Annotated in this window: 49 protein-coding genes and 1 other RNA gene (2 of these 50 cut by a window edge); 25 read left to right on the top strand and 25 right to left on the bottom strand. The window is 33.9% G+C overall.

Annotated elements, in window-relative coordinates; all coding sequences use genetic code 11:
- The 11 genes from coaBC to GQ40_RS06735 form a co-directional block, all read left to right on the top strand.
- On the top strand, nucleotides 1-275 hold the 3' end of the coding sequence (gene coaBC / locus GQ40_RS06785) for a bifunctional phosphopantothenoylcysteine decarboxylase/phosphopantothenate--cysteine ligase CoaBC (protein ID WP_047546915.1). Its footprint begins 940 nt before the window's first position; 275 of the gene's 1,215 nt are visible here — the last part of the coding sequence; its start codon lies beyond the left edge, outside the window; its stop codon occupies nucleotides 273-275.
- Complete coding sequence (locus GQ40_RS06780; protein WP_047546913.1) at nucleotides 268-1,155, top strand: DUF4835 family protein; 888 nt, start codon at nucleotides 268-270, stop codon at nucleotides 1,153-1,155. The genes coaBC and GQ40_RS06780 overlap by 8 nt, the downstream gene beginning before the upstream one ends.
- 59 nt (nucleotides 1,156-1,214) lie before the next feature.
- Entirely contained in the window at nucleotides 1,215-2,867 is a 1,653-nt protein-coding gene (gene recN, locus GQ40_RS06775) for a DNA repair protein RecN (protein WP_047546911.1), read from the top strand.
- Nucleotides 2,868-2,915: 48 nt separating this feature from the next.
- Complete coding sequence (locus GQ40_RS06770) at nucleotides 2,916-3,734, top strand: enoyl-ACP reductase (RefSeq protein ID WP_047546909.1); 819 nt, start codon at nucleotides 2,916-2,918, stop codon at nucleotides 3,732-3,734.
- Nucleotides 3,735-4,038: 304 nt separating this feature from the next.
- Nucleotides 4,039-7,344, top strand: coding sequence for a GEVED domain-containing protein (locus GQ40_RS06765; protein WP_047546907.1), 3,306 nt, complete (start codon nucleotides 4,039-4,041; stop codon nucleotides 7,342-7,344).
- 199 nt (nucleotides 7,345-7,543) lie between these two features.
- Complete coding sequence (locus GQ40_RS06760) at nucleotides 7,544-9,343, top strand: T9SS type A sorting domain-containing protein (protein WP_047546905.1); 1,800 nt, start codon at nucleotides 7,544-7,546, stop codon at nucleotides 9,341-9,343.
- Between the two features lie 72 nt (nucleotides 9,344-9,415).
- Nucleotides 9,416-10,429 (top strand): glycosyltransferase, encoded by a 1,014-nt coding sequence (locus GQ40_RS06755; protein ID WP_047546903.1) that lies wholly within the window; start codon nucleotides 9,416-9,418, stop codon nucleotides 10,427-10,429.
- Between the two features lie 97 nt (nucleotides 10,430-10,526).
- Nucleotides 10,527-11,387 carry a CdaR family protein gene (locus GQ40_RS06750; protein ID WP_197052653.1) on the top strand — a complete coding sequence of 287 codons (861 nt, stop codon included), beginning with the start codon at nucleotides 10,527-10,529 and terminating at the stop codon, nucleotides 11,385-11,387.
- On the top strand, nucleotides 11,384-11,983 hold the full coding sequence (gene coaE / locus GQ40_RS06745) for a dephospho-CoA kinase (RefSeq protein ID WP_047546901.1): 600 nt from the start codon (nucleotides 11,384-11,386) through the stop codon (nucleotides 11,981-11,983). The genes GQ40_RS06750 and coaE overlap by 4 nt, the downstream gene beginning before the upstream one ends.
- A gap of 63 nt (nucleotides 11,984-12,046) precedes the next feature.
- Entirely contained in the window at nucleotides 12,047-13,621 is a 1,575-nt protein-coding gene (locus GQ40_RS06740) for a sensor histidine kinase (protein ID WP_047546899.1), read from the top strand.
- Between the two features lie 3 nt (nucleotides 13,622-13,624).
- Nucleotides 13,625-14,335, top strand: coding sequence for a response regulator transcription factor (locus GQ40_RS06735; RefSeq protein ID WP_047546897.1), 711 nt, complete (start codon nucleotides 13,625-13,627; stop codon nucleotides 14,333-14,335).
- Between the two features lie 48 nt (nucleotides 14,336-14,383).
- Here the strand turns inward: GQ40_RS06735 and miaA are convergent, their stop codons facing one another.
- From miaA to GQ40_RS06690, 9 genes are all read right to left on the bottom strand, one after another.
- Nucleotides 14,384-15,304 carry a tRNA (adenosine(37)-N6)-dimethylallyltransferase MiaA gene (miaA, locus tag GQ40_RS06730; protein ID WP_047546895.1) on the bottom strand — a complete coding sequence of 307 codons (921 nt, stop codon included), beginning with the start codon at nucleotides 15,302-15,304 and terminating at the stop codon, nucleotides 14,384-14,386.
- Nucleotides 15,305-15,326: 22 nt separating this feature from the next.
- Nucleotides 15,327-16,193, bottom strand: a complete 867-nt coding sequence (locus GQ40_RS06725) for an ion transporter (RefSeq protein ID WP_047546892.1) — start codon at nucleotides 16,191-16,193, stop codon at nucleotides 15,327-15,329.
- Nucleotides 16,194-16,215: 22 nt separating this feature from the next.
- On the bottom strand, nucleotides 16,216-18,177 hold the full coding sequence (locus GQ40_RS06720; protein WP_047546890.1) for a DUF3857 domain-containing protein: 1,962 nt from the start codon (nucleotides 18,175-18,177) through the stop codon (nucleotides 16,216-16,218).
- A 13-nt stretch (nucleotides 18,178-18,190) separates the two neighbouring features.
- Nucleotides 18,191-19,552 (bottom strand): exonuclease domain-containing protein, encoded by a 1,362-nt coding sequence (locus GQ40_RS06715; RefSeq protein WP_047546889.1) that lies wholly within the window; start codon nucleotides 19,550-19,552, stop codon nucleotides 18,191-18,193.
- A 97-nt stretch (nucleotides 19,553-19,649) separates the two neighbouring features.
- Entirely contained in the window at nucleotides 19,650-20,321 is a 672-nt protein-coding gene (locus tag GQ40_RS06710; protein WP_047546887.1) for a YggS family pyridoxal phosphate-dependent enzyme, read from the bottom strand.
- A gap of 68 nt (nucleotides 20,322-20,389) precedes the next feature.
- Nucleotides 20,390-21,628, bottom strand: a complete 1,239-nt coding sequence (locus tag GQ40_RS06705) for a DUF1015 domain-containing protein (RefSeq protein WP_047546885.1) — start codon at nucleotides 21,626-21,628, stop codon at nucleotides 20,390-20,392.
- A complete protein-coding gene (locus GQ40_RS06700) occupies nucleotides 21,629-22,270 on the bottom strand; it encodes a M23 family metallopeptidase (RefSeq protein WP_047546883.1) in 642 nt (213 codons plus the stop codon).
- 56 nt (nucleotides 22,271-22,326) lie between these two features.
- Nucleotides 22,327-23,217, bottom strand: coding sequence for a 3-hydroxyacyl-CoA dehydrogenase family protein (locus GQ40_RS06695; RefSeq protein ID WP_047546881.1), 891 nt, complete (start codon nucleotides 23,215-23,217; stop codon nucleotides 22,327-22,329).
- Between the two features lie 297 nt (nucleotides 23,218-23,514).
- Complete coding sequence (locus tag GQ40_RS06690; protein WP_047546879.1) at nucleotides 23,515-24,474, bottom strand: Gfo/Idh/MocA family protein; 960 nt, start codon at nucleotides 24,472-24,474, stop codon at nucleotides 23,515-23,517.
- A gap of 156 nt (nucleotides 24,475-24,630) precedes the next feature.
- Here GQ40_RS06690 and GQ40_RS06685 point away from each other — a divergent pair, with 156 nt between their 5' ends.
- Nucleotides 24,631-25,272 carry a protein-L-isoaspartate(D-aspartate) O-methyltransferase gene (locus GQ40_RS06685; RefSeq protein WP_047546877.1) on the top strand — a complete coding sequence of 214 codons (642 nt, stop codon included), beginning with the start codon at nucleotides 24,631-24,633 and terminating at the stop codon, nucleotides 25,270-25,272.
- Between the two features lie 84 nt (nucleotides 25,273-25,356).
- Nucleotides 25,357-26,637, top strand: a complete 1,281-nt coding sequence (locus GQ40_RS06680; protein WP_047546875.1) for a T9SS type A sorting domain-containing protein — start codon at nucleotides 25,357-25,359, stop codon at nucleotides 26,635-26,637.
- A gap of 16 nt (nucleotides 26,638-26,653) precedes the next feature.
- Here GQ40_RS06680 and GQ40_RS06675 read toward each other — a convergent pair whose 3' ends face one another.
- Together GQ40_RS06675 and smpB are read right to left on the bottom strand one after the other, a co-directional pair.
- Nucleotides 26,654-29,119 (bottom strand): DUF5686 and carboxypeptidase regulatory-like domain-containing protein, encoded by a 2,466-nt coding sequence (locus tag GQ40_RS06675; protein ID WP_047546873.1) that lies wholly within the window; start codon nucleotides 29,117-29,119, stop codon nucleotides 26,654-26,656.
- A 218-nt stretch (nucleotides 29,120-29,337) separates the two neighbouring features.
- Nucleotides 29,338-29,796 (bottom strand): SsrA-binding protein SmpB, encoded by a 459-nt coding sequence (gene smpB / locus GQ40_RS06670; RefSeq protein WP_047546871.1) that lies wholly within the window; start codon nucleotides 29,794-29,796, stop codon nucleotides 29,338-29,340.
- A gap of 82 nt (nucleotides 29,797-29,878) precedes the next feature.
- Between smpB and GQ40_RS06665 the strand changes: the two genes are divergently transcribed.
- On the top strand, nucleotides 29,879-30,640 hold the full coding sequence (locus GQ40_RS06665) for a DUF6503 family protein (protein WP_047546868.1): 762 nt from the start codon (nucleotides 29,879-29,881) through the stop codon (nucleotides 30,638-30,640).
- On the opposite strand, the gene GQ40_RS06660 is transcribed toward GQ40_RS06665, so the two are convergent.
- From GQ40_RS06660 to GQ40_RS06650, 3 genes are all read right to left on the bottom strand, one after another.
- Entirely contained in the window at nucleotides 30,633-31,163 is a 531-nt protein-coding gene (locus tag GQ40_RS06660; RefSeq protein WP_047546866.1) for a SixA phosphatase family protein, read from the bottom strand. The two genes, GQ40_RS06665 and GQ40_RS06660, sit on opposite strands and share 8 nt — an antisense overlap.
- A gap of 69 nt (nucleotides 31,164-31,232) precedes the next feature.
- The gene (deoC, locus tag GQ40_RS06655; RefSeq protein ID WP_047546864.1) at nucleotides 31,233-31,895 is read right to left on the bottom strand and encodes a deoxyribose-phosphate aldolase; all 663 of its coding nucleotides are present in this window, start codon (nucleotides 31,893-31,895) and stop codon (nucleotides 31,233-31,235) included.
- 229 nt (nucleotides 31,896-32,124) lie between these two features.
- Nucleotides 32,125-32,985: a TraB/GumN family protein gene (locus tag GQ40_RS06650; protein ID WP_047551609.1), complete on the bottom strand. Its 861-nt coding sequence runs from the start codon at nucleotides 32,983-32,985 to the stop codon at nucleotides 32,125-32,127.
- Nucleotides 32,986-33,195: 210 nt separating this feature from the next.
- Here GQ40_RS06650 and mqo point away from each other — a divergent pair, with 210 nt between their 5' ends.
- Nucleotides 33,196-34,683 (top strand): malate dehydrogenase (quinone), encoded by a 1,488-nt coding sequence (gene mqo, locus GQ40_RS06645; RefSeq protein WP_047546862.1) that lies wholly within the window; start codon nucleotides 33,196-33,198, stop codon nucleotides 34,681-34,683.
- Nucleotides 34,684-34,728: 45 nt separating this feature from the next.
- On the opposite strand, the gene GQ40_RS06640 is transcribed toward mqo, so the two are convergent.
- Entirely contained in the window at nucleotides 34,729-35,124 is a 396-nt protein-coding gene (locus tag GQ40_RS06640) for a hypothetical protein (protein WP_047546860.1), read from the bottom strand.
- Between the two features lie 168 nt (nucleotides 35,125-35,292).
- Complete coding sequence (gene clpB / locus GQ40_RS06635; RefSeq protein WP_047546858.1) at nucleotides 35,293-37,902, bottom strand: ATP-dependent chaperone ClpB; 2,610 nt, start codon at nucleotides 37,900-37,902, stop codon at nucleotides 35,293-35,295.
- A 287-nt stretch (nucleotides 37,903-38,189) separates the two neighbouring features.
- On the opposite strand from clpB, the gene ytxJ reads away from it, so the two are divergent.
- The 3 genes from ytxJ to GQ40_RS17575 all read left to right on the top strand — a co-directional run bounded on the left by ytxJ (nucleotide 38,190) and on the right by GQ40_RS17575 (nucleotide 39,038).
- Nucleotides 38,190-38,573 (top strand): bacillithiol system redox-active protein YtxJ, encoded by a 384-nt coding sequence (gene ytxJ / locus GQ40_RS06630; RefSeq protein WP_047546856.1) that lies wholly within the window; start codon nucleotides 38,190-38,192, stop codon nucleotides 38,571-38,573.
- 158 nt (nucleotides 38,574-38,731) lie between these two features.
- The gene (locus GQ40_RS17580) at nucleotides 38,732-38,878 is read left to right on the top strand and encodes a hypothetical protein (protein WP_156115536.1); all 147 of its coding nucleotides are present in this window, start codon (nucleotides 38,732-38,734) and stop codon (nucleotides 38,876-38,878) included.
- Nucleotides 38,865-39,038 carry a hypothetical protein gene (locus GQ40_RS17575; RefSeq protein ID WP_156115535.1) on the top strand — a complete coding sequence of 58 codons (174 nt, stop codon included), beginning with the start codon at nucleotides 38,865-38,867 and terminating at the stop codon, nucleotides 39,036-39,038. The genes GQ40_RS17580 and GQ40_RS17575 overlap by 14 nt, the downstream gene beginning before the upstream one ends.
- A 103-nt stretch (nucleotides 39,039-39,141) precedes the next feature.
- On the opposite strand, the gene GQ40_RS06625 is transcribed toward GQ40_RS17575, so the two are convergent.
- Together GQ40_RS06625 and fahA are read right to left on the bottom strand one after the other, a co-directional pair.
- Nucleotides 39,142-40,326: a hypothetical protein gene (locus GQ40_RS06625; protein ID WP_047546854.1), complete on the bottom strand. Its 1,185-nt coding sequence runs from the start codon at nucleotides 40,324-40,326 to the stop codon at nucleotides 39,142-39,144.
- Nucleotides 40,327-40,495: 169 nt separating this feature from the next.
- Nucleotides 40,496-41,788, bottom strand: a complete 1,293-nt coding sequence (fahA, locus tag GQ40_RS06620; RefSeq protein ID WP_047546852.1) for a fumarylacetoacetase — start codon at nucleotides 41,786-41,788, stop codon at nucleotides 40,496-40,498.
- Between the two features lie 241 nt (nucleotides 41,789-42,029).
- On the opposite strand from fahA, the gene glyA reads away from it, so the two are divergent.
- Nucleotides 42,030-43,301, top strand: a complete 1,272-nt coding sequence (gene glyA / locus GQ40_RS06615; RefSeq protein WP_047546850.1) for a serine hydroxymethyltransferase — start codon at nucleotides 42,030-42,032, stop codon at nucleotides 43,299-43,301.
- A 110-nt stretch (nucleotides 43,302-43,411) separates the two neighbouring features.
- Here glyA and GQ40_RS06610 read toward each other — a convergent pair whose 3' ends face one another.
- The 5 genes from GQ40_RS06610 to GQ40_RS06590 all read right to left on the bottom strand — a co-directional run bounded on the left by GQ40_RS06610 (nucleotide 43,412) and on the right by GQ40_RS06590 (nucleotide 48,582).
- Entirely contained in the window at nucleotides 43,412-44,977 is a 1,566-nt protein-coding gene (locus GQ40_RS06610) for a right-handed parallel beta-helix repeat-containing protein (RefSeq protein WP_231565551.1), read from the bottom strand.
- Nucleotides 44,978-45,087: 110 nt separating this feature from the next.
- Nucleotides 45,088-45,825: a hypothetical protein gene (locus GQ40_RS06605; RefSeq protein WP_047546848.1), complete on the bottom strand. Its 738-nt coding sequence runs from the start codon at nucleotides 45,823-45,825 to the stop codon at nucleotides 45,088-45,090.
- Nucleotides 45,826-45,918: 93 nt separating this feature from the next.
- The gene (locus GQ40_RS06600; RefSeq protein WP_047546846.1) at nucleotides 45,919-46,308 is read right to left on the bottom strand and encodes an acyl-CoA thioesterase; all 390 of its coding nucleotides are present in this window, start codon (nucleotides 46,306-46,308) and stop codon (nucleotides 45,919-45,921) included.
- A 37-nt stretch (nucleotides 46,309-46,345) separates the two neighbouring features.
- A complete protein-coding gene (locus GQ40_RS06595; RefSeq protein ID WP_047546844.1) occupies nucleotides 46,346-47,467 on the bottom strand; it encodes a carboxypeptidase-like regulatory domain-containing protein in 1,122 nt (373 codons plus the stop codon).
- Between the two features lie 83 nt (nucleotides 47,468-47,550).
- A complete protein-coding gene (locus GQ40_RS06590; protein WP_047546842.1) occupies nucleotides 47,551-48,582 on the bottom strand; it encodes a glutaminyl-peptide cyclotransferase in 1,032 nt (343 codons plus the stop codon).
- 86 nt (nucleotides 48,583-48,668) lie between these two features.
- Between GQ40_RS06590 and ffs the strand changes: the two genes are divergently transcribed.
- From ffs to fsa, 3 genes are all read left to right on the top strand, one after another.
- Nucleotides 48,669-48,767, top strand: an RNA gene (ffs, locus tag GQ40_RS17420) — signal recognition particle sRNA small type.
- Between the two features lie 178 nt (nucleotides 48,768-48,945).
- Nucleotides 48,946-49,749, top strand: a complete 804-nt coding sequence (locus GQ40_RS06585) for an SDR family oxidoreductase (RefSeq protein WP_047546841.1) — start codon at nucleotides 48,946-48,948, stop codon at nucleotides 49,747-49,749.
- Nucleotides 49,750-49,911: 162 nt separating this feature from the next.
- Nucleotides 49,912-50,565, top strand: coding sequence for a fructose-6-phosphate aldolase (gene fsa / locus GQ40_RS06580; RefSeq protein ID WP_047546839.1), 654 nt, complete (start codon nucleotides 49,912-49,914; stop codon nucleotides 50,563-50,565).
- 67 nt (nucleotides 50,566-50,632) lie between these two features.
- Here the strand turns inward: fsa and GQ40_RS06575 are convergent, their stop codons facing one another.
- Nucleotides 50,633-52,051, bottom strand: coding sequence for a TlpA family protein disulfide reductase (locus GQ40_RS06575; RefSeq protein WP_052184174.1), 1,419 nt, complete (start codon nucleotides 52,049-52,051; stop codon nucleotides 50,633-50,635).
- A 245-nt stretch (nucleotides 52,052-52,296) separates the two neighbouring features.
- Here GQ40_RS06575 and GQ40_RS06570 point away from each other — a divergent pair, with 245 nt between their 5' ends.
- Nucleotides 52,297-53,922, top strand: coding sequence for an ABC-F family ATP-binding cassette domain-containing protein (locus GQ40_RS06570; protein ID WP_047546837.1), 1,626 nt, complete (start codon nucleotides 52,297-52,299; stop codon nucleotides 53,920-53,922).
- Between the two features lie 37 nt (nucleotides 53,923-53,959).
- Here GQ40_RS06570 and GQ40_RS06565 read toward each other — a convergent pair whose 3' ends face one another.
- On the bottom strand, nucleotides 53,960-54,196 hold the full coding sequence (locus tag GQ40_RS06565) for a putative signal transducing protein (protein WP_047546836.1): 237 nt from the start codon (nucleotides 54,194-54,196) through the stop codon (nucleotides 53,960-53,962).
- Between the two features lie 425 nt (nucleotides 54,197-54,621).
- Here GQ40_RS06565 and GQ40_RS06560 point away from each other — a divergent pair, with 425 nt between their 5' ends.
- Complete coding sequence (locus tag GQ40_RS06560; protein ID WP_052184327.1) at nucleotides 54,622-55,146, top strand: fasciclin domain-containing protein; 525 nt, start codon at nucleotides 54,622-54,624, stop codon at nucleotides 55,144-55,146.
- Between the two features lie 440 nt (nucleotides 55,147-55,586).
- On the top strand, nucleotides 55,587-57,671 hold the 5' portion of the coding sequence (gene katG, locus GQ40_RS06550) for a catalase/peroxidase HPI (RefSeq protein ID WP_047546829.1). Its footprint extends 144 nt past the window's final position; the window shows 2,085 of its 2,229 coding nt (coding positions 1-2,085); it begins with the start codon at nucleotides 55,587-55,589; its stop codon lies off the right edge, out of view.

The raw sequence follows: 57,671 nt of genomic DNA, 5'->3' as shown, positions 1-57,671 counted from the left end.
AATCTTTGGGAGCAATTAAAAAAGATCAGTTTTTAGTTGGTTTTGCATTAGAAACTAATGATGAGTTAGAACATGCAAAAGGGAAGTTGGTCACAAAAAATCTGGATTTAATAGTTTTAAATTCTTTAAATGACAAAGGAGCAGGTTTTGGTGGTTCAACAAATAAAGTTACTTTTATAACTGCTCACAATGAAATTATTGCTCATGAGCTTAAATCAAAAACCGAGGTAGCTCAAGATCTAATTCAGCAAATTTTAAAACAAACACATGTATAGATATTTATCCATTCTTTTAATATTAGTAGTTACAACGTCTTGGTCACAAGAATTAAATTGTAATGTGGTTGTCAATGCTCAACAAACTGGTAATGAAAGTAACCAGGTTTTTAAAACTCTTGAGCGTCAATTAAAGGAATTTGTAAATAATACACAATGGACAGATAAATCCTATAAAAATCAAGAACGTATAGATTGCGGTATGGTAATTACCATTAATGATTATGATACAGATCGTTTTCAGGCAACTATTCAAATTCAAAGTTCTAGACCAGTATATGGTTCCACCTATGGTTCTCCGGTTTATAATTTTAATGATAAGGATTTCGATTTTCAGTATTTAGAATTTCAGAATTTTGTCTTCAATCCAACGCAATTTGAATCTAATCTGGTTTCCGTTATTGCGTTTCATATTTATATGATTTTGGGTATTGATGCAGATACATTTAGCCCAAATGGAGGTGATGAGTATTTTGCACAAGCACAAACTATTTTGAATTATTCACAGCAAAACAATGCTAAAGGTTGGAAACTTGAAGATGGCAGACAAACCCGTTTTATTTTAATTGACAATATATTATCACCAACTTTTAAGGAGTTTAGAGATGTTTTGTATTCATACCACAGATCTGGATTAGATCAAATGAGTATTGATCCTAAAGAAGCAAAAGAAGGTATCGCAAAGTCCATAATGACATTGCAGTCTATGAATAATAAACGACCAAATTCATTTTTGATGCGTGTCTTTTTCGATACAAAATCTGACGAGATAGAGCAAATCTTCAGTGGTGGTCCAAATGTTAAAGTGTCAGACTTAATTGCTACTTTGTCTAAGATTGCACCTATGCATTCCTCAAAATGGCGAAATATAAATTTCTAGACTTATAGTGTTTATCCCTTAAAATTTCAGTAATTTCATACTGTAGATTTTACCACCTTATGCTCACACAACTTACGATAAAAAATTACGCACTTATTGATGAACTTCAAGTAAGTTTCAATAACGGTCTTACCATTATAACAGGAGAAACCGGTGCAGGAAAATCGATTCTCTTAGGAGGCTTATCTTTAATTCTAGGGAAAAGAGCAGATATTGCCAGCGTAAAAGATCCATCTAAAAAATGTGTGATTGAAGGTGTTTTTGATATCGCCAAATACAATTTAAAAGCCTTATTCAAAAAACAGGATTTGGATTACGAATCGGTAACCATTATAAGGAGAGAGATTTTACCATCAGGTAAATCTAGAGCATTTATTAACGATACGCCAGTCACTTTAGACAATTTGCAACAATTGGGAGCAAGACTAATAGATATCCATTCCCAACATCAAACGCTGCAATTGACAGATGATGATTTTCAATTTCAGATTATTGATGCCCTGGCAGAAAACACTAAAAACTTAAATCAATTTACCGCAGAGCTAAAAAATTATAAATCCATTTCTTCGGAAATTGAAAAGCTCCAAAACCAAAAAACAGAATCCATAAAAGAACTGGATTACAATCTCTTTTTACTAAAAGAACTTGAAGACGCAAAACTAGTAGCAGGTGAACTGGAGTCTTTAGAATCTGAATACGAGACGCTCAACAACATAGAAGAAATAAGAGAAAAATTGTCACACTCAAATGAATTGCTCAATAACGAGGAAGTTGGAGTATCTGTCAATTTGAGAGAAGTGAAACAACAGCTATCAAAACTTAGAGGTTTTGGCAAACAATATCAGTCTATATATGATCGCATTGATAGTAGTCTTATTGAACTGGACGATATTTTTGCTGAAATTGAAAATCTCGAAGGTCAGCTCGAAGCAGATCCAAACCGATTGGATGTTGTGAATACCAAACTTCAGATCATTCATAATCTAATGCAGAAGCATAGTACAGCTTCGGTTGAAGAACTAATAACAATAAAGGAGGATTTGCAGGATAAAGTCTCTATTACCGAAAATTTGGATGCTCACATTTCAGAAAAAGAAAAAGAGAAAGAACATTTGAATACGCAATTGTTGGTTATTGCAAAAGACATTACCGGTCGAAGAACTAATATTATTCCGAAGTTGATAAAACAGTTAGAATCCATTTTAGAAACACTGGGTATGCCAAATGCCAAATTTAAAATTGAGCTGCAGCCCTCAAAATCATTTTTACCAAACGGTAGGGACGAACTGCAATTTTTATTTACAGCAAATAAAGGGTTACAGTTTAGTGATTTAAAAAAGTCTGCTTCTGGTGGAGAATTATCTAGAATTATGCTGGCGATAAAATCTGTCCTTTCCAATTATACTCAGTTACCAACCATAATGTTTGATGAAATAGATACTGGAGTTTCTGGTGAAATTTCTAATAAGATGGCGATAATCATGCAGGATATGAGTAAATCAATGCAGGTGTTTACGATTACGCATCTTCCGCAGATTGCCTCAAAAGGTGACCATCACTATAAGGTTTTTAAAGAAGATGTTGATGATGTCACTCAAACACAACTCAAAAAATTAACTCCAGATGAACGTATCGTAGAAATTGCTCAAATGCTTGGAGGCACAAAGGTTTCAAATTCTGCATTGGAACATGCCAAACAATTACTCAATTAATACTATATTTGAAACTATAAAATCAACTCATAATTTAATTACAAAAGCATGTCATATAATTTATTAAAAGGAAAAAAAGGAATCATTTTTGGTGCACTAGACGCAAATTCTATTGCTTGGAAAACTGCAGAACGTGTGCATGAAGAGGGCGGAACATTTGTATTGACAAACGCTCCAATTGCAATGAGAATGGGACAAATTAATGAATTGGCAGAAAAGACAGGTTCGCAAATAGTGCCAGCAGATGCAACTTCAATTGAGGATTTGGAGAATTTGGTTGGGAAATCTATTGAAATTCTTGGAGGTAAAATTGACTTTGTGCTCCATTCTATTGGGATGTCTGTTAATGTTAGAAAAGGAAAGGCTTACACAGATCAAAATTATGATTGGACCCAAAAAGGGACAGATGTCTCTGCGATGTCATTTCATAAAGTGATGCAGACCTTATATAAAAAGGATGCGATGAACGAATGGGGAAGTATCGTTGCCTTGACCTATATGGCTGCTCAGCGCGTTTTTCCAGATTATAATGATATGGCAGATAATAAAGCCTATTTAGAAAGCATAGCGCGTAGTTTCGGTTATTTCTTCGGAAGAGATAAAAACGTAAGGGTCAATACCATTTCACAGTCGCCAACACCAACTACCGCAGGTCAAGGCGTAAAGGGATTTGATGGTTTTATTTCATATGCAGAAAAAATGTCCCCTTTGGGTAATGCAACAGCTTTGGATTGTGCAAATTATACGATCACATTATTTAGTGACCTAACAAAACGAGTAACGCTCCAAAACTTATTTAATGATGGAGGATTTAGTAATATGGGAGTGAGTGATGACGTAATGAATGCGTTTGTAGATAACCAATAAAAAATTTAAATTAGAAATATCAATACCGATAGTTTACGCTATCGGTTTTTTTTATGTCTATAATTGAGATTAGATGAACTGTATTAAATCTAGATAAGTAATGCCATAATGTAGGAAGTATATTAAAAATCATGTGGATAGTTAAAAATTTTAAGATTATAACGGTGAAATTAGGATGAATAACTTTGATTGGTCGATGAAATATTGATTTCATCGATTTGTTTTAAGATTAGTTAACCTTATCTTAAAATCTTATTAACTTGGAGTACTAAAAATTAATTAATAACTAAAAACAAATTTAAGTATGAAAAAAATTACTTTATTAACTTTAATGATGCTTTGTTTTTGCTTCTCTTTCGCGCAAGTGGGAATAAGCGAGAACTTTGATAGTGGTTTACCAGCAGATTGGACAACTAATTATGCCAATTCACCAAACGGAGCTTGTGCTGGTAATTCTGAAAGAGGGAATTTGTGGTCCTATGTTCAATCTGCCGATTTGACATCTCCAAATTTTGTTGGAGCTTCTAATGGCACAGACATGACAATTTCTTTCGATTATAAGATAGTTAACTATAACTTTAGTAATCCAACTGTAGCAACTCCAGCTGGATGGGGAACTGCAGATATTCAATTTTCAATAGATAACGGTACCACTTGGCAAACTAATGTAACTATTGATGATTCTAACCATGTTGTTTCCAATGAATGCGTAACATTTAGTACTTCTATAGAAGCTTCTTTTCTCCCTGCCGGCAGTGATATTCAATTGAGAATATTCAATACATGGGCTTCGGGAGACTATTATTTTTATGTAGATAATTTTGTTGCTGCGCAGGTAGCAGCAAATCCACCAAATTGTGACTCTGTATTGAGTGAGACTGTTGATGTGTCAATTGATGGTGATATTTCATGGAGTAGTGCTACAGGAGTGCCTACAGGATATTTTATAACAGCAGGAACTACTTCTGGAGGGAATGATTTAGCAGACAATGTTAATAACATGAATAGCACGTCCTACGAGTTGGGAACTCTAGCTCAGGGTACTACGTACTATGTTACTATCACACCATATAATGCAAATGGTAGTGCTTCTGATTGTGTGGAGCAAACATTTGTGACTGATACATATGTTGAAGGCGAGATTTGTGAGTTTGCAATTGACGTAACGCTACCTTATAGCGAAGCATCGGGAACAACAGCTGGATTTGGTGACGACTATACTGGTTCTCCTGGATCAACTGGTTGTGGAACAACTTCGTCATATTTAAACGGAGATGATATTGTATATTCTTATACTGCAACTTCTGATACACAAATAAGTATAGATTTGACTCCTGAAGCAGGTAATACGTGGTCTGGAGTATTTGTTTACACAGATTGTGAAGATATTGGTACAGCTTGTGTTGCTGGCGTTGGGTCAAGTAATACAGATGTTAGAGAGATTGATTTAGACGTTACATCTGGCGTAACGTATTATATCGTTATATCCACGTTTGCTGCACCACAAACTGTAAATTACGGTTTGGAAATTTTCGAAAACACTTGTGTTGATGCTACTGCAACATATACAGTAGTTAATGACTGTGATGTTTCTGGTGGATTTGTGATTGATGTTGAGATTACCGATTTAGGTTCTGCAACTTCTATAGTTCTTTCTAATGATCAAGATTCTGAAACGTTTACAGCAACAGCTGTTGGTACATTTCAATTTGGACCATTTGTGAATGGGACAGATGTTGTAATAACATTAGATGACCAAAATGATGATGATACTTGTACGCTAACGAGTGATGTTCTTACACAGGCAGCATGTCCTCCCGAAAATGATGAATGTGATAATGCAATTTCTCTGACGGTTAATGCTGATTTAGAATGTGGAGAAGTAACCTCAGGAACTATCGCTAGTGCAACAGCATCTAGTACAGATCCAACAGCTTGTGGTGGTACTGAAGATGACGATGTTTGGTTTTCTTTTGTAGCTTCTAACGTGACTCATAATATTAGCTTAATTAACATTGCAAATGGAACTACAGATTTGTATCATTCGGTATGGTCTGGAACTTGTGGTTCATTAACTAACTTAAGTTGCAGTGATCCAAATACAAGTGTTATAAGTGGTCTTACAATTGGCGAAACATATTTATTGAGAGTGTATTCTTGGACGTCAACAGCTGGGCAAACATCAACATTTGATGTGTGTATAGGCACACCAGCACCACCACCTGCAAATGATCTATGTGAGGATGCTTTACCATTACCAATATCAGATGCTTCTTGTAATAACTCTATTTCAGGTACTACACAAAGTGCTGGAGCGAGTACTACTGGTTGTACTGGAGGTAGAGATGTATGGTACAGTTTCACTGCTTCTGAAACTAGAGATTATGTAATTACTGAAACTGAAACTTTTGATTCTGGATTTTCTTCTACATATATAGCAGCTTATGAAGGTACTTGCGAAGCATTGACTCAAATTGGAAGTAGTACAAGTTGTACGTTTTCAGGTGATTTAGTTATTTCTGCTATATCAGGAACAACTTATTACATTAGTGTAAGAAGTTCTTCTTCAACTAGTTATGTTGAATTTGATTTATGTGTGTATCCAGAGCCTACATGCTTTGCTCCTGAAGATTTAGCAGCTACTTTTGTTGCGCCAAATTCAGCGGATATTTCATGGACAGCTCCAACAGATGGAACTGTTCCTGCAGACTATAACTGGGAAGTTGTACCACAAGGAAACGACCAAGGTGTAGGCGTTATTTCTAGTGGAACTACCGCAGATTTATTTGCTACAGCTACAGGCTTAGTATTAGACACTATGTATGATTTACGTGTTCAGTCTAATTGTGGAGCAGGTGATTTAAGTGCTTGGTCTGAGCCTTTTACATTCAATGCTGGTTATTGTATACCTTTTGCGACTAGTAGTTCTTCATTTATAGATGATTTCTCAACCTCTGGAGATAACATGAACATATCTAATTTAGGATCAGGTTTAGCAACTGATAATTATGAGAATAATACGGGTACAATGGCTGTAAGTGGAGCGCAAAATGATGTTATTGATTTTGAAATAGCAATAGTTGGTGGTACGATTGGAGCTGCAGTATGGGTTGATTGGAACAACGATTTTGTTTTTGATACTTCAGAAGTTTCATATAGTACAACAAGTTATGGAAATGGTCCTTTTACAGGGGCAATCACAATACCAGATGGTGTTTCTAATGGAGACTACAGAATGAGAGTTCTAATTGATTGGAATGATAGTAATCCTGGTGATGATGACGCATGTTCATATGGTTCTTCAACAGCTCCAAGAGGAGAAACAGAAGATTATACTGTTACAGTAGATTCTACATTATCTTTAGGTGATATTAGTAATCAATACAATTTTACATATTTCCCTAATCCAGTTAAAAACACGTTGACTTTAAAAGCTCAAAATACTATTGACTCGGTTTTGGTACTTAATATGCTTGGTCAAGAAGTAATGAAAACTTCGCCAAATAGTTTGAGTTCAGATTTAGATATGTCTCAATTACAAACTGGAACTTATTTTGTTCAAGTTTCAATAGACGGACAATTAGAAACTATAAAAGTTTTAAGAGATTAAAATTTTTTTAGAATTATATAAAAAGACCTTGCTAAATGCAAGGTCTTTTTTTTTATTTAAAAAATCCTTATTAAATCGTTCTAAAGCAAGGCTGTATGTGGTTTAGCGATTATTTTTTCCATTTTAACGATTATACTTCATTCGTTCATATATATAGGAGAAAAATTATAATTTTAGGACTTAATAAATAATAAACGATATGAAAAAAATTACTTTTATCTTATTTGCTCTAATTTGCAGTTTGGGATTTTCTCAAACATTTACAGCTAATGGACCATATGATATTCAAAATGGTCAAACAGGAACTTTATCTACATGTGGAACGTTTGATTTATCTATACCATTAAATGTTTCTGGGATTGGTACTTTAGGTACTACTAATGTTTTACAAAGTGTTACTCTTAACATAACTCATACTTATAATGCTGATATTGAAATAAGTCTTCAAGATCCATCAGGTACAGTTACTGTTTTGTTGACAGATAGTAACGGAGGAAATGGTGATGGTTTTGTAAATGTTGTTCTTGAGGATGGATCTCCAGAATTACCAAGTGGCAATGCAAGTCCAATAACAGGTACTTTTTCACCTGATGAGCCTTTAGCAGGTTTCAACATTGGAGGTGTTTCTGCAGATGGAGACTGGATACTTTTGGTTTGTGATAATGCTAATGGAGATGTCGGTCAAATCGATAATTGGTCCTTAACATTTGAACCTGCTCCTACATGTGCTGATCCAACAGATTTAATGGCTACTCCAACAAATGCTACAACAGCGTTATTAGAATGGAACCAAGTAGGACCTATAAGTTCATGGGATATTGAATTGGTAGATATAACTGCTTCAGAAACTGCTACAGGAACAGCTACATCGACAGGAGTTTCTAATCCAACAACCTTAAATGCGTTAACACCATCAAACGACTACGAAGTATATGTTAGAGCTAATTGTAGTGGATCTGAAGTATCTAATTGGGTTGGTCCTATTCCATTTACAACACCAGCAGCATGCGAAGCTGTCGCTACGGTCGCAATTGATAATGTGACTGATGTTAGTGTAGATTTTTCTTGGGATGCTCCAGAACTTGGAACTCCAGTAGGTTACAATTGGGAAATTGTTGAAGATGGTTCAGGACAAGGTGGAACCGTTATCGCAAATGGAAGTACACCAACGACAAATGTATCTTCTGGAGACGTATTAACTCTCGACACAGATTATGATATTTATGTTCAAACAGATTGTGATACTGATGGAACTAGTGTTTGGGCTGGACCATTTGGTTTCACAACTCAACCAGGACCTATACCAGCAAATAATGATTGTCTAGGTTCTGAAACTATAACTCAAGAAACTGATATTGCTGATGCTTCTTCAGCCACTTCAAATGCAGGAGCTATTGTTGGAGCAACGCCTTCAGGTTTAGCTGCTGAGACTTGTAACGATTTTACTGGTTCAGCAAACGATGATGTTTGGTATGTATTTGAAGCATTAACAACTAACGTTAATATTACCTACGAGGCTAATTTTGATGCTGTAGCTATTTTGTATTCAGGGACTTGCGGTGTGTTAACAGTTGTAGATTGTGCTGATGGGACAGGGCTTAATACTCCAGGAGGTACAGTTGTAGAAGAAATTAATGCTACTGGATTAACAGTTGGTGAAATTTATTATACTAGAATTTATCAATTTAACACGTCTAATACTGCTGGTAAAACCTTTGATCTTAAAATCTGGTCTCCAGATACTTTGAGTACAGAAGAGTTTGAAAACGAAAATGCTTTTTCATATTTCCCTAACCCAGTTAAAAATGAGCTCACATTAAATGCTCAAAAGAACATTCAAAATGTTTCTGTTTATAATATGTTAGGTCAAGAAGTCTTAAGAATTGAACCTAATACTGTAGATACTAATATTAACATGAATGGATTACGTCAAGGTGCTTACATCGTGAAAGTGACTATTGATAACGTTACAGAAACTGTAAGGATTATTAAGCAATAAACTTAGCTTAAAAAAGATTTCAAAAGCCACCGTAAAGGTGGCTTTTTTGTTTTCTTTACTTACCTTTGGTTTATGAATGCATTAGAGTTTTCATTTATAATTCCTGTCTACAATAGACCAGATGAGATTGAAGAACTACTCCTTAGTTTTAATGCATTATGCAGTAATATTCCTTTTGAAATTGTAATTATTGAAGATGGGTCAACTAATGATTGTAAATCTATAATTGATCAATTTACAAATGATCTCAATATTTCGTATTACTATAAAAAAAATTCAGGTCCGGGAGATTCCAGAAATTTTGGAATGACCAAAGCGAATGGCAATTATTACATAATTTTAGATTCCGATTGCTTGTTGCCACCAAATTATCTAACAATAGTTCATTCATTTTTATCATATAATTTTGTGGATTGCTACGGTGGTCCAGATGCTGCTCACAGTTCTTTTAACAACCTTCAAAAAGCAATAAATTTTGCGATGACCTCGTTTTTAACAACAGGTGGAATAAGAGGAGGAAAGCAAGTAAATGAGAATTTTCAGCCAAGAAGTTTTAATATGGGTTTATCCAAAAAAGCTTTTATTGACTCTGGTGGATTTGGATCAATACATCCAGGAGAAGATCCAGATTTATCGATAAGATTAAATGATTTAGGCTATAAAACGGTATTAATAAAAGATGCACTTGTATATCATAAGAGAAGAATTTCTTGGAAAAAATTCTATGAACAAGTTAATAAATTTGGAATGGTTCGACCTATTTTAAATCAATGGCACCCAAATACAAATAAATTAACTTATTGGTTTCCAACCTTGTTTATTATGGGTTTATTAGTATCTTTTATTATGTTTTTTTTAGGCATTAAACTACCTTTATTTGCCTACGCTTTTTACTTTACTCTAGCTTTTATAATGGCTTTGACATCAACAAAAAATGTATGGATTGCAGCTCAATCTATTTTTGCTATTCTTATTCAGTTTTTTGGCTATGGATATGGTTTTATAAAATCTACAATTGCAATAAGATTATTAAAACAAAAACCAGAAGAGGTGTTTCCAAAATTATTCTTTAAAAATGTTAAATAGTTTATATAAAAAATTTCTACAATCGTTAAAAAACAAAAAACTAAACGTTTTTGGGATATTCTTTTTATTGTCTTTATTTATTTTATTGATGACAAAATTGTCTGAGACTTATGTTGAGACCATACCATTTACTGTTACCTATAAAAACCTTCCAGAAAAAAATATAATTAACCTAGACACATTGCCAAGTGTAGATGTCACTGTTTCTACTTATGGTTTTAAGCTGCTCTCTTATTATTTCTATAATCAGGATTATGAGCTGGATTTTAAAAAAATTGCCAAGGACAATGACAACAATTATGTTTGGTTAGCTAATAATGGGATCTACGATTTTAGGCAAAAGTTAGGAAAATCGGTAGATGTCATTTCTATAAAGCCAGATTCTTTAATTTTACCTTTTGGAACATTAAGTGTTAAAAAAGTACCTGTGGTATTAAATTCCAGTATTAATTTTGCTTCTGGTTATGATTCTCTAAAAGGGATTGAAATTATACCAGATTCTGTCAAGGTTATTGGTCCTTTAGCTGAAGTCAATACTATAGAATTTGTAGAAACCGAGACATTGAATCTTGAGGACTTAAAAACAAGTGTAAACTCTAGTTTGGCATTGGATTTTTCAAAAACTTCGGAAAATTTAAAACTATCACAAGACAATATAAAAATCAAAGCAAAAGTGGAAAAATTCACTGAGGGTACAGTTGATATACCTGTCACTTTGTTGAATTTGCCTAATGACGTTGTTATTAATTACTTTCCGAAGCAAATAAAAGTTTCATACTACTTGAGTTTAGAGGATTATAAGGACGTAAAAGCATCAGATTTTAAGATTGAATGTGATTACAATGATGTTATAAATACTGAAAAAACTTTTTTCAAACCAAAGCTTATTGTAAATAGTGATAAAGTGAAATCTGCCAATATGAAACAAAATAAAATTGAATACATTATAGTAAAATGATTATAGTTGGTCTTACAGGCGGAATAGGAAGTGGTAAAACAACCGTAGCTAATTTTTTTAAACAATTAGATATTCCTATTTATATAGCAGACGTTGAAGCTAAGAATTTAATGGTTACTTCTAAAATTATTAAGAGAAGATTAATTGAATTGTTTGGAGATAATGTTTATGAAAACAATAAGCTTAATAAATCCTTAATTTCTGAAAAAATCTTTAATGACTCATCTTTTTTAAATAAGATAAATGCCATTGTTCACCCAAAAGTTGCTTCTCATTTTAAGCGTTGGTGTAAGAAACAAAATTCACCCTATGTCATTAAAGAAGCAGCAATAATTTTTGAACACAAACAAGAATCTAAATATGATTATATCATAACGGTTACTGCAGACAAGCAAGAGCGCATAAACCGAGTTATCAAAAGGGATAATTCTTCTAAATCAAAAATTGAGGCTATAATAAATAATCAAGTTAGTGACGAGGAAAAAATAAAAAAATCACATTTTGTTATCATAAATAATGATATTGAAAGCACACAAGATCAAGTCATAAATACACATAAATCTCTACTGAAATTAATTGCAAAAACAAAAATTTAACATATTTGTTAATGTAAGGTTAAACAGCAATCATACTAAATGTTAAACTATTAAATTTGGATGATGGGTAAAAAGCTATTCATTCTATTGGTGGTCTTGATGAGTCTATCTCTCATTGGGATTATATTCGTTCAAGCATATTTTATTAACAACACGTTAAAAAATGAGGAAAAGCAATTTACCTCAGACGTTATTCGCTCTTTAAGTTTAGTCTCTAAAGCAATTGAAGATAAAGAATTATTGAGCTATGATAGATTATACAAAGAGGTTATTAAAAATGGTAGAACGCCAGATACAAGTGAAATAAAACAACTTTTGATTTTTGACTCGTTTAGTGAAGAGACAAATCAAGCAACACGTTTTAAAAATATCATTTCTGAAGAAAGCTTTAAAGTTCCATCACTGTTCTTTGACATTGGTACAGATAGTATAGATATAAAAAGATTTACAAGTTTTAGTGAGACCAACGTGTTCGAACGAAGTCCCATTGATGGTCAAATTAATATAGATCCAATTCAAACATTCAGGGATTACAGTACCATGGATGAGCTTGGGCGTAGTTTCTATAAAAAGAATTATAGAGCGGTATATAAAAATTACCCAGTATACAAACGTATTTCTAATGAAGAAGTTTCAGAGTTATTGACTTCTCAGTTTATGGTAAACGGTATAAAAACCGAATTTGAATATGCCATATACGATAAAGATTTATCAACTAAAATAAGATCAGATAATTTTGATCTTAGTCCAGAAACAACAATAGGTATCCCTGTTTTTTTAGATAATGAAAATAGAAGTGACTTTTCATTATATGTAGATTTTCCAGATCGTAAAAAGTATTTATTATCTTCTATTTTGGGAATGATTTTATTATCGGTTTTGTTTACATCAATCATTATACTGGCATATTCTAGCGCCATTTATCAATTAATAAAGCAACGTCAAATTTCACAAATCAAGACCGATTTTATTAACAACATGACCCATGAGTTTAAGACACCTATTGCTACAATAAATTTGGCATTAGATTCAATAAAAAATCCTAAGATCATTGGTGATCAAGAAAAAGTGATGCGTTACCTACAAATGATAAAAGATGAAAATAAACGTATGCACGCACAAGTTGAAAATGTATTACGAATATCTAAACTGGAAAAAAACGAGCTTAATATAAGTAAGGAAAGGGTAGAGCTTCACGACTTAATAGAAGATGCGATAACGCACGTCGAGCTTATAGTAGAAGATAGAAGAGGTTATGTAAAAACACATCTCGATGCAGATGACCCAACGGTATTGGCTAATGAAACTCATTTTACAAATGTTATTGTCAATATTTTGGATAATGCTATAAAATATAGCGATGATGAACCAAAAATTGATGTTTATACTGAAAATGTTGGGAATAACGTTTTGATTAAAATTTCAGATAAAGGAAATGGGATGTCAAAGCAGGTTCAAAAGAAAGTGTTTGAGAAATTTTATAGAGAACACACAGGAAATGTACACAATGTAAAAGGTCATGGTTTAGGCTTGGCTTATGTAAAAAGAATAGTTGATGACCACCAAGGTCATATATCAGTAGAAAGTGAAAAGGGAAAAGGCAGCACATTTATAATAAGGTTGCCATTAATATCATAAATTATGGAAGAGCAAAATAAAAAAATACTCTTAGTTGAAGACGATCCAAATTTTGGAACCGTACTAAAAGACTATTTAAATATGAATGATTACGACGTTGTTCATGCTAAAAACGGTATGGAAGGTTTCGAAAAATTCAAAAAAGACGATTATGACCTGTGCATATTAGATGTCATGATGCCTTATAAAGATGGATTTACTCTAGCTAAAGAAATCAGAGAAAAAAATACAGACGTGCCAATTATTTTCTTGACAGCGAAAGCTATGAAAGAAGATGTTCTTAAAGGATATAAAGTAGGGGCAGATGATTATTTGAATAAGCCTTTTGATAGTGAGGTGCTGTTAATGAAAATTAAAGCAATCATACAGCGAAAAGCGACAGATACCATTGCAGATAGCAAACAATTTGAATTCAAAATCGGTCGTTTTGATTTAAATTCAAAATTAAGATTCTTGAAATTTGATGGCAAAGATCCAATCAAATTATCACCAAAAGAAAACGAGTTATTGCGTATGTTGGCGCTACATGAAAACGATTTAATGCCTCGTGAGTTAGCCTTAACAAAAATTTGGAGAGACGATAATTACTTCACATCTAGAAGTATGGACGTATATATCGCTAAACTTAGAAAGTATTTAAAATTAGATCCAAATGTTGAGATTCTCAATATTCATGGAGAAGGATTTAGACTAGTCGTTAACCAGGACGCATAAACTTTTTAATATTACATAAGAGCTAAAGTCAATCAAAAATGGTTGGCTTTATGCTTTTAATATCGCTTTGTTAATAGCTTCTACAATATCTAAAACATCGGTTTTAAAGTCAAACCAGAGCGTTTCACCATTTCTCTTAAACCAAGTTAATTGGCGTTTGGCAAAGCGTCTTGAGTTCTTTTTTATCTCCGAAACTGCAAATTCCAAGTCCCATTCTCCCTCGAGATATTTAAATAATTCCTTATAACCAACAGTATTTAATGCATTTAAATCTTTCTTCGGAAAAAGTGCCTCAACTTCTGTCAATAATCCATCCTGCACCATAAGATCAACACGTTTGTTGATACGGTCATAGATAATTTCCCGATCTGCAGTGAGACCAACTGTTATAGTTTTAAATTCCCTTTTTTTGCTTTCCGAAGTTAAAAAAGAAGAATAAGGCTTTCCGCTAGACAAACAAACCTCTAGGGCTCTTATGACCCGTTGCGGATTATCAAGTGCAATTTTGTTGTAGGTTTTCTCATCCAATTTCTTAAGCTGAAATTGTAATGCTTCAAGTCCGTCGGTTTTAAGTTTTGTATTGAGTTTATTTCTAATCTCCATATCGACTTTTGGCAATTCATCAAGACCCTTAGTAACCGCATCAACATAAAGTCCCGAACCACCAACCATAATGACAACCTTATGTGATTCATGCAATTGTTCTATTTTTGAGATAGCGTCATTTTCGAAGTTGCCAACATTGTAATAGTCATCAATTGAAATATGTTTTATGAAATGATGTGGTGCAGCTTTTAACTCTTCGTTTGTTGGTGCAGCGGTACCTATTTGCATTTCTTTGTAAAACTGTCTGGAGTCGGCAGAGATAATTTCAGTATTAAAAAAATTGGCTAATTTAATACTTAAAGCAGTCTTACCAATTGCTGTTGGACCAACGATTGATATTAAAATTGGTTGATTTGAATTGATGGTAATATAAATTTAGAATGGGTTATATATGTAAATTATGACCGCAACCATAGCAATATTCTGCCTTGTCTTTATGATTTTGCTTATGGCAATTACTGCAGATTTGGGTGTTGAGTTCTAATTCTTCTGGTAATTTACCGTCTTCAATTTCTTTGTCTTTTTTGTTTGCGCTTCGTGCGTATTCCGCAGAAACAATACCAGTTGGTACTGCAATGATACCATAACCCAAAATCATGATAATTGAAGTGATAAATTGCCCTAATGCAGTTTGAGGTGCAATATCACCAAAACCAACCGTGGTTAGTGTTACAATACACCAATAGACACTTTTAGGGATGTTGGTGAATCCATTTTCTTCACCTTCTACCAAATACATAATCGTACCAAATATTACTGATGATATGACTACTGCGAATAAAAATACGAGAATTTTTACACGACTCGCAATTATGGAATCTTTTAATTGATTTGAAGCCCCTAGGTATCTTGCCAGTTTTAAAATTCTAAAAACTCTCAATAAACGAAGCGCTCTCAAAGTGACAAGTGCATGCGAACCGACAAATAAAAACGATAAATACATTGGTACTGTTGAGAGAAAGTCAATAATACCGTAAAAACTAAATATATATTTCCAAGGTTTCCTAACTGTGATTACTCTTGCTATATATTCTAAGGTAAATAAAATAGTGACGAGCCATTCTCCATAATACAGAATGTTATGGAATCTTTTGTCTATGTGGTTTACACTTTCAAGCATCACAAGTGCAATACTGGCGAGAATAAAAATAAGAAGTACTATATCAAATAATTTTCCAGCAGGAGTATCTGCCTCATAAATTATTTCATGAAGTTTATCTTTCCATTGGGGATGAGAATTCTTAGTGGCCATTAGATCAAATGTACTAAAAAGTTTATTGTTTCTTTTTCAATACAACTAAAGAGTTTTTTTGAATATCTACTATAGTCGCAAAATATTGTTTTAATGCATCATAATATGCTGAGTCATATATGGGTTCTTTAAAGTAATATTTAAAGAATATAGTAACGGAGTCTTCATTGCTATTTACACTATACACCAAAGTTCCTGTGTTATTTGGCAGACTTAAACTTATAGATTCTGGAATGCTAACAACCTCATAATTTTCAGTTTTTAGTTCTACGGAGTATAAATAGGCATCTTTATAACCAAAATCTATCGGGTAATTACGCTCTTGAAGCTTTAAAGGGTTTTCAGTGTACGATGAAAATACAAAGGGATTTACATAAATATTATCTCCAATACGCTCTGGAAATTGTGTTATCTCAAATTTTTCTGTAAAATCCTGTTCCTTTTTTTGAGGGTTTTCAGCTTTATAATTCAAAAATTCTAATGATGGATACGAGTTAACATAGGTATTAAGGTGACTCTCTGGATTGTCAAAATAACTTTCTTTTACACGCAATGCGTGATATCCACTCGTGTTGTTTTTTATTTCACCTGTAATGTTTTCAGTTTCATCAATTTTAAGACTTACTCTTAGTTTCTTGTAACTTGGGTCATTGGCATTAATTTCAATCCAAGTACCACCATTTTTTAAATCTAATAATCTACCATATTGATTTAGACACCTAAAAGGCAATTGGCCAAATGATAAGTATTTATCTGTAGCATCTAGCATATAGGTTTGATCATCGATGGTAACTTGAACTATAAGATAGTTAAAATCTGATAATACTGGAAAAATCCTAGTCGCAAACCCATTGCTTCTTGTGGACAATAATATAGGTTTAACATCAATATCGTTAGCATCCATTAAATTATGCAATAAAATATTGATTTCTGAAACGTTTCCAGATTTGTTTTCGATTAAATCTTTAACAGATACATCTTTGAAAATATTGTACTGTTTGTCCCAAGTATAATTGTCTAACATATAATTATAGATAGCCTGAGCTTTCTTCAATTTATCGTTTTCATTAACAATAGTATCGCTTAATAAATCTTTTGTTACACTACTTTTTTTGAGCTGTCTGCCAATATCTTTATCGCTTTTTAGTTCGTTATCAACTGTTTCCCACGTTTTGGTAATGTTATCAACACGTCCATCAAAACCTCTAAAGACTTTGAGTTCATATTCTATCCTTGCGAGATAGTTTTCCTTTGTTGTCATAAATTTTTCAGGAATAAAAGCAGGAATATCCTTCATCACATAAATGTAATCTCCACAATCTGAAGCACCTGCTCCTAAAACTTGCAGACAATTTTGTCTAAGTGACGACGTGTTAGTATGTAGTTTTTTACCACCAACCAATTTTATATTGTATTCCCAATTACCAGGAATACTAGGTCTATATTCGCTGTACAATTTGGGAATATCCTCCTGAAAATACCAGCTTTTATATTTAAACATAAAAGGAGATTCTAATGTGTAGCTGTACACAATTACAGAGCCTTCTTTAATATTTGGAAAGGTAAATTTTACTATGGTGTAATCTTCGTTGTATTTTTCTTCAAAAATAGATGACTTGTCTAGCTTTGTTTGTGTGACTTGTCCGTTTTCTATGTTATAAACCGTAGCTTTAATATCATCTACGGTTTCTTTTTTAATTCCGTTTCCATAAAGATAAATCGTCTCAGTAGCGTTATCAAAACCACTTCTGTTTAAAATTTTGAGTTTTTTCTTTATTTCAGAATTTAATAAAAAGGTTTCCCTATCTACAAAGCTTTTACCAGTTTCGCGGATAATTAAAGCATTTGCTGTGGAGTCTTTTGCGTAGACATTTAATTCAATATCTTGTTTTGTCACTTCAAAGCCATTAGCGTTAAAACCTGTTTGTGCTTGAATATTTGTTGTAGTAAGTAGGAGTATTGCAATTCGTAAAATTGAGGTCATTAATATATTAAGTTTAGATAAGTATTGTTTTAATACGTTTATTTTTTCTCAAATAACTTTGAATAATATGTTGTGTGTCCCTATTGTTTTCCATTGGCGTAATAATAGATTTGAGAACCTTCACGTTATTAATTTGATGGTTGAGGTCATAAAAACCTAAGCCTTTAAATGTACCGTTTTCAATATAAATAACGCTTTTTTCATCAATATCACGACCTTGGTCTACGATGGCCATGTTTTGATTTGCATAACTGTTTTTGGAAATAAGTTGCTCAACGCGAGCATTGTATATTTCTTTAGACTCTTCTAAAATACAAGCGCCATTACATTTTTTTATGGTATAATTAAAGCAGTTGCTTTTTGAATTGCTAACGCCAGTCATGGTTTGGCATAGCTTATATTCTTCAGTAATTTTATTTATAAAACTTTTACCACTTTGCAGGTTACTAAAAGTGGTTATAAACGATTCTTGATCATTCACTTTGGAAACCTTTAAATTAAGATAACCATTACGATCAAAAAAAGTATATAAGGCATGAGTAAAGACTGTTTGTTTCAAAGCTCTATTAAAAATGGGCTTATTGCGTTTTATTTCTTCATTTTCTTTTAATAGCGCAATCAATTCATTACCTGTTTTTTCGTAGGTTACAGATCTGGCTAAAAGTTGAAGTTTTTTTGATTTACCACTCCTGTTTGTGAAATGTTGATTGATTCGGTGCTTTATATTCTTGCTTTTTCCAATATAAATAATCTCTCCATTTTCATCATGTATGTAATATACTCCTGTAACAGAGGGTAAAGCATCAATAATCGTTCTGTGCGTGTCATTTAAGCGATTAGGGATGTCTATTTTGACATTATCCTTAATGATGTGTTTGTCTAAATCTTTAGACAAGATCATTTTAAATAATTTTACAGTGGCCATAGCATCACCATTGGCACGATGCCTATCACTAACAGGAATACCGAGTGAGCGTGTTAATTTACCAAGACTGTAGGATGGCTGATCGGGAATAAGCTGTTTTGAGAGCTCAACCGTACAAAGGGTTTTTCTTTTAAATCCAAAACCAAGTCTTTTAAACTCCGTTCTTAAAATACGATAGTCAAATTGTGCATTATGGGCAACAATAATACAATCTTCAGTTATTTCTACGATACGCTTTGCAACCTCATAAAATTTAGGAGCTGTTTTGAGCATATTGCTATTAATACCTGTAAGATTCACCACAAACGGTTGGATTTCGCGCTCAGGGTTAATAAGGCTTATGAATTTGTCAACCACTTTATGACCGTCAAACTTATAGATGGCAATTTCTGTAATGCCCTCTTCATTGTACTTGCCACCAGTGGTTTCTATGTCTAGTATTGCGTAAATTTTTTCTTATTTTTCTTTTCGCCAAAACTTAAAAGTAGATAGCGAAATGTAATTAATTAAATGTTTTCTTCAGAAATTCTTAAATTAAAAACAATCTTTAATTATCATAATCCCTGGCTCCAAATATACTACTTCCAACACGAATCATGTTACTTCCACAGTCAATAGCTATTTTATAATCACCACTCATTCCCATAGAAATAATTTGTAAATCGCAGTTGGCTGTTTCTAATGGTTTTAAGTCCTCGAACGTCGTTTTTAGCTTCTTGAATTCTTGTTGAATTTGATTGGTGTCATCTGTAAACGTTGCCATTCCCATAAGTCCAGTAATGCTAACGTTATTTAGTTTTTTAAATTCTTCGGAAACCAATAATTTTTTAGCATCTTGGGCAGACATCCCAAATTTGCTGTCTTCTTCAGCAATTTTTATTTGAATCAAACAATTGATAGTTCTATCATATTTGGCTGCTTGTTTATTGATTTCCTTTAATAATTTAAAACTATCCACTCCATGAATTAATGCAACAAACTCAGCCATATATTTGACCTTGTTTCGCTGCACGTGACCAATCATGTGCCATTCAATATCTTTTGGCATCTCCTCATACTTATCTGCCATTTCCTGGATTTTATTTTCACCAAAAATGCGCTGACCAGCATTATAAGCTTCCATTAAATCAGAAACAGGTTTTGTCTTGGAAACAGCAACAAGCGTGACGTCTTCTGCTAGTTGGGCTTTTATGCTGTTAAGATTTTGTTTTATGTCCATAAAATGTTTTGTTATGTTTTGGTGCAATAGTTTGATTCAACTACTTAAAATAAAAAACTTTACTTTTTTTAAAATTCATATATAGTAACACCACTTCTCAGTTTTGGTTCAATAAAGGTGCTTTTTGGAGGCATTTTGAGACCTTCGTTGGCAATTTGTTTAATTTCTTCAATGTCTACAGGAACCATACCAAACCCAACCGCATAATCAGCAGAATCGATAGCGCTTTTCACATTGATGACATCTTTCTTTCCGTTGATGTAGCCCATGCGAACATCATTGCGCAAATCCTCAATTCCCAGAATAGGCTGTAAAATGGTTTTGTATAAAATCTGGGCATCTAATGCATCCAGCGAGGATTTGAAGTTATAGAGGGTCTTCCGAAGATATAAAGAATAAAACTCACCATCTAAATACATGCTAAAATGGTGCTTTTTTGTAGGTTTATAGGGCATAATGCCTCTGTTTTCTATTCGGAAAATGGTGTCTAACTGTATCAAGAATTCTTCTTTAGTCAATCCGTTTAAATCCTTGACCAATCGATTGAATTCATGAATTCGCAATTCAGACTCTGGAATTAAAAATGTCATAAATTGATTATAAGATTCTTTTCCGGTATGATTTGGATTTTGTGATTTTTCGTCTTTGTATAGTAAATATGATGACGCAGATCTGTGGTGACCATCTGCAATATAGATGGTTGGCATCTCTTCAAATTCTTTTTGAATGACAGCAATTAAGTTGGAGTCTTCCAATTTCCAAAGGTAATGTGTATCTCTAAAAGTGGTAGTGAATTCAAATTCTGCACGCTCTTTTTGGATGTCATTGATGATGCCTGAAATCACTGTATTATCAGGATAGGTGAGTAGCACAGGCTCTGCATTGAAGCCAACGGTTTTTAAATAATCCTTAAAAATACGTTCGCGATATTCAATAGTGTTTTCATGTTTTTTGATGATGTCGTTCTCATAATCCTCTGCACTGGCAGCTGCGATAACTCCATTAAAAACTTGTTTGTCACGGTCTACGATTTTGTAGATGTAATAGCTTGGTTTTTCATCATGAACAAAAATCTCGTCTTCTTTAAATTCTAAATATCTGTTTCTAACCAATTGATAGCGGTCTGTACCTGCAATTTCACGATCATATTTATAGCCAGGATTTACGATGTGTAAAAATGAAAACGGATTATAATCCAACCGAGCCTCACGCTCTGCCTGCGTATAGGTTTGATACGATCTTGAGGCCACCAAACTCACTTTATCTCTCGTTGGTCTCACTGCTTTAAATGGAAGAATTTTTGCCAATTAGTTTCTGTTTTTATTAATAAAATCTGTAGGATTCAAATATCCAGTAGTATCTCTTGAATAACCTGGACCAATACCTAAACCCACAGTATCTCTAATTTCTATATGAAGGTGTGCAAAATATAAACCGTTACAATTACCAATTGTTGCAATTTGCTCACCTTCTTTTATAAACTTATTTTGAGTTACAAGAGTGGTATCGCAATGCGCGTATAATGATTCATATAATTTATCGTCATGCAAATGCACAATTTTAATCACATTTCCCCAGCCACCACCATAATCTTTTACTTCACTAATATAACCATTTGCTGGTGCATAAATAGGGTCGCCTAAATCACTGTTTCCACCACCAACTCCATTCCAGTCGTCTCCAAGATGGTTATTTTCCTTAAATTTTTGTGCGTTGTAATAACCACGAGCATTAGGTTTACCAACAGGAAAGTCAAATCCGTTAGATACAAATCCTGGATGGTCATTAAAAAGTTTGATGTAATCTGTTTTTTCTTCGGAAATCTTAACTGCTTCAACCAATTCTCTTTTTTCTTCGTATAAATTAGAATCTTCATTTACAACTTTCCCTTTTTGTTTGCAGCTAAAGAGCGCAATTAAAAGAAAATTATAAATAAAGAAGAATTTCATGACAATTGAGTTTTTCGAATTGGTAATTAAACAAACCTTTGAATATGAGAATGTAATTACTTTATAAACTGTTTTGAAACAACTTCAGCTTTTCTGCTTTCAGAATAATCATAAAAACCTTCGCCAGATTTTACCCCCAGTTTTCCTGCTTGTACCATATTGATTAATAATGGACAAGGTGCGTATTTTGGATTTTTGAATCCGTCGTACATCACATTCAAAATCGATAGACAGATATCAAGACCAATAAAATCTGCCAATTGCAACGGTCCCATAGGGTGAGCCATCCCTAATTTCATCACCGTATCAATTTCTTCAACACCTGCAACGCCATTGTACAACGTTTCTATAGATTCGTTTAGCATTGGCATTAAAATACGGTTGGCAACAAAACCAGGATAATCATTAACCTCTGTTGGTACTTTGCCCAGCGTCTTGGATAATTCCATGATGGTATTGGTGACTTCGTCACTTGTATTGTATCCACGAATGATCTCTACCAATTTCATAATTGGAACAGGATTCATAAAATGCATTCCAATAACCTGTTCTGGACGTGATGTCACAGCAGCAATTTGGGTGATAGAAATTGATGATGTATTGGATGCTAAAATGGTTTCGTCTCCACAAGCTTCATCTAATTGTTTAAAAATCTTCAGTTTTAAATCTATATTTTCGGTTGCAGCTTCAACAACAAGACTTGCATGTTCAACACCAGAAGCAATATTTGTAAATGTTGTAATGTTATTAAGTGTGGACTGCTTGTCTTCTTCGGAAATTTTCTCTTTAGATACCATTCTGTCCAAATTTTTGGCAATCGTATCCATTCCTCTTTTTAATGAGTCTTCACTAATGTCTATTAATTGTACTTTAAATCCAGATTGAGCAAAGGTGTGGGCAATTCCGTTTCCCATTGTTCCTGCTCCTATAACTGCTATATTTTTCATTTTAATTTTATTTTCGTTCCCAAGACTATGGGAATCAATTTGTTTGAGTTTTATCTTTTCCGAAGAAAAGAATATGTTATTTCTTTTTATTATTGTTATATATGGTACCCACCATTGAAAAGATCAATAAAACACTAGCTAGTGTTTGCATCCAGAATCCGTTATCAAAACTATCGTTAGTTATAATATTAAGGACAATTAATATTATGCTTACAACAATTAATATAATAGGTAATTTCTTTTTCATGATCCATTATGCTTTAATTTGGATGTACTATGATATATTGAAATAGTACCCTAAAACTGATCAATAATCATTGTGGCAACACGCAATGCCTCTGTGCCATCGTGCAAAGTTACGATTGGTGTTGTGTTATTATTTATGGCATCTGCAAAAGTTTCAAGTTCATCTAAAATAGCATTGTTGTTGGGAACTTCTGGATTGTCAAAATATATTTGTTTTTTGATGCCTTCTGCATTTTGCAGGATCATATCAAAATCTCCAGGGGATTTTGGAGCATCCTTCATTTTTACAACTTCACACTTTTTCTCCAGAAAATCGACAGAGATATAGGCATCCTTTTGAAAAAAACGTGTCTTTCTCATGTTTTTAAGTGAAATACGACTCGCAGTAAGATTTGCGACACACCCGTTTTTAAACTCTATTCTAGCATTAGCGATATCTGGAGTGTCACTAATTACAGAAACACCGCTTGCCGAAACATTTTTAACTTTAGAATCTACGACGCTCAAAATAATATCAATATCGTGAATCATTAAATCTAGAACTACAGGTACGTCTGTACCTCGCGGATTAAATTCTGCCAGACGATGAGTTTCAATAAACATCGGGTTTTTAATTTGATCCTTTACAGCAATAAAAGCAGGATTAAAGCGCTCTACATGGCCTACTTGTCCTCTAATATCGTGCTCAGCCAGTAAGACTCTAATATGTTCTGCTTCTTCAACTGTATTGGTAATTGGCTTTTCAATAAAAATATGTTTTCCATATGAAATAGCTTTTTTTGCACAATCGTAATGTGATAAAGTAGGGGTTACAATATCAACCATATCAACAGCTTTGATAAGCTCATCAATAGATTTAAAGTATTTATAACCAAACTCTTCTACAACTTTTTTAGCGTTTTCCTCATCTGCATCATGAAACCCAACGAGTTCATATTTTTGAGATTGATTAAGAAGTCTTAAATGAATTTTTCCTAAGTGACCAGCACCAAGTACACCAGCTTTTAGCATTGTTTTTCGATTTTTATCAAAAATAAGATTTTTCAAAGTTTTTTATGTGAAATCTTTAATAAATAATACGTGATTTTATGTCGTTGATAATTCGTTTCATTTTAACTTTCAGTATAAAAATGTTTCAGTTATTTTTACCTAGCAAACCTAACTACTTTGAAAGATACAACCAAACATCAAGGCTTAAGACAACAACTCGTAAAAACGTTAATTAAGAAAGGAATTTCCGACGAAAACGTGTTGGATGCTATTGGTAAAATACCGAGGCATCTTTTTATGGATTCCGGTTTTTTAGACCACGCCTACCAAGATAAAGCATTCCCGATCGCAGCAGATCAAACCATATCACAACCTTATACAGTTGCGTTTCAAACGGAGTTAATGCAAGTAAAAAAAGGAGACACCGTTTTAGAAATTGGTACAGGCAGTGGTTATCAAACTGCTGTTTTATGTTTGCTTGGCGCCAAAGTGTTTAGTATTGAACGTCAAAACGAGCTCTATAAAAAGACGAGTAAGTTTTTGCCAAAATTAGGCTATCGCGCCAAAAAGCTCATTTTTGGAGATGGTTATATTGGTTTAGAGAACGAAGCGCCTTTTGATAGTATTATAGTCACCGCTGGAGCGCCTTTCGTGCCAAAGCCATTACTAAGTCAGTTAAAAATTGGAGGTCGTTTGGTCATTCCCGTGGGAGATGATGTGCAGATTATGACCTTATTTATTAGAAAAGGTACAAAAGATTTTGAACAGCATGAGTTTGGAGAGTTCAGATTTGTACCTTTATTGGAGGATAAAAATTAATGTTCTTGTAAAAGCACAAAATTGTTAGAATGTATTCATCTTTTAAAAAAACACATTCAATCTTTTACGATAAAAAAATATAGTATGAAAAAAATCACTCTCCTATTTACAATTATTACTCAATTAATAGTTGCTCAAAACTACACCGAATACGCAACAGGTAACACCACAGATATCGATACTAACCATGAATTTGGAATCTGTATGATGGGTGGAGCAAGTGAAAACGACAATGCCATGATATGGTTTTTAGAAAAAGCAAATGGAGGAGATGTTGTGGTTTTAAGGGCATCTGGAAGTGATGGCTATAATAATTATATGTATTCCCAATTGGGAGTAAGTATCAACTCGGTAACGACTTTTGTATTTAATAACGAAGCAGGAGCCATAGATCCTTACGTGCTTCAAAAAGTGGAAAATGCTGAAGCGATTTGGTTCGCTGGAGGTGATCAATACGATTATGTAAGTTTCTTTAAAGACAATGCAATGGAAGATGCGCTCAATACATTTATCAATACAAAACAAGGCGTTATTGGTGGGACGAGTGCTGGAATGGCAATTTTAGGAAGTGCTTACTTTTCTGCGGAAAATGGTACAGTCACAAACGCTCAGGCGCTATCAAATCCGTATGATAACCGTATGACTTTGGGATATAATGATTTTTTAGATATACCATTTTTAGGAAACGTAATTACAGATACACACTACGATGATCCAGATAGAAGAGCGAGGCATTTTACATTTTTAGCGCGTTACGCAACCGATAACCCATTTTCATCTTCTGGGATTGCTTGCAATGAATACACATCTGTTTGCATAGATCAATTTGGAGAAGCTCACGTGTATGGTGATTACCCAAACTATGATGAGTTTGCCTATTTTATTTTCGCAAATTGTAACAATAACACGTATTGGCCAGAGACCTGTGTTGACGGACAGCCTTTAACATGGGATAGAGAAGGAGAGGCGGTAAAAGTTTACAAAATTCCAGGTACGCAAACAGGAGAAAATTATTTTAACCTTACAGATTATACCAACGGTTCTGGAGGTAATTGGGAAAATTGGTTTGTAACAAATGGATCATTTTCTACAAGTCCGTCTTCGAATCCTTTTTGCAGTGCGTTGAGTGTTACTGAAAATGAAACTTTAGAGATTTCTGTAGGTCCAAATCCGTTTAGTGATGTGATTACCATAACATCTCAGCTAAATAAATTTGACGTTAAACTCTACGATATCTTCGGAAAGCAGATCGCCCAATATAACGACCAGTCTCACATAGAAACCACAAACTTAGCGACCGGATTGTATTTTTTACAAATTTCTTCGGAAGGTTTACAACAGACTTTCAAAATGATTAAAGATTGATAAAATTCATTTCAAATTAAAAAAACTTCAATCCAAACAAAATCGCATCACTTTGAAATCCGCTTTGGTAAGAGCGCACATAATCCAATCTTAAAAATCTAAATTTCCCCCAACCAATATTATCTAAACCAACCGTATATTCTTGGTAAGGTTTGTTGTCTGGAGTTGCCAATGCATGGGCCCCAACTACCAAATTAAAGTTGAGCTTTTTTAATAAAGGCACTTTTCCGAGGAGAAAACCATTAAAATCATGTTCTGCATGCATTTCTAAGTAAGAGTCATTCGTACTTGCTGCGTAATACGGTAAATTATTGAATACATTTAGGTAAGAGCCAGAGCCAATTTGAGTTTGATTGCCATTAAAATGTTGGTAATCTACAAACGCAATATCCTCTGCATTAAAGAATTTGCCCGCTTTTATGTTGTAATCAAAACTCCCTTTATCTGCAATATTGAAACCTTGCGACACACGAATTTTAACTTGGTCAAAATTATAATCGTCAACAGATGATGCAAATCCTTTTTCGTAACCAATGTTTAATGTTGGGTATTTACTGTTTGGAAGATTGAACTTCCCATCAGGATAGCTTAAATAGTTCTGTGCAAAATTAATACGTGCATCTATCGAGAATTTCATGATGTTGTGAGTGTCAAAAGGCGCAATACCATAAGCGGTTTCATCTAACGGATTATTGCTTGTATATTCTCGATTTTCTTGTGGATACCACGATTGATCTGTCGTGTTGAATAATGCTTGTCGTCTTTGATAGCCTAAGCTTGTATTAATTCTAAACCCATTAAATAACTCATTAGAGTACGAGGCTTGTGCGTAACTGTTTTCGTAAATTTTCATGAAGTTTTGTTCAGAAAACATTGAAAAGGCAGTATTTAAAAGTTTTGAGATAGGCTCGCTAGAATTAAATTGTTGTGTCGTTACACCACCAGAAACGGTTAAATAAGGCCTGCTTTTATTATTGAATTTATAGGTTGCGTAGGCTGTTCCTCTCAAACGGTCATCACTAAATCCATAATTTAAATTTCCGCCAATGGTTAAAAAACGCTCAAAATCATCATAGTTTTTTCTGTAAAACACGCCAACATTTGCATTCCAGCCTTGAACGGTATTAAAACTTATGGCTTGAATGGGAGAGGTGAAACCGGTACTCCAATTTTCGTAAGTGTTTCTATACGTATAACCTCCAATAATATCACCAAATTTAAATTTGTTTTTGACCGTATCTACAGAATCTTTATAAACCTTAGAATCCTTCACGATTTGAATACTGTCCTTTTTGATATAATCTGTAATTTCTTCGGAAGTAAGAGGAACAGGTCTTGTTGCTTTCCAAAAAATGGAATCTTTCTTATTTGCTTCATCTGCAAAGGATACAATTTCCCTTGTAAAATCCTTTCGGGTGAGACCTGGATTGAATTCGTAATTACTGTACACTGCGGTAAAACGACCATCGCCCTTTATTCCGAAGAGACCATATTTAAAATCGATATTTTGAGAGATTTTTGCCCAGATTTTATCAGTTTCAGAATATGAATAATTTTGCGTAATCGTTATTTTATCTACCGCTGGTATTCTGGCCTGCGTTCCCGTGATGTCTAATTCCGCAGCATAAATAGTCCATTGGTCTTCAACAATATAAATAAACCCATCAAAAACAGGATCGTTTTCTCGTTTTGGAGTGGCTTTAATCTTATTGATGAGGTTACCTCTGTCGTCATAAAAAACACCTTCCAGTTTGTAACGATAATAGCCAAAAGCGTTGTTGGCTATAGGAGAAATTATTTGGTTACCAAGTTCTATAGTGTTTTCGTACAAATCAAACTCAACATCAATGGCATTATTAAAACTGAAACCATTATCATCACCACTAACTTTTGATGCTATGATCTTTTCCTTTAATTTGTTAGGTCTTAAGAACTCGAGTTTAGAGACGGTTTCAGAGAGGTAGATCACTCCACTTCGAGTAGAATCTAAACCACCACCAAGATCGCCAATTTCGGTACCTAGAATTTTTTCTGGAGCGTCTTTGATACGAATCAATCCACGAGAATAGAAATCTGCTTTATAGCTATTTATTTTTTCCAGATTTTCCTGACGCTTGGCAATTGCTGCTCTAATTATTTTGTTGGCTGGATTTTCTTCGGAATTAATAACAACCTCATTTAGAGATACTTCTTCTTCAACCAATGTCGCATCTAAAATGTACGGAAATGATGAGATTTCAACCCTTTTCTTTACCGTTTTGTATCCTAAAAACTGAAAAACCACTGTATAGTCCTTTGTTTCTGAAATGTTTAGTTCGTAATTTCCATCTTCGTTACTGGTCGTGCCAGTATAGGTGTTTTCTATGTAGATGTTTACGAATGGTAAAGGTTCATTTTTATCATCTGTAACAGTCCCTTTAATTTGGGAAAAGGATAAAAAAGTGCATAAAAGAGTTAGTGTAGCGAGTAGTTTGGTTTTCATAAAATAGAGTTTTTTTTATAAGACATTCACGGTTATGTTTATTCTTATAATTAAAGTTGATTGATGGTTATATTTACATAGACGCACTTTTAGGGGTAAAGGTTGCCTAACGATGCCAAACATAGACATTTTATTAAATGCGTTTTGTTAAACAATCATAATTAAAACGAATAGTTATGTTAAATGTTCACTAAAAAAAGTCTGACAGGAAAGAAGAATTATTTGTAGATTTTTTTGATTCGATCCAGGTTACGCTTATTGTCACGGTCTTTAATAGAGTCCCGTTTATCGTATAATTTTTTACCTTTTCCTAATGCGATCTCTAATTTGGCTAAACCTCTGTCGTTGATAAACAATCGCAATGGTACAATCGCATTACCTTTAATATTGACTTCCTTTTCAAGTTTTTTAAGTTCTCTTCTGTTGAGTAGAAGTTTACGTTCTGCTTTTGGTTTATGGTTGTAGTAATTGCCAAAGACATATTCTTGAATGGTCATATTAATGACAAACAGTTCTCCACGATCATTAAACTCGCAAAAACCTTCAGCAATTGAGGCTTTACTGTCTCTAATAGACTTGATTTCTGTTCCTGTAAGCACAATGCCAGCTGTATAAGTATCGAGAATTTCGTACTCAAACTTAGCTTTCTTATTCTTTATGTTTACTGGTTTTTGCATAGAAAACAAAGGTAAAAAAATTAAATATTGTAGATGTTATTAATTACCTTGTTTCTCGACATATTATTTTAATATTCAAATTATGAGATACCTATTCTTTATTGCTCTGTCCTTTTTCTTGCTGAATTGCAAAAACGATGTAAAACAAGATGTTTCCGAAGAAAATGAGACCGCACAACATATTATTGATAAGTCGATTGAGGTTTCTGGAGGAGAGGTTATATATAATTCTAAAATTGAATTTGATTTTAGGGATGTAAATTATAAAGCCATAAGAAACGATGGGACATTTTCTCTAACGAGAATTACTGTTGATGGTAATACCCGTATTGTAGACTCATTGTCAAATGATGGTTTTGATCGTAAGGTAAACGATGAGATCATTGAAATACCCGATTCTATGGCTTTAAAGTATTCAGCATCGGTTAATTCTGTCCACTATTTTTCGATGTTGCCCTTTGGATTAAATGATGAAGCGGTTCAAAAAGAACTATTACCACCTGTTACTATAAATGATAAAGACTACCAAACGATTAAAGTTACTTTTAAAGAAGATGGAGGTGGAGAGGATTTTGAGGATGTATTTTTTTACTGGATTGATAAGAAGACGAATAAATTAGCTTATCTGGCTTATTCTTTTGCAGAAGAAGATGGGATGGGATTGCGTTTTAGAGAAGCTTTTAATGAACGGTTTGTCAACGGAGTTCGGTTTGTGGATTATAATAATTACAAACCAATGGATAAGTCAATAAAGCTCACAGATCTACCAGAGTATTTTAATGATGATAAGTTAGAATTGTTATCTAAAATAGAGTTGAAAAATATAAGTGTAACGCCTATTTAACCGTTTTTAGTTCATCTGTAATCTTATCTTCGGAAATTGTTACAATAAACAATTGGCTATTATCATTATCATCAATATCCTCGTACTTTTTATCTCCCAAAATCATGTTTACAAATGCTGGAGTCGTATTGCTGTGACCAACAATTAGCACTGTTTTGCCTTTGGTTGCGTTTTTAAATTCTTCGGAATATAAAGTGCTTGCGTCGTAATCTAAAACATCTAGATTTTTTTGTTCGGCAGTGGGCTGTGCGGTTTGTTGTGTACGGTTATAGTTGGTAGCATAAACAGCATCGAGGTTGATTTTTTTGAAGTATTTAGCCCATTTCTTAGCTCTTTTTTGGCCTAGTTTATTTAAATCTGGATTTCTATTGGAATCATTTCTTCTATCCTTTTCAGCATGTCTAATGAAGTAATAAGTAGTCTTTTCATTGCTGGGCTTAACGTCATTATTGGATTTGACATCTTGAGCACAAGATTGAAATGAAAGAATTATAACTATTGCGAGGGAGAGAACGGATTTCATAATTTGAAAATTTGTTGATTTTCAAATATAACCACTCTTATCTATAAAATTGTCAAAGGAAGGTTAAAGTTAATGTTCCATATTTGAATATTCATTTTCGGATATGACTACTCCTTTTGAAGTCCCAATACGATCTGCGCCAACCTCTATATATTTTTTTGCAGTTTCGTAATCGCTAATACCACCAGAGGCTTTTATTTTGCACTTATTTTTTACGGTCTTTTTTATAATTTTTACCGCTGTAAGTGTGGCTCCGCTTTTAGTAAAACCAGTGGATGTTTTAATGAAGTCTACATTGGCGTCTGTACAAATTTCAGAAGCTTTTACAATACCGTTTTTAGATAACTCGCTAATTTCTAAAATAACCTTTAAAGGTATTTTGCCAATAGCGCTCTTGACATCTTTAATGTCTTTAAAAACTTCTACGTAATTCTTGCTTTTAAAAAAACCAAGGTTGATGACCATGTCAATTTCGTGGGCACCATCGTCTATAGCTTGTTTGGACTCAAAAACTTTTGCTCTGGTAGAATTAGCCCCAAAAGGAAAACCTACTACAGCACAAATTTTAACATCAGTGTCTTTTAATAATTGATTGGCTAATGGCACATAACAACTGTTAATGCACACTGAATAAAATTTATGTTTTTTTGCTTGATTGCAATGCTTAATAATATCGCTCTCAGTTGCAGTTGAGCTTAACAGAGTATGATCTATATATGAGTTGATATTCATATTTAAGTAGATTGAATGATGAATTATTATCGGGTCTTAAAAAATGATAAGAACCAACCGTTTTGGGATTTATGTAAATTCGGGAATTAATAGCTGCGCCAAAGTTAATAATTTATTCCAAAATGCCTAAAAAAATATCTAAAGATTTATTTCCAAAATAATGACTTTTTAACAAGTTTTAAACAAAAAGAAAGCCTTTAAAAAAGGCTTGAGAGAATTTTAATACGATTTATTTTACAGGTTTTATTGAATAACCTGCTTTTCTCAATAAATTTATAACACCATTTTCTCCAGATAGATGTCCAGCACCAACCCCAAAAAAAGTAGGTTGTGATTTTGAGAAAGCTTCAATCTTAGAGATCCAATTTATGTTTCTATTATCCAGCATTTTATCTTTGTGCTTTGTTGTAGATAAATTTTTATCCTCTTCCATCATTTTTCCCATGCCTTCAATATCTTGATTCTCATACAGGGTTAACATTTTTTCAAATGTGGCTTTGTCATATTCTAGAGAATCTTTAGCAGATCTCAACAAATCAATAGCTTGATCTTCATAAGGGATGTCATCAAAAACACTCATTTGTTCTTCTATAGTTTCTAAGCCTAAAACCTCTTCTTCTTGTTCGTGTGCAACCTTCATTAATTCCGCTTCATATGATTGTACGGGACAACCCAAAAGTTTTGGATACAACATAGCGGTAATAAAAAAGGGCTTGAATGTTTTCATCATTTTAAGAGGCATGCCAATGTTCTCTAGAGTAAATTTTTCAAGAATTTTATAGTCTTCTTCACTAACAAGATCATTGATAGTTTTACCATCTTTCATGTATAAACCTTTCATCATGCCCATTTGCATAGATGGATCGTCCATATCCAGTTCTAAAACGAGAAGTGTTGTGTCATCCAATGCCTGTTTAACTTTCTCGCTTAAGGTAGCGTCACAGGTCATATGAATAGTCCCATATAAATATGAAGATTGGGTTAATCCATTACCAGATATTTCCCAGAGTAAAGAATTTTTAAGTTCTTGACCTTGTACTGTAAATAACCCAAGAATAGACAATAGAAGTGATGGTATTATTTTTTTCATAATAAATAGATGTTTCTGTATTGGTACTATTTTCTTCGGAAATGTTACAAACCAATAACCAATTGTTTTTGATATTATGATTTGTAAGTACCAAGGCATTATAAAATTCAATAACATTTTAAGCTAATAATTTTGCCAAAATAGTTAGTATTCACGGATGTTATAGACTCAAATTCTCAATAGACTTTTTTACCTTTATAAAAAATTGATATGGCAGATTCATCTATAACAATAGCTAAAGATTACGATTTAATTTGTGTTGGAGCAGGAATCATGAGCGCAACTCTTGCGGTTATGGCAAAATTGTTTGATCCTAATATGAAGATCCTTATTTTGGAAAGATTAGATGATGTGGCTCTAGAGAGTTCTGCTGCGTGGAATAACGCAGGAACCGGTCACTCTGCACTCTGTGAGTTGAATTATTGTCCGCAAGAAAACGGAAAAGTCTCCATTGAAAAAGCAAAGGACATATGCAACCAATTTGAGGTTTCCAAACAGTTTTGGTCTTATTTAGTGTCGCAAGGTTTAATAGAAAAACCAGAAGATTTTATACAAAATGTCCCTCACCACAGTTGGGTTTACGGTGAGGACAACGTTGACTATCTTAAACAACGATATGAAGCCATGAAAACGCATTTCATGTTTGATACCATTGAGTATACAGATCGTTTAGAAAAAATGAAAGAATGGTTCCCTTTAATTGCTAACGGTCGCTCTTCCGAAGAAAAAATAGCAGCAAGTCGCATTGAAAGGGGCACAGAGGTTAACTACGGAAATTTAACAAGACAACTCTTTAGCATCCTCGAAACTGAATTTAACACTAAAGTACAGACCCATCATGAGGTGTTGGACATTGATCCCGATGATGGCGTGGAATGGTCTGTGATTGCCAAGGACCTAGAAACCAACCAAAAAAAATACTATGATGCACAGCATGTTTTTATTGGAGCAGGAGGAGGCAGTTTATTGCTTTTACAAAAAGTTGAGATTGATGAAAAAGAAGGTTATGGTGGCTTTCCTGTAAGTGGAGAATGGCTGGTTTGTAATAATGAAGAGGTTATAAATCAACATTATGCCAAGGTGTATAGCAAAGCAGGACCAGATGATCCACCAATGTCAACGCCTCATTTGGATACCCGTTTTATAAACGGGAAACGGGAATTACTTTTTGGGCCATTTGCTGGTTTTAGTCCAAAATTTTTGAAAGAAGGATCTATGTTTGATTTGTTCAAATCAATTAAATTAGATAACATTTCTCCTATGCTGGGTGCGTTTTGGCACAACCTTCCGCTTACAAAATATCTTATTGAGCAATTGGCAATGTCTCACGAGGATCGTATGGATGACCTTCGGAAATTCTATAAGGACGCCAAAAGTGAGGATTGGGAAATTAAGGTGGCTGGACAGCGCGTTCAAATTATTAAAAAGAACGAATTTGAAAGTGGAGAACTACAATTTGGGACAGAGGTCGTAAGCAGTAAAGATGGTAGCATTACGTGCCTGCTTGGCGCCTCGCCTGGAGCGTCTACTGCTACGCATGTGATGCTCAATGTCTTGGATAAAGCATTTCCAGAAATTTTAAATTCTGAAAAAGGAAAACAATTACGAAAAGAAATTGTTCCCACTTGGAATGTTGAGGTTACCGAAGAATTGTTTAGGGAGCAATTAAAAATTTCCGAAGAAAAATTAAAGCTTTAAATTTTAAAACGGTATTAGGTTTAAGGAATATAAATCTTATTTTAATTATTTGACCTCAGATGTTTCTCTTTTGCCCAAATGGCTTTGCACCCAACTTATAGCGTCTGTCAAGCTATCAAAAATCTCATAAGGCTTGTCATAAAATTGACGCTCATATTCTGCGTTTTTACGCATTGTAGCTGTTTTAGGAATCATTGCAATGGCAACTAAATTAGGGATTGCCTCTGTTTTAGGATAGATAAGCGGATTGACGGAATAGGATTTTACTCGATTTGAAATATAAACCATGTCTTTGCCACTAAAGTGTTTTTGGACGATCTTGTTAAGGAGATCATTGTGCTCTGGCTCTACAACAACACCCTCTTTAACTTGATTGATGATAAAATTATCGAAAATAAAAATTTCAGCATCCTCTCTTTCAATGTATTTAATAATACCCATAACTATGTTTTTAGTTGCTATTAAAAATAGTGAAAAGCTAAAGAACTTTTTAGCTCAATCCAATAAAAAAACAGCGCTCAACTTAAAAAGTATTGCGCTGTTCTTTACTAACCAACCACTTAAAAGACTGTAACACCTTGAAAATGTTACAGCAAATCTTCATATTTTTTAGATTTCTTCGGAAACCATACTAGCTTCATTTCTAAAGACTAATTTGTCATCGAATGAATCTAAGAGAATAATACTATCTGTAGTGACTTTTCCAGATAGGATTTCTTTACTAAGCTCATTTAAAACTTCTTTTTGGATGACACGTTTTACGGGTCTTGCACCATATTCTGGATTGTAGCCTTTAACCGCTAAATACGAAATCGCCTCTGGTGTTGCATCAAATGTTATACCTTGTTTTGCAATCATTTTTTGCACTCCCTTTAATTGTAAACCAACAATTTCTTTAATGTTTTCCTGGTTTAACGGAGTAAACATAATGGTGTCATCAATTCTATTTAAAAACTCTGGTCGTACGGTTTGTTTCAATAACCCGAGAACTTCCACTTTTGCTGCCTCGATTGCAGAATCAACATCTTTGGTTGCTTCAAAACGCTCTTGTATGATCTGGCTTCCCATATTTGAGGTCATAATTATTATCGTATTCTTGAAATCTGCAACACGACCTTTGTTGTCGGTCAATCGACCTTCATCCAATACCTGCAATAAAATATTAAAGGTATCTGGATGTGCTTTTTCAATCTCATCCAATAATACGACCGAGTATGGCTTTCTTCTAACCGCTTCAGTTAATTGTCCACCTTCGTCATAACCAACATATCCTGGAGGTGCACCAACTAATCTGCTCACACTGTGGCGTTCTTGGTATTCGCTCATATCTATTCTCGTCATGGCATTTTCATCATCAAAAAGATATTCTGCTAGTGCTTTGGCTAATTCCGTTTTACCAACACCTGTGGTTCCTAAAAATAAGAATGTTCCAACTGGTTTTTGAGGATTCTGTAAACCTGCTCGAGATCGTCTCACAGCATCACTAACAGCAACAATAGCTTCTTCCTGCCCAACCACACGTTTATGTAATTGATCTTCTAGTTTTAAAAGTTTCTCACGATCACTTTGTAGCATTTTGGTAACAGGAATGCCTGTCCATTTTGCCACAACTTCCGCAATATCTTCGTAAGTCACTTCTTCTTTTATGAGAGAACTTTTGTTTTGATTTTCTTTAAGCTCATTCTGAAATTTTTCCAGTGATTCCTGAGCTTCTTTTATCTTTCCGTAGCGAATTTCAGCCACTTTTCCGTAGTCACCATCGCGCTCAGCACGTTCGGCTTCCAGTTTGTACTCTTCAATTTTGGACTTTATGGTTTGAATGTTGTCAACGACCTCTTTCTCGCTTTTCCATTTGGCATTGATCTCATTTCGTTCTTCTTTTAAATTTGCCAGATCCGAACGTAAAGATTTTAATTTTACTTCGTCCTTTTCACGTTTGATGGCCTCAATCTCAATTTCGAGTTGCATGATCTTTCTATCCAAAACGTCGAGTTCTTCTGGTTTTGAGTTGATTTCCATACGCAACTTAGACGCAGCCGCATCCATTAAATCAATAGCTTTATCTGGCAGAAAACGGTTGGTGATATAACGTTCTGAAAGTTCCACAGCACCAATAATTGCTTCATCTTTAATACGAACTTTATGGTGCGTTTCATATTTTTCCTTAATACCACGAAGTATCGAAATAGCACTTTCGGTATCTGGCTCATTGACCATTACTTTTTGGAAACGACGCTCTAAAGCTTTGTCTTTTTCAAAGTATTTTTGATACTCATCAAGTGTTGTTGCACCAATGGCACGCAGTTCTCCACGAGCCAATGCTGGTTTTAGAATGTTTGCTGCATCCATGGCTCCTTGTCCGCCACCTGCACCAACAAGTGTGTGAATCTCGTCAATAAATAATACGATATCTCCATCACTTGTGGTTACTTCTTTGATGACCGCTTTGAGTCGTTCTTCAAATTCTCCTTTAAACTTAGCACCTGCAATCAATGCTCCCATATCGAGCGCATAGATTTGCTTATCCACTAAGTTTTCTGGAATATCGCCATCTACGATTCTATGTGCTAAACCTTCAGCAATCGCAGTTTTACCGGTTCCTGGCTCACCAACTAAAATTGGGTTATTTTTTGTTCGTCTGGATAAGATTTGAAGTATTCTTCTTATTTCTTCATCACGACCAATAACAGGATCCAGCTTACCGTCTTTAGCTAACTGGTTTAAGTTTTTAGCGTATTTATTGAGTGAATTGTAAGTTTCCTCTTGGCTTTGGGATGTCACGCGATCACCTTTTCTCAACTCTTCAATCGCAGCATTCAAACCTTTTTCGGTTACGCCTTGATCTTTTAGCATTTGGGCAATTTTACTATTGGACTTAAAAATCGCTAATATTAAATGTTCTACGGAAACGTAATCGTCATTCATTTTCTTAGCAACAATAGACGCTTCGTTAAGTGATTTGCTGGCTTCTCTTGAAATTTGCAATTCTCCTCCCGAAACTTTTGGGAAATTTTCCAATTGCTTATCCAAAGCCAATTTTAAAACGTCAATATTGACATTAAGTTTTTTCAAAATAAATGGCAATACATTTTCATCAACCTCAAAAATAGCTTTTATGATATGCTCATTTTCTATTTGTTGATGTCCCAAGCTCTGAGCAAGTTGTTGCGCTTGCTGGATTGCCTCTTGGGATTTTATGGTATAATTATTAAAATTCATTATATTTTATATTTTAAGTTGTCACTTTGAGCGTAGTCTAAAGGTTTTTTTAGTTTAAACTTTTAAGTTTTCCACGCAATCAATTGGACGGTTTGTTTATTTTTACATAAACAATAAGTCAATAACCTTACCAATTGGAAAACGTTTAATCTAAACGACAAAATGACCGTTTTTGTCTTTTATAGCGTGACTTTTCGTCAGTTTTTAAGATGTAATCGAAGATACGACTTATAGCTTATATAATTAACAGGATTTCCGTGTTGATGGGAATCAAAAATTAAATCTTGATGGGAATATTCAAAAATATGTTCGGTTCTTCAGAGCCTAAAGAAGAAAAAGTATTGCCTTGGCAACCACTAACAGAAGTATCACAACTGAGTGACATTGAAAACCGATCACAAACTAAAACGCAAGTCATATTTAAACATTCCACCACCTGTGGAATCAGTAGAATGGCAATGAAACAGTTTGTAAGCGCTTATGATTTGGATTCAAATATTGATTTATACTATTTGGATTTACTAAGCTATAGAAATGTTTCTAATGAGACTGGGTATAAATTTCAAGTGATACATCAATCACCACAACTTTTGGTTATTAAAAACGGTACAGCAGTTGCTCATGCAAGTCATGGTGAGATTGCTGAGGTCGATTTAGGTAAGTATGAGTAATTTTTTATTTCTAGTTGAAATAAGAAAAATATATTTGAAGCCTTGTTCAATTTATTTTTGCCCCATTTACATTTTTTTGTCGCTCATATAAATTCTTATCAACTAAATTATCAATAATTTTTTATCTTAGTTACATTATTTATTTAGTTAATAAAAAAATGAAAAAAGATATAATCAAATTTAGTTTAAAAGCAGCGGTAGCACTTTTTGTTCTTGGTGTTGGCACCAAAATAGGAAAGGATGCCATCGAGAATTTAAAAGATATACAAGACGCACGAAAAATTTCAAAAGATGGAGGAAGATAACGATATTGTAGATAATACATTAAATGTAGTGAGCGATTCTATTGGCACGTTTGATCACACACTTGGTAAATTGCCTGTTTATAAAAGCGGTCATAAGGTAGGTGGATTAATAAGCAGACTTATAGATAAATTTGTTGATAGATTTCCAAGCTCTCAATAAAAACAATTTTAAGATTTAGCTTTTCAATATATTTTAGCTCTTATTAAAAATAAACTCCCACACCTTTATGGATGTGGGAGTTTTCAATTTAGAGACAAATCAATTAACTTCTTCTCATTTTATAAGAGTTAATTATGTTTTTTAATTTCAGTTTTAAATCTTCTCCTGTGTCAAATACCATTTGGGCATCTGTAGGGAAGTGGAGTCTTCTATTTCTTGTCAACTCATATTCTTGTCTGTCAAGAGCACGTTGATCTCCTCTAATACTTGCATACCAGTGCTCAAATACAAATTCACTATCAATTGGGAATGCATCTAAAGTTTGATTTGTTCTCAAATCTGTGTAAACCACATCTGCAATGACTTGTGTAGATTTAAACTGATTTGTGATAAAGTAACGCGCTTTCACATTGACAATTTTATCAATCTTTATTTTATTGCCTAAACTGTCTACCATTAGAGTTCCATTGGCATCGGTTTGGTATTCCCAACCGTCAACAATATTTTTTTGCTTTAGCTCTTGTCGAGAGTTGACTTGCTCTGGCGAAATATTAATTTGCTTTAACTGCAATTGCATCGCGTAATCATAGTCTAATTCTTGAACTGGATTTGCATGATAAACCGTCCAAAATTGATTTAATCCATAGGTGTCAAAGTTCAACAAGTCTACTTCTAATTGCTGCGGAATGATTTGTCTGGTTTGGTTTTCAATGGACACCATCACATAATCTGTTCCTTTTGCATGAGCTTCGGTCATAAGGCTTCTCGTTTCCTCAAAATTAGGATTGATACGTTCTATATAACTAAAGATATCATAAGCTTGTCTTGCGTTATATTTATCTTCGGAATCTAAAAGAGCGATACCTTGATCGATTAAATAATCGGACGTTTTGTATCTATAATCAACGATTTCCGAAGAATAATTATTAAATTTTAAGTTGAGGTTTTTTCCATTGATCTGCAATGGCATCACACGTTTTATAGCATTTTGTCTTGCGTCTAAATCTAAATAGATCTCGTAAATTGTTTTGTATTGCTCAGGGTTTCCATCTTTTTTTAAATGTGCAACATCTTGTAGATCTTCCTCTAAAACTTTATAGTAGGCCTCTTCAAGCATGACGATGTAATCTTGCTTGCGCTTTTTGTCTTTGTTGTTTTCGAGTTTTTGTAACGCGTCATTGATAGCTTGGTCATAGTTACCATGACTGATTGCTTTTTCAATTTGTTTTCTTCCGCTACATGATGTTAGTACCAGAAGAAGTACTGTTGTGAGTAGTAATTGCTTCATAATTCTGGATTTTAATTGATTTCTATAATACTAGGAATCCAAATTACGTGCCAGACTTGAAAAAGCGGTTTGTTCTCTAAAATTTTCCGAAGATGTAAAATGAAAAAAGCTTGAAATTAGAAGGGAAATCCTCCTAAAATCAAGCTTCAATATTCTAGTTCGTATTTTTTTACTTTTTCTTCTTTGGATTAAAAACCGGTAACAATTGTGTTTTTACCTGACCAAAACCTATGCGTGTGCCATCTTTTTCACAATGTCCTCTCATAATCACGGTATCGTAATCGTTTATAAACTTACGCTCTGTGCCATCTTTCATTTTTAATGGTTTTGTGCCTTTCCATGATAGTTCTAACATTGATCCATAAGAATCTTCGGTAGGTCCAGAAATGGTTCCGCTACCCATCATATCTCCAGAATTTACTGGGCAACCATTTACAGTGTGGTGTGCCAATTGCTGGGACATGTTCCAGTACATGTATTTAAAATTAGATTTACAAACAATGGTTTCTTTAGCACCCTTTGGTTGTATTGCTGCCTCCAAATTAATGTCAAAACTCTTGTTGCCTTTCGTTTGAAGATAATCTAAAGGTTTTGGGTCTTGTTTTGGACTGGCAACTCTAAAGGGTTCCAAAGCATCTAAAGTCACAATCCAAGGTGACATGGACGATGCAAAACTTTTTCCTAAGAAAGGTCCTAGTGGTACATATTCCCATTTTTGAATATCGCGAGCAGACCAATCGTTAAATAATACCAAACCAAAGATATATTCTTCAGCTTCTTCAATTGGAATCGGTTCTCCCAAATCATTGGCATCTGTTGTAATAAATGCCATTTCCAATTCAAAATCCAATAATTTTGAAGGACCAAATACTGGTGATTTAGCACCTTCTGGCATGGTCTGACCTTGCGGACGATGAACCGGTATTCCTGAAGGAATAATAGATGAGCTACGACCATGGTAACCCACAGGCATGTGAACCCAATTTGGCATTAGCGCATTTTCTGGATCTCTAAACATTGTGCCCACATTGGTTGCGTGCTCTTTACTTGCGTAAAAATCTGTATAATCACCAACTTGTATTGGCAGTTGCATTTCAATTTCATCTAAACGAAATAAAATGGTCTCTTTATGTTTTGTATTGTTTTTGAGTTTATCGTTTTCAGCATCAAAAATCTGGGCGATACGATTACGTACCAAACGCCAAGTTTTACGACCATCTGCAATAAAATCATTTAAGGTGTCTTGCAGAAAAATATCGTCGGTCAAAGGGATGCCTTCAAAATATCCTAATTGATGCAACGCGCCAAGGTCTATGGCAGTATCACCAATTCTAGTGCCAATTGTGATGATGTCGTCCCGAGTTAAAAACACTCCAAAAGGAATATTTTGAATGGGAAAATCTGAATTTTTACCTACATGTAACCATGAGGTTCTATCTGGATTATTTGCTGATAATGGCATAGCTAAAGTTTTTTTGTTGGTTCTATTAATCTATTCAAACGTACATAAAATTTTAATTCTAAAAGAATAAAATCAGTAAAATGTAAGCCTTAATTTGATGTTGATAACATGCTTATAAATGCTATTGTAAATATATATTTTTGAAATGATTTCACTAATGTATTTCTTATTTTTGCTAAAGTTTAACACAATTGTAATTTCCGTAGTTTTTTTACTTCGGAAACTTTAAAACTCATAACATATGCAACGCGATTCACAAATTTTTGAACTTATAGACGCAGAAAAAGAAAGACAAATCAATGGTTTGGAGCTTATCGCTTCAGAAAATTTTGTTAGCAAACAAGTCATGGAAGCTGCAGGATCTGTATTGACAAATAAATATGCCGAAGGTTACCCTGGAAAACGTTATTATGGAGGTTGTGAAATTGTTGATGAGGTGGAACAGATCGCTATCGACAGAGCAAAAACATTATTTGGTGCTGTGTATGCAAACGTGCAACCACATTCTGGCAGCCAAGCAAATACTGCTGTTTTTGCAGCTTGCTTAAATGCTGGAGATACAATTTTAGGTTTTGATCTATCACATGGTGGTCATTTAACACACGGATCTCCTGTGAATTTCTCTGGTAAATTATACAATCCAACCTTTTACGGTGTAAAAAAAGAAACAGGTCTTATTGATTATGACATGCTTGCAGATGTTGCGCAAAAAGAAAAACCAAAATTAATTATTGCAGGTGCATCGGCTTATTCAAGAGATATAGATTTTAAAAAATTTAGAGAAGTTGCAGATAGTGTAGGTGCACTTTTATTGGCAGATATTTCGCATCCATCTGGTTTAATTGCAAAAGGTATTTTGAATGACCCATTACCACATTGCCATATTGTAACGACAACAACACATAAAACGTTGAGAGGTCCAAGAGGCGGATTGATATTAATGGGACAAGATTTTGATAATCCTTTTGGTTTAAAACTGAAAAACGGAAACCTCAAAAAAATGTCCTCTTTATTGGATTCTGCTGTCTTTCCTGGAAATCAAGGTGGGCCTTTAGAGCATATTATTGCAGCAAAGGCGATTGCTTTTGGTGAGGCGCTTTCCGAAGAATTTATGCATTATATGCTACAAGTTAAAAGTAATGCTGCTGCAATGGCAAAAGCATTTGTAGGTAAAGGTTACGACATTATTTCTGGCGGAACAGACAACCATATGATGCTTATAGATCTTAGAAATAAGGATATTACTGGAAAAGAAGCAGAAGAAGCTTTAGGGAAAGCCGATATTACGGTTAATAAAAACATGGTACCGTTTGATGATAAAAGTCCGTTTGTGACGTCTGGCATTAGAGTAGGTACTGCTGCAGTAACAACCAGAGGATTGAAAGAAAGTGATATGGAAACCATAGTTGGCCATATCGATGAAGCAATAATGAATTATCAAAATGACTCTAAACTAGAAGACATTTCAGAGAAAGTAAATGTGATGATGAGTGGTAAACCTTTGTTTGCGTAATTCAAAATAGATGTCATGCTGAACTTGTTTCAGTATCACATAAATACATAAATAATAAAAAAGCCTGCTCTAAATTTTAGAGCAGGCTTTTTTTATTTTCTTCGGAACTATTAATCCTCAAAAATAACACTCTTATAAGCACCCAAATCTGGAGGTGATTGTCTTGGCATTCCTAAAATATCATTAGCAATAATAAAAGCAGGACTTCCAGCATTATTTGCTGCAGAATTTTCGCCAATCATCAACATATTTTCAAAAGGTAATTCAAAATCTGGATCGCTATTGAAAATACAGTTCTCGTAAAGCTCACCGTCGCTTAGGTTGTAATTTTCACCCGCAAAATTGTTGCTATTGTCTTGAAAGCGAATAAGACAATTAGTGAACTTGAAATTAAAATCAAAACCGCTAGTACTTGAGATTTCGTCCAAAATGAGTTCAGGATTGTCATTTCCGTAGATAATACAGTTGTTAAAATTAGCTTCGGTTAAATTATTGCCTTGGTCAATATTATCTTGATCTGTGATATAATTATTGAGTAATAGGGAAGGAAATTGTCTTCCGCCAGTATTCCAGTAATTCGCTATGGTGCAATGTGTGAAATTATATCTTCCGCCAAAAGTTCCTGCAAAAGAGGATTGTCCGCAATTGTTGAGCACTACATTTTCCGCAGAAATAGAAGTTGCTCGTGCTAATATTCCGAAGTTACTAAAATTATAAATCTGTGAGTTTGTAATTGTTAACTTGTTGTCTATTTCATTTTGATTGCCCTCGCACAATATACCAACAGTGCCATTTTTTATAGTCGCATAATTGATATCGTTATCTACACTACCGTTGTAGAGCCAAATAGTTCCCCATTGTCCTGGAATATCTTCATACAAAGGTTCTAAACGGTCACCTTGAAAAATCACTTCGTTTTCTAAAGCGTCTTGATCTGCGCTTAAATCACCATTGATTTTTAGAGAGGCGTTATTTGTAACCAATAATCCAGAATTTGCGTGAAAATGCACACGTGCTCCAGCTTCTACCGTGAGCACATCACCATCGTCTACAGCTGCATAACCGTAAATCACGTAAGGTTTCTCGTTTGTGAACGTAAGCTCGTCATTTTCTAGAAAACGACCTTGTAATGTAGTTTCATCTGGCGTTCCATCTCCATCAACATCAAAAGTTAGGGTTTCTATGACTCCCGTGGTATTATCTCGATCTGGATAGATAAAAACTGCGTCTTTAATTAACGTTACCAACTCCACTTTTTGCTGGTTGCTGCCACTATCAAACTCAATGGCATCTGTATATAAAAACTCTAAACTGTTTAGGGCAAGCGACTCGATATCTGCGGTTGTCTCTACAAAAATAAACAGGCTGTCATTTGCTAAAAGCTCTACATTATTAAATTCTTTTCCTGCGAGACCATCTACGTTTAACCGATAATTAGAGGCTTCTCCTTGTCCTAATCTTACGGTTGGGATTGAAATATCATTATCACTACGATTATACACTTTTAAGTTATAAGTGCTTGATCCAATATTTGAAAAAATGGTATCCAAATAAATAGTGTCTTTAGAAAACTCAAGTCCTCCAGTGCTTGGCGCAAAATCGAAATCTTTTCTACAAGAGCTCCAAGAGATCAATATGCCAAGTGTTAGTAGAAAGTATATAATCTTTTTTATCATATTTTATAACGTCTTTCACGAATGAGTAAAATACCAAATGTGCCTTTGGCAATACAAATATAACTTTTGGAGTTTACTTTTATTATTGAAGACTGTAAAATGTTTAAAATCTATTCTTTGGTATGCTCTTTAAGTATGTTTTTAAATGCTGTACTATGTATTAAAAGTGCATCTACTAATTTAAACTCGTTTTCTTTTTTGAGTATTGAAACTTCGAGTTGTTGTGCAGAAAAATAATCGAAAAATAATTGCTGATAGGGTTTTGGAATATCCAATTGTGACGATAAAAATTTTTGGTTAAAGTAGGTGTTGGTCTCAAAAAGTGTGACTAAATCTTCTGGAGTGACATAGACCACATCTGGTTTTTTGTTTTTGTTCTTAAATAGGCTTCCAATTAATTTGGCAACCGCAATTAAATCTAAAGTTGGCTGGAGATTATCACCACTACCAAAAGTTCTTTTCTTGTAAGCAATTTGTCCTTGCTTGGCAGTTGTATTTTGCAATCCCAGAGAATCGAACATTTTTTCCTGTACTTTGGTGACTTCTACTTCGTCCAGTTCGTTGGTGATTTTTTTAAGTTCAATCACCACATCATTTTCAAAATAAGGTTGGGTAAGTGTTATGAATTGTTGTTCGTGAAAATAGGAGTTGATCACTAGTACATCACTTAATTGCGCTTCAATTTGAAATGCGCCTTGATCGTCAGAATAGGTTAAGATATTTTGGGTTCTATTAATGATTTTCACACCTTTAACCGTAGCCTCATCATCGTAAATTATGCCTTTAATGATTTGCGCTTGACTTATAATAGGAATTAATAGAAAAACGAGAAATTTAAAAATTTTCAATAGTTGAGATTGTTGATTGTTCTCTCAAATAAAAGAAATTTCCGAAGAAAGAAACTATAAATTAAGAGAGTTTAACAGGATGACAATCTTGTTTTAACTAAAAAGTTGTATAATATCTTCTGGAATTCTCGCAGGTTTGTTGTTCTCGTGAGACATAAAACACCAAATCGTTTCTGAGGTAGTTAACAACTTATCGGTGTTTTTATTATAAACTTCTACGATTCGTGTTGAGCGCACACCTTCAGATTTTTTTACGTAGGTTTTCAATCGCAGCACGTCGCCTAAAAGTGCCTCTGCTTTGTATTGGATGTGGTGGCTTACCAAAATCCAATAAAACTCATCCCTGGTTTTTGGATTGGTTTTCATTTCCCAGTGTGATTGGGCAATATCTTGAACCCACTCCACATAGCGAACATTGTTGACGTGACCTCGCTCATCAATAACATCTTGAGCAACTACAATAAAATTTTCGTGGGTTTGCATTTTTAGATTTTTTTCTTCTGAAATATAAAATTACAGATTAATCCTTTCTTCTGAAAATATTAGAGATGTTATATAATAGTTTACCTGTTGTGAAGCGTTCAAGTTCTCCATTTTTGATTTTTTTGCGTTTTTCTTTTCTGGCTTTTTGTCTTAAACATTTATTCATTTTAGTATAATCTGGATAGCCAGCATATATTAAATTTTCACCGCAATCACCAGGATCTTCATTCATTTCCAATTTATAATATATATTCTCATCTAAAGTTTTTCTAAAATTTTTCATACCCAAAAAGCCAAATATCAATTCATCTCCATTTACAGCATTAATTGTAAAATTACCATCAAAATCTGTTTGCGTTGCTGCTTGAGTGCGAAGATTTACAACCGATACTCCTGGTAGAGGTAAACCGTCTGTTTTTGAAATAATAGTTCCTTCAATTTGTTTTTCATTAAAAGGAATATCGCTAATTTTTTCTGGATTTGAGATGATCTTTATTTTACCAATTTCGGTCGGTGATGTTATGCCAGTTAAAAGAGGATTTTTTAAAGCTTTTATTTTTAAATAAATATTCTTTTTGCTGAAATTATCTATTACAACTTCTAAAGTTTCGTAATCTTCGTTTTCAATAATTATAGTATTACCCAATTCTGCCTTGATCGTGAATTTTCCGTCATTATAGGAGAGTGTAGTAAATCCAGTTTCTTTAATTGTAATTCTAGAATTTTGAATAGTTGATTTTTGCGAATTAAAAATGGTACCGTGAAGGATCTTTTTATTTAAGATCGATATTGCCGATTTACCATTTATAGTTTGCTTTTGTAGTGTATCTCTTTGGATAATTTTGGGCTCTCCTTGTGCTTCGACATCCTGCGTACCAAAACTTAAAAAGGCAAAAAGGGTGGAGGCAACGTACGATAGATAATTGTTTTTCTCTTTTCGGTTTAAAACTAATTCTCTGTTGAGTTGTGTAGATTTAAATCGCCCACAAACTTTCCCTTCATTTAAAAAGGTTTTTACAATTTGCTCGTCGGTTTTGGTCGTAAAGTCGAATACCGTTTTTTCGCAAGATGAACAATGGCGACCTTGATCTTGAGGTGTCATTTTTTGCCAATCTTCGTGGCAAGGCTCTGGGATGTTGATGTTTAGTGCTGTTCTCATAACTCAAAGAACCAAAAGAAACAACGAATTTAAAAGCAGGAATGAGCGAACACTACTTTTGAGTGAGTGAAGTGATTTTTATGTTACTTCTCAAAAACTTCAACCTCAAATAATTTGTCCCAACGTTTGCCAGTGATGAAAAGCGTTTTTGATTGAGGGTTGTAAGCGATACCGTTTAAAACGTCCAATCCAGCATGTTGCGTTACTAATTTGTGCAAAGGTGAAAAATCGATCACACCTTCTATAGCACCGTTTTCGGGATTGATGATCGCCACACCGTTTTTTTGATAGCGATTGGCGTAAATCTTTCCGTTAACGTATTCCAATTCATTAATTCCAACAATTTTTCCTTTGTTGGTATAAACTTGAATTTTTGAGTCTTCGGTCAACGTTTCGGGATCAAGAAGCCAGATTTGTTCTGTACCATCAGATTTGTAGATATGTTCTCCGTCATTGCAAATGCCCCAACCTTCTTTACTTTTTCCGTAGGTAAAACTGCTTTTCTTTTCAAAAGTTTCCACATCATACACAAAGCCAATATTTTCTTGCCATGTTAATTGGTAGATCTTATTATCTAAAATTGTTAATCCCTCTCCAAAATATTGGTCTGGTAAATCGGTATTTTTTAGTACCTCACCCGTTTTATAATCTACTTTTCTCAACTTAGACTCACCGTATTGACCCGTACTTTCGTACAATTCTCCGTTATGAAATTCCAATCCTTGAGTGTAAGAAGTGATATCATGAGGGTACTCGTTTATAATTTTATAACCAAACACTTTAGGTGATTGATTGTTTAAGATGGTGAGTGTAGTTGAGATTTCTTCGGAAGAATCGCCAACCTTAACCGTCGCATTTACAGTTTGCGTACCCAAAAGTTGGTCATCTAACATAAAGGAAGCATCAACTGGCTCTCCATTTAATTTATAATCTACTGATGAGATTTCTACTCCATTTGGGTTTTTGATAGAAAGCTTTACGGTTTCTCCAAGCGATACCACGTTGTTTTTAGCATTTGTGGTAATGGAAAGATTGGATTTTTGAGTATTAGAATTTCCGCAGGAAATAATAATTGTACTTAAAATAGTGATTATGAAAACTTTAATTGATTGCATTTTTGTTGAGATTTTAGTGCAAGTTATTTAATAAAATTCAGTTTAAAAAATGGTTGCAAAAGAATTAAAAGATTGTATCTTTGCATCGGCAAGTCCTACACAACCAGCTCCTGCTTAATCCTCCAGGTCGGGAACGAAGCAAAGGTACGCGGTCGTAGCGGTGTGATGTAGGTAGCTTGCCTTTTTTGATGAAACATTTTGACGTCTTTTTTATGAGACTGATAACGATAAAAAAGAGAGATTTGTTAGATAGAACTAGCAAATCTTTTTTGATTTTAACCAAACTTGTAAAATTCATTAGTAATTTTACGTGAGTTAGAATCTCAAAATGCTAATAGCAAATCGCTAAAAAAACCATTTTAAATGTCTAAAGTTGTTTTAATTACAGGAGGATCTTCGGGAATTGGAAAATCTATTGGAGAGTTTTTATCTCAAAAAGGATTTACGGTTTATGGCACAAGCAGGTCACCTGAACGGTATCCAGATTCTAAAATACAACTGGTGGCATTGGATGTGGCAGATGTGCTTTCCGTAGAAAAAGCTATCGAGACCGTCGCAACTGAAGCTGGTAGTATTGACATTGTCATCAATAATGCTGGCGCAGGAATTACGGGACCTATTGAAGAAATCCCTAATGATGAAATCAAACGGAATTTTGAAACGAATCTCTTTGGGCCAATCAATGTCATCAAGGCAGTATTGCCTCAAATGCGTAAACAAAACTCTGGTCTAATCATAAATATAACTTCTATTGCTGGATATATGGGATTGCCATATCGCGGTATTTACAGTGCGAGTAAAGGTGCATTGGAGTTGATTACTGAAGCTTTTAGAATGGAAATAAAGGATTTTAATATTCACATGACTAATGTTGCTCCAGGTGATTTTGCAACCAACATTGCTGCTGGTCGTTATCATGCTCCTGTAACAAAAGGTTCTCCTTATGAAAAGAAGTATGGTCAAGTTTTAAAAGCAATTGATGAAGACGTAGATAGTGGTGGAGACCCTCAAATGGTAGCGAAAGAGATTTTTAACATTATAAATACTCCAAATCCTAAAATACATTATAAAGTGGGTGCGTTTATGCAAAAATTCTCTATCATTTTAAAAAGAGTATTACCAGATAATGTTTATGAGAAAATGCTTTTAAATCACTATAAGCTTTAAAAACCGCCTAAGATTTTTAGGTGTTAATATCATTTAATAACATGTTGTTCTAATCGTGTTTGAAAATTGTAAATTCGTAATTGTAAAATATAAATCAACTATACGTTTTCTTTTTTCTGAAAGTACTTTCACTAATAAAAAGAGAATAAAAACAAATTTTCTATGAAATTTTTTATTGATACAGCTAATCTTGACCAAATTAAAGAAGCTCAAGATCTTGGTATTTTAGATGGTGTGACAACAAACCCATCATTAATGGCTAAAGAGGGTATTACCGGTCACGATAATATTATGAAACATTACGTGAACATTTGTAATATTGTTGAAGGCGACGTTTCTGCGGAAGTGATTGCTACAGATTACGAAGGGATGGTGAGAGAAGGTGAGGCGCTAGCAGACTTGCATAATCAAATTGTTGTAAAGCTCCCAATGATTAAAGATGGTATAAAAGCTTGTAAATACTTTAGCGACAAAGGGATTAAAACAAATGTGACCTTGGTGTTCTCGCCAGGTCAGGCATTACTTGCTGCAAAGGCAGGAGCAACTTACGTATCTCCTTTTATTGGTCGTTTGGATGATATTTCTACAGATGGTTTAAATTTAATTGCAGAAATTAGAATGATTTACGATAACTACGGTTTCGAAACTCAAATTTTAGCAGCATCTGTACGTCATACTATGCATGTTATTGATTGTGCAAAACTTGGAGCAGATGTGATGACTGGGCCATTAAGCTCTATCACTGGTTTGTTAAAACACCCTTTGACTGACATTGGACTCGAAAAATTTCTAGCAGATTATAAGAAAGGAAATTAAATAAGGTTTCAAAATAGACATAAAAAAAAACTCTTGAGTAGCAATTCAAGAGTTTTTTGTTTTTAGCTTATTTTGATACTAATGTATGCTCTATAATAGTATCAATCTCTGTACTAAACAAATCGGTATTTGGTTCTATGATTATACCATTTTCATCTACAATGAGCACTTTTTGAGCATAAGCTATAGCGAATTTTTTAATGGCCTCATTTGGGTTTTTAAACATGTACTCGTTCTCTGTAGGATACTTTAGTAAACTTAAAGTCTGTTTCCAAGAGCGTGTATCCATGTCATTTATATTTATGGCAATAAAGTTCATGTCAGGATATCTCGATTTTAGACTTTTCATCATAAAGTGATTGTTACGATAGCTATATTTGAAATTTGAGGACCAACAGTAAATAACGGTTGGAGCATTGATAACCTCATGAAGATTTAAAACTTCATTGTTAAAATTTACAATCTCTATGTTAGGAAGTTTGTTGCCTGGATATAAGCTTGTGGTAGAATTCACTAAATTGTCAATATAATCCTTATCATCATCGTCTGTGCTTTTTTCCATAAAGGAATCTAACATACTTTTAGACTGTGCTTGATTAGAACTGTTATATACAAAAACACGGGTAGCGTGCTTAAGCACATAGTTCTTGATAACTTCATTTTCGATAACACTATCAATTAACCTTAGTTTTTCAAGGTTGTAATCTAGGGCTTGTCTGTTAAATTTGTGATGGTTCCCGTCACGATAATAAGTATTTAAAGCAGTATTATGAAAATACCAATCCATAAATTTATTATAGGAATACACACGACTTAACTCAATGTCGTTAAAATCAACCTCTTCTCTGTAATCATAGAAATCTTCCGGTAAATCCTTAAAATGTATGAGTTTATTATTTCCGAAGTAACCAAAAGGATATTTTTCCTTAATGGTATAGTAGCTATAATCTATCCCAGCCTCAGCAATTTTTTTAAATAGGCTTGAGGTTTGCTGGGTTTCAATAAAGCGCTCTAGATTTTCTTGTCTCTGTTGTTGGACCGTACGAATGTGTTTTTCAAATTCCTCTGGCTCTAAATGTTGAAGTTTATTGAATTTTTTGTTCTCAATTTCATTATTTAAAAAGGCTTTAATGAGATAATTATTTTTCTTTGATCCGTCACCAGTATAAACCAAGGATTCATCAAAATCATTGGTATTGAGCCTCAACATAATACTATCTTTTGGCTCAATTAAAAGCGTTTGAAATTCACCTCCATGTGTAAAGGAATAAAGCCCAGCCTTAAGATTCTCTATTTTATGAATAAATCTATTGTTGGCATCAAGCATTATAGTGTCACGATCTTTCTCATTACTAAAGAGTGTCACATAATTATTGTTGGGGTTGATGATTTCACCACCAAAATAGGCTACATCACTAACTTCAGAATTAGTGTCGCACCCAATAAAAAGAAAACTTGATAATATGCTAACTATAAGTAGTTTCATAGATTGTTAGAGTCGTAGGACATTTTAATTGTAACAAAAATAAAGGTTGCGTGTTGTAAGTCTTGTTAATACGTTGTTAAATATTGATTTTACTAACACTACGACCATAATGCACATTAAAAAATTACCCTATTTATTTTCATACAATCGTTAGAATTCTCTACTTTTGCAACCTGAAACTTTGAGCATTATATTTTCTTCGGAAATACTAAAACTCAAAAACTTGTAACTTAAATAAAAACAGTATGTTAACAGTATCAAATCTTTCGGTACAATTTGGAAAAAGAGTTCTTTTTGACGAAGTAAACACAACGTTCAATAACGGGAATTGCTACGGGATAATTGGAGCAAATGGAGCAGGCAAATCTACCTTTTTAAAGATTATCGCAGGAAAGCAAGATCCAACATCTGGACATGTACATCTTGAGACAGGAAAGCGAATGTCTGTTTTAGAACAAAATCACAACCTTTATGATGAGCACACTGTTTTGGAAACCATCATAATGGGTAATAAACCTTTATTTAAGTTAAAGACCGAAATTGATGCACTCTACGCAGATTATAGTGATGAGAATGCAGAGAAAATTGGAGAACTTCAAGTGCAGTTTGAAGAAATGAACGGTTGGAATGCAGATAGTGATGCTGCTGCAATGCTCTCAAATTTGGGCATCAAAGAAGAGTACCATTATACGTTAATGAAAGATCTGGACGGTAAACAAAAGGTAAGAGTCCTTTTGGCTCAGGCTTTATTTGGTAATCCAGATTTATTGATAATGGATGAGCCAACAAATGATCTTGATTATGAAACCATCTCCTGGTTAGAAAACTTTTTGGCAAATTATGATAACTGTGTAATCGTAGTATCTCACGATAGGCACTTTTTAGATTCAGTTTGTACACATATATCAGATATTGACTTTGGTAAGATCAATCACTTCTCTGGTAACTATACTTTTTGGTACGAATCATCACAATTGGCAGCAAGACAGCATGCCCAGCAAAACAAAAAAGCTGAAGAAAAGAAAAAAGAACTAGAAGAGTTTATTCGTCGTTTTTCTGCTAACGTTGCAAAATCAAAACAAGCTACAAGTAGAAAGAAAATGATTGAAAAATTAAATATTGCAGATATTAGACGCTCAAGTCGTCGCTATCCAGCAATTATTTTCGAGCGTGAGCGCGAAGCTGGTGATCAAATATTGAATATAGAAGGGTTATCTGCTTCCTTAGAAGGAGATGTTTTGTTCAGTAATATAGATATCAACCTTAACAAAGGGGAAAAAGTAGTCATGTTCTCTAAAGACTCTCGAGCAACGACTGCATTTTACCAAATTATAAACGGAAAAGAAAAAGCAGACTCTGGTAAGTATTCTTGGGGAGTGACAACAACACAATCCTATTTACCTTTAGACAATAGCGAATATTTTGATAATAACTTAACACTTGTAGATTGGTTGCGCCAATGGGCAACTACAGAGGAAGAGCGCGAAGAAGTTTACATTCGTGGCTTTTTGGGCAAAATGATCTTTAGTGGAGAGGAAGCTTTAAAAACCTCCAATGTACTTTCCGGAGGAGAAAAAGTACGTTGCATGCTAAGTCGCATGATGATGGTAAGAGCAAACGTTTTAATGCTGGACGAACCAACAAACCATTTAGATCTAGAAAGTATTACAGCATTTAACAACTCACTTAAAAACTTTAAAGGCACCGTTTTATTCACGACCCATGATCACGAGTTTGCACAAACCGTTGCAAATAGAGTTATAGAATTAACTCCGGGCGGAGTTATTGATCGTTACATGACTTTTGATGAATACATGAGTGATAAAAAGATTAAAGAGATGAGAGACAAAATGTATGCAGTCACAGCCTAGATTTTATCAATTTTTTTCTCTTCGGAAATTTTAAAACTTAAGATTCAAGCTCCTCTTTAACACTGGAGATAACTTTTTGTGCTTCCTCAAGTTCATCATTGCTTACATAAAGCTCTTGATAGCCTTGTATCGAAGCACCAAAACCTGCAAGTCTTCCAGATTCAGACTCATCTTTTATAATGGCATTAATTCCAGCGCTGTTTAAGCGATCCATTGCCAATTGCACAATTATAAAACTTCCTGAAAAAATCTTTGTATATGAAGTATCTGACATAATTCTTTTATTTAGTAATTAAGTATAGGTTGTTAATTCAATTTATAAGTTACAATAAATGTTTCATATTTTTCAGTATAAAATTTACTAATGAATTAGGCTACATTAGTGTTGATTTAAATACTGTAAACGATCTATTTGTTTTTTTACTATAAACAAGCCTTAATCTTAATGTTGAGTTAATTGTCTGTTAAACGGGTCATCTTAAAAAACCATATAACTCTAAACAGCGTATCTAAAGCATAACAACAATTAATTATACACTTAAATAAAAGAACATGAAAACATCAAACAGATTATCAAAATTATTGAGTATTGCTTTAGTAGCAGGTTTTATGATTGCAGGTCAAAATGCAATGGCACAAGAAACTAAAACTAAAAAAGAGAAAAAGGAAATGGCTAAAAAAATGGACAAAAAAGAAAAGATGTCCATGAAAGTAGATAACACAATGAAGCCAAGTGGAGATTACGTTATAGTAGGCGATGCAAAAATGTTTCCAACTCGTAATATTATAGAAAATGCTGTAAATTCTAAAGATCATACTACTTTGGTAGCAGCAGTTAAAGCAGCAGGATTAGTAGAAACGTTGTCTAGCGAAGGACCATTCACGGTATTTGCTCCAACTAATGAAGCTTTTGAAGCATTACCTAAAGGTACTGTTAGAACGCTCTTAATGGAAGAAAACAAAGATCAATTGAAGAACGTTTTAACGTATCACGTGGTATCAGGTAAAGTAAGTGCTAAGGACTTAGCAATGCTTATCAAAAAGAATGATGGTAAAGCAAAACTTACAACTGTATCTGGTGGTACATTAATCGCATGGGAAAAGGACGGTAAGATTTATATTTCTGATGAAAACGGTAATTCTTCACAAGTAACAATAGCAGATGTAAATCAATCTAACGGAGTTATACATGTTGTAGATGCAGTGGTTTTACCAAAATCTTAATAATGTATTATATTAGATAATAAGATAATTTTATTATTTGAAACTTAAAAAACCTGTCAATTTCATTGGCAGGTTTATTTATTTATAATCTTAATAATTTCGTTTTCAGCAATCTTGATAAACTCTCAATAGTTAAAATTTCTTTAATAATTTTTATTTTGTTTAACTATGTGTTATTTTTGTTAAACAAATTAAATGTTATCTACACAGGTAATTTTTTGATTGATTTAGTTAGGTTGTTAAAAGTCATATCCTTTTTAGGATATGACTTTTTCAGTTTTATTGAGCTTTGATTTTTCCGCTAAGCATTCATCCACTACTCAATATAAGTTTTGTCAATCATTATATAAAATATTATAATCTATTTCTATTGTAATTTCAGTTGTAAATTTTTTAACTTTAAAGAATTGATAATTATTTAAACAAAATCTTATTATAATATGAAAAATAACGGAAATTCAAACTCAAACGTTTGGGATATCAATGAGTCAGATGCTGGGCAATGTCCTTTCTTAAGCGGTACACAAAAAAGAACCGCTGGAAATGGAACTAAAAACCGAGACTGGTGGCCAAACGAGTTAAAATTAAATATCCTACGCCAAAATGGGACACCATCTAATCCTATGGATGAGGATTTTAATTATGCAGAAGCTTTCAACAGTATCAATTATGCAGAGTTAAAACAAGACGTTATTGATCTAATGACAGATTCTCAAGACTGGTGGCCTGCAGATTATGGTCATTATGGTCCATTTATGATTAGAATGGCTTGGCACAGTGCAGGTACGTATCGAGTTGGTGATGGTAGAGGAGGGGCAAGTTCTGGTACACAGCGTTTTGCGCCTTTAAATAGTTGGCCAGACAATGGAAATTTAGATAAAGCAAGGCTATTATTATGGCCTGTGAAAAAGAAATATGGTAAAAATTTGTCTTGGGCAGATTTAATGGTTCTTGCAGGAAATTGTGCATTGGAGTCTATGGGATTTAAAACATTTGGTTTTGCAGGAGGACGAGAAGATATTTACGAACCAGAACAAGATATTTATTGGGGAAGTGAAACAGGTTGGTTAGATAATGATGAGCGTTATGATACAAGTGATGGTGATTTAGAAGGACATTTAGGAGCTGCTCATATGGGATTAATCTATGTGAATCCTGAAGGACCAAATGGAGATCCAGATCCATTAAAATCTGCGCATGATATTAAGATTACATTTGGTCGTATGGCTATGAATGATGAAGAAACCGTTGCACTTATTGCAGGTGGTCATACCTTCGGAAAAACGCATGGTGCAGCAAACCCAGATGATCATGTAGGTTTCGAGCCTCATGGAGCATCTATCGAAGAAATGAGTACAGGTTGGAAAAATAGTTTTAAATCTGGAGTTCTGGATGATGCAATTACTAGTGGTTTAGAAGGTCCATGGACACCAAACCCTACACGCTGGGATGATGAATATTTTGATGTACTCTTAAATTACGATTGGGAACTCACAAAAAGTCCTGCTGGAGCTCATCAATGGACACCAACAGCAGCATCAAATGCAAGAATGGCACCAAAGGCAGGAGATGCTAATGGAAAACAGGCATTAATGATGTCTACAGCAGATATGGCACTAAAAATGGATCCAACATATTTGGAAATTTCTAAACGTTTCCATAAAGATCACAAAGCATTAGAAGACGCTTTCGCCAGAGCTTGGTATAAGCTAACACATCGTGATATGGGACCGATAGATCGCTATTTGGGACCTGAAGTTCCGAAGGAAGAATTATTATGGCAAGATCCAATTCCGAAGGTAAACTATAAATTAAGCGAAAATGATGTTTCTAACTTAAAGAAAATGATTTTAGCATCAGAGTTAACTATTTCTCAAATGGTAACTACCGCTTGGGCTTCTGCTTCAACTTATAGAGATTCAGATAAGCGTGGTGGTGCAAACGGAGGACGTTTACGCTTAAAGCCTCAGAGACATTGGGAAGTCAATAACCCGAGTGAGTTACAAAAAGTAATTTCTGTATATGAAGCTATCCAAAACGATTACAGTGGTACAGTATCCATTGCAGACTTGATTGTAATTGGAGGTAATGCAGGTGTTGAGGAAGCTGCAAGTAATGCTGGTCACAGCGTAACTATTCCTTTTTCCTGCGGAAGAGGTGACGCGTCACAAGAACAAACAGACTTGGAGTCGTTTGGATATTTAGAGCCATTGGCAGACGGTTTTAGAAACTATATAAGAAAAGATTTAAACGTAGCTGCGGAAGATTTAATGATAGACAGAGCTAATTTAATGACTCTTTCTTCACCAGAAATGACTGCCTTAGTAGGAGGTTTAAGGGTTATTGGAGCAAATTATGATGGCTCAAACCACGGTGTTTTTACAGATCGTGTTGGTCACTTAACCAATGATTTTTTCGTGAATATTCTAGATTTTACATATACATGGAGTGCAACTTCAGAAGATGATCGTTTTTTTGAAGGACGTGACCGTAAAACAGGAGAGGTTAAGTTTACAGGAACTCGT

Origin of the sequence: Psychroserpens sp. Hel_I_66, assembly GCF_000799465.1 — a bacterium.
Classification (GTDB): domain Bacteria; phylum Bacteroidota; class Bacteroidia; order Flavobacteriales; family Flavobacteriaceae; genus Psychroserpens.
Note: the sequence above shows the minus strand (reverse complement) of the source record. Positions and strands in the feature narration are given on the sequence as shown.

Excerpts from the sequence above, each read along its gene's own strand:
- GQ40_RS06680 (WP_047546875.1), top strand. The coding sequence starts at position 25,357 with ATGAAAAAAATCACTCTCCTATTTACAATTATTACTCAATTAATAGTT.
- GQ40_RS06590 (WP_047546842.1), bottom strand. The coding sequence starts at position 48,582 with ATGCAATCAATTAAAGTTTTCATAATCACTATTTTAAGTACAATTATT.
- GQ40_RS06560 (WP_052184327.1), top strand. The coding sequence starts at position 54,622 with ATGTCCATGAAAGTAGATAACACAATGAAGCCAAGTGGAGATTACGTT.
- recN (WP_047546911.1), top strand. The coding sequence starts at position 1,215 with ATGCTCACACAACTTACGATAAAAAATTACGCACTTATTGATGAACTT.
- GQ40_RS06780 (WP_047546913.1), top strand. The coding sequence starts at position 268 with ATGTATAGATATTTATCCATTCTTTTAATATTAGTAGTTACAACGTCT.
- GQ40_RS06740 (WP_047546899.1), top strand. The coding sequence starts at position 12,047 with ATGGGTAAAAAGCTATTCATTCTATTGGTGGTCTTGATGAGTCTATCT.
- fsa (WP_047546839.1), top strand. The coding sequence starts at position 49,912 with ATGAAATTTTTTATTGATACAGCTAATCTTGACCAAATTAAAGAAGCT.
- deoC (WP_047546864.1), bottom strand. The coding sequence starts at position 31,895 with ATGAATATCAACTCATATATAGATCATACTCTGTTAAGCTCAACTGCA.
- GQ40_RS06660 (WP_047546866.1), bottom strand. The coding sequence starts at position 31,163 with ATGAAATCCGTTCTCTCCCTCGCAATAGTTATAATTCTTTCATTTCAA.
- GQ40_RS06595 (WP_047546844.1), bottom strand. The coding sequence starts at position 47,467 with ATGAGAACAGCACTAAACATCAACATCCCAGAGCCTTGCCACGAAGAT.
- GQ40_RS06690 (WP_047546879.1), bottom strand. The coding sequence starts at position 24,474 with ATGCTAAAAGCTGGTGTACTTGGTGCTGGTCACTTAGGAAAAATTCAT.
- GQ40_RS06585 (WP_047546841.1), top strand. The coding sequence starts at position 48,946 with ATGTCTAAAGTTGTTTTAATTACAGGAGGATCTTCGGGAATTGGAAAA.
- mqo (WP_047546862.1), top strand. The coding sequence starts at position 33,196 with ATGGCAGATTCATCTATAACAATAGCTAAAGATTACGATTTAATTTGT.
- GQ40_RS06695 (WP_047546881.1), bottom strand. The coding sequence starts at position 23,217 with ATGAAAAATATAGCAGTTATAGGAGCAGGAACAATGGGAAACGGAATT.
- GQ40_RS06675 (WP_047546873.1), bottom strand. The coding sequence starts at position 29,119 with ATGAAAACCAAACTACTCGCTACACTAACTCTTTTATGCACTTTTTTA.
- GQ40_RS06650 (WP_047551609.1), bottom strand. The coding sequence starts at position 32,985 with ATGAAAAAAATAATACCATCACTTCTATTGTCTATTCTTGGGTTATTT.
- fahA (WP_047546852.1), bottom strand. The coding sequence starts at position 41,788 with ATGCCATTATCAGCAAATAATCCAGATAGAACCTCATGGTTACATGTA.
- ytxJ (WP_047546856.1), top strand. The coding sequence starts at position 38,190 with ATGGGAATATTCAAAAATATGTTCGGTTCTTCAGAGCCTAAAGAAGAA.
- GQ40_RS06610 (WP_231565551.1), bottom strand. The coding sequence starts at position 44,977 with ATGATAAAAAAGATTATATACTTTCTACTAACACTTGGCATATTGATC.
- GQ40_RS06725 (WP_047546892.1), bottom strand. The coding sequence starts at position 16,193 with ATGGCCACTAAGAATTCTCATCCCCAATGGAAAGATAAACTTCATGAA.
- GQ40_RS06625 (WP_047546854.1), bottom strand. The coding sequence starts at position 40,326 with ATGAAGCAATTACTACTCACAACAGTACTTCTTCTGGTACTAACATCA.
- GQ40_RS17575 (WP_156115535.1), top strand. The coding sequence starts at position 38,865 with ATGGAGGAAGATAACGATATTGTAGATAATACATTAAATGTAGTGAGC.
- GQ40_RS06565 (WP_047546836.1), bottom strand. The coding sequence starts at position 54,196 with ATGTCAGATACTTCATATACAAAGATTTTTTCAGGAAGTTTTATAATT.
- glyA (WP_047546850.1), top strand. The coding sequence starts at position 42,030 with ATGCAACGCGATTCACAAATTTTTGAACTTATAGACGCAGAAAAAGAA.
- GQ40_RS17580 (WP_156115536.1), top strand. The coding sequence starts at position 38,732 with ATGAAAAAAGATATAATCAAATTTAGTTTAAAAGCAGCGGTAGCACTT.
- GQ40_RS06570 (WP_047546837.1), top strand. The coding sequence starts at position 52,297 with ATGTTAACAGTATCAAATCTTTCGGTACAATTTGGAAAAAGAGTTCTT.
- GQ40_RS06700 (WP_047546883.1), bottom strand. The coding sequence starts at position 22,270 with ATGAAATTCTTCTTTATTTATAATTTTCTTTTAATTGCGCTCTTTAGC.
- GQ40_RS06640 (WP_047546860.1), bottom strand. The coding sequence starts at position 35,124 with ATGGGTATTATTAAATACATTGAAAGAGAGGATGCTGAAATTTTTATT.
- GQ40_RS06600 (WP_047546846.1), bottom strand. The coding sequence starts at position 46,308 with ATGCAAACCCACGAAAATTTTATTGTAGTTGCTCAAGATGTTATTGAT.
- GQ40_RS06665 (WP_047546868.1), top strand. The coding sequence starts at position 29,879 with ATGAGATACCTATTCTTTATTGCTCTGTCCTTTTTCTTGCTGAATTGC.
- GQ40_RS06575 (WP_052184174.1), bottom strand. The coding sequence starts at position 52,051 with ATGAAACTACTTATAGTTAGCATATTATCAAGTTTTCTTTTTATTGGG.
- smpB (WP_047546871.1), bottom strand. The coding sequence starts at position 29,796 with ATGCAAAAACCAGTAAACATAAAGAATAAGAAAGCTAAGTTTGAGTAC.
- GQ40_RS06755 (WP_047546903.1), top strand. The coding sequence starts at position 9,416 with ATGAATGCATTAGAGTTTTCATTTATAATTCCTGTCTACAATAGACCA.
- coaE (WP_047546901.1), top strand. The coding sequence starts at position 11,384 with ATGATTATAGTTGGTCTTACAGGCGGAATAGGAAGTGGTAAAACAACC.
- GQ40_RS06765 (WP_047546907.1), top strand. The coding sequence starts at position 4,039 with ATGAAAAAAATTACTTTATTAACTTTAATGATGCTTTGTTTTTGCTTC.
- GQ40_RS06760 (WP_047546905.1), top strand. The coding sequence starts at position 7,544 with ATGAAAAAAATTACTTTTATCTTATTTGCTCTAATTTGCAGTTTGGGA.
- clpB (WP_047546858.1), bottom strand. The coding sequence starts at position 37,902 with ATGAATTTTAATAATTATACCATAAAATCCCAAGAGGCAATCCAGCAA.
- GQ40_RS06710 (WP_047546887.1), bottom strand. The coding sequence starts at position 20,321 with ATGGACATAAAACAAAATCTTAACAGCATAAAAGCCCAACTAGCAGAA.
- GQ40_RS06770 (WP_047546909.1), top strand. The coding sequence starts at position 2,916 with ATGTCATATAATTTATTAAAAGGAAAAAAAGGAATCATTTTTGGTGCA.
- GQ40_RS06735 (WP_047546897.1), top strand. The coding sequence starts at position 13,625 with ATGGAAGAGCAAAATAAAAAAATACTCTTAGTTGAAGACGATCCAAAT.
- GQ40_RS06720 (WP_047546890.1), bottom strand. The coding sequence starts at position 18,177 with ATGACCTCAATTTTACGAATTGCAATACTCCTACTTACTACAACAAAT.